This window comes from Parapedobacter sp. ISTM3, assembly GCF_016533505.1.
GTDB classification, from domain to species: domain Bacteria; phylum Bacteroidota; class Bacteroidia; order Sphingobacteriales; family Sphingobacteriaceae; genus Parapedobacter; species Parapedobacter luteus.
In genome coordinates, this window is sequence record NZ_JAENGN010000014.1 from 1 (window position 1) to 57671 (window position 57671).

Genomic DNA, 57671 nt, shown 5'->3' on the forward strand with positions numbered 1-57671 from the left:
GCTGATGATGTGATGGAGCCGTTCCGCCCAAGCATCCGCATCAGCGGCAGGCAATAACAGGCCGTTCTTCCGGTGCGAGACAGCATCGGGAATACCGTCGATATCGGCAGCCACCACCAGTGTTCCCGCTCCGGAGGCTTCGAGGCACACCAGACCGAACCCTTCCATGTCGCCAGCAACGGGTATGTTGGGCATCAGCAATGCGGCGGCATGCCGCAGTAACACCTGTAAAGCTGGCAACGGGATTTTTCCCAGGTGGGTCACCTTAGCCTGCATTGACGGCTGTTGCAATATCCGGGCAATCTCTCCTTCATCGGAAGGATATCCAAGGAAAAGCTCGATCAAATGGCGCCATACGGGCGGACAGCACCATAACAGCGTACGAGCCAAGCGCCTCCGGGCGCGTAGCGGCCCTGCCATGATAATACGGACGTTGTCCGGTAGCCGAGGAACCACCTCACGGAGGAACCAGGAGAATCCCTTTCGTTTGACCGGCCTGCCCAGCAAGACAAAATATGGCTTTTGGGCAGCCAGTTGTAAATGGCTAATCATGGAACTCTCCGTCACCGAATGCTTAGCGAAGTGGGCAAACGCATGGTCTACCCCGTTGTTGATTACTGTTATCCGCGCCGGCGAAACCCCTCTTGCTATCATCGCGCGTTTAGTAGCTTCACTTACCGCTACAATATGGTCAAACCGATTGAACAACGGCAAAATCTTACGCTGGTAATAACCCCAAGGAAACACAACATCCAAGCCATGTACGGTAACGACTTTTTTTACTTGGGGATAGCGACGGTGATAGCGCAGCGCCAATGAACCAATCAACGCATCGTTGAAATGGACAAGCCCAATACCCGGATGCTTCTTCAGTAGTTTTATGATGCGTTTTTCGAGCCGCAGGAAAAACACAAGAATATTCTCCTCCCCGGTATAGACCAGTTTGTGCACGGCCGCATACGTCCGCATCCCTTCAATAAGCTCCAAACTCTGTTTTTCCATTCCCCCTGTTGCGGGGGGGTGCTTATGACTAACGAATAATACTTCCATTATGCCGCATCACTTGTCAAAAGCCGGTGGTGCCTATAACGCAGCCAGGCCATACAAGCAAACCCCGCCAACATCCAGCAGCATTGCCGGCTTCTCCGAATAATCGATACCGTCACCCAAACGCTCGTAGCAGAAATGCCCAAAACAATGAGCACGACTTTGTTGGCAAGTTCCTCCACGCCCCACTGCGCCGGAACAAACGATCCAAAGCTTTTTAGCACGATAATGCCCATATCCATAGCCAGCCCTTCCACCACACCTGCGTCATATCCCAGAAAACGCAGGATGAGCAAACATTCCAGACTACCCACCAACCAATGAACGGCAAAAAAGAAAAGCGACCAATAAAACGCGGTTTTCTGATGTTTTTGAAACTGGCTGCATGCATATAACACTTCGTGGATTTTCCTACCAAGACGCTTCCACCAATGCTTGGTTTGCAATGAGTGCCGGGGCTCAGGCATGCGCTTGCTCAACCACAAAATGAAAATGATACCGACCAGGGCAACAACGCTAATGGCAAGCAGCGCCTCGGCTGTTCCAGAAAATGCAGTGGAAGGAGAAGGGGAAAACAAAAGCCACATTAAGGCCAGGAATGCCATCGATACTTGGGACAAGATGGTCGTGATCCGTGAAGAGGCTACTGAAGTCAACGCTGCTTTTTCGTCGACACCGTAGGGCTTCAGCAGTTGTACTTTATATAGTTCACCTGCTACGATGTTGGTAGGATTATAGAGCGCTACTGTCTCACCGATTTGCCGGAGGATGAACAATCGCCCAATGGAAATCTTGTGTCTCTCCTTACCCAGGCAGACATACCAGCCCAGCGTACCAAAAAAATAGGCGATAAACGACACAAACAGGATATAAAAAAATCGATGACCAAGCGTGTACACCTCCACTTTAACCGCTTCAAAATCCGTATGCCAAACAAATAATCCAACACAAATAATGACGCTTACAAAAAAAATACCCTTTACTATGCGCAATGTGATACTCATAAAACCGAAGAATGTTCAAAGCTCTTATTCGGGTCATTCAACGCATGGACATCGCGGAAATAAACAGCCGCCAATTGCCCCCAGTCTAAAGTCCGGGCATGACGCAAAGCATTTTGGCCAATCTCTTCCCAAAGCAACGGATTGTCTATCAACAGCTTGATGTAATTGAAATACGCCTGCGGGTCATCGGGAGTACACTTAAAACCCGTATACCCATGTATTATCAGATCGGCACTGCCTCCACCATCTGCTATAACGCAGGGTAAGCCGGATGCCATCGCTTCAACCACGACATTACCATACGTTTCAGAGACCGACGTGAATACAAAAACATCTGAAGACGCATATAGTGTGGCCAATTGGCCGTGTTCCACCTTACCCAAAAACAACGCATCATGCATCTGTGCCTGCAGCTCGCGGCGAGCAGCCCCATCGCCTGCCACCACGAAGTTGCCTTCCCATCGCTTTTCTTTGAGTAGCTGGTATAGCTGTATCAACGTAGTCAAGTTTTTTTCCCAGACCAGGCGGCTTACGAATAACAACGTGGGCTTATCATTCCCCGTAAGACGCCGCATATAATCCCTATCTCGCTTCCCTGTGCAAAACGTATGAAAATCAATACCCCGTTGCCACAACTGCAATCTCGTCCGCTCGATACCTATTGAAAGCAACTCGTTGATTATCCGCATGGAGGGCACGTAAATTTTGTCGCACGCGTTGTAAAACCGCCTCATCGAAGCCCGGGTTATTTTCTCCATGGCGTTAACCAAAAACGGTGTTTTGCTCAGGTAATACCCCAAATAAGATATAAAATGGGTGTGGTAAATGGTGATCACCGGAATCCGCCGCTTCCGGGCATATTTCAACGCAAAAAAACCAAGCAAAGAAGGTGTCGCGATATGGATGACATCCGGGCGGAATGCATCCAAGGCGTGTTCCAGTTTATGTTTCGACAACTGGGGAATACTTATTGAATAATCGGCATTAATAGGAACCTTCACGGACGGCACACGGAATGCCCGATGCACACGGTTTATGTGCCCCGACTCCCTTCCGTACACAAACAGGAAGTCAAATTCAGCAGAATCAATGCGTTTGATAAGCTGAAACATTGTACGCGATGCTCCATCAAACTCTTCAATTAGTATCTCGGCAAAAAAGGCGACTTTAATCATCTGCACAAAGTAATGCAATGTAAAAAATCGATATAATCCCTTGCACAACCGAAGTTTAACAAATTGTGAATTTTTATTAAAAAAATCGTTGACCAGTTTACGGTCCATCAACACGAACCACACAATTCCTTAAACGGCAATTAAGCGTCGGTTAACCTTTGAGTGATACCTTTATACCGTATATCAAGACGACCTTATGATTGTCACTAACCCCCTTATCAGGAATCATCAATGGCCGCTTCGCGTTATATTATTTATCAGCCTGACGGCCGTCATTGTGTTTGCATTTGCCAACAGCATGCCATGGGCCAATTTATCGGGAGCCAACCGAGCTGAGGCTGTAACGAACCTGGCGATGCCCGATGCATCACAGGGTTTGCTTTCATTAATGACCTACAACATAGCCGGGTTGCCGGAATTCATCTCCAGCGCCGGCACGCCCCGTGCAACGAGCATCGCCCAGATCGGCCGTATGATTACACCATATGACATTGTTCATATACAGGAAGACTTTAATTACAATCGCCAATTATATACCGGTTTGGACAGCCACGGCTTCCGCACCAAACACAACGGCGTGGTGCCGTTCGGCGATGGCCTGAACACATTGTCAAAGTATCCCATTATCGAAAGTAAACGCGTTGCCTGGCGGCATTGCAGCGGCACTGATTGCTTGACTCCAAAAGGCTTCATGTTTACGCGCATACAACTTGCCAAGCATGTGTTCATTGATTTTTACAACCTCCATGCAACCGCCGAAAAAAAACCAAGCGCCGATTATGCACGGCAGCAAAATCTGCGTCAGCTTTCGCACTTTATCCAGAAACAGTCACAAGAAAATGCAATCGTCGTGATGGGAGATTTTAATGCTCACTATACCTACATAAACGACGAAATGCAACAGTTTCTCCAGGAGACTTCCTTGACCGATGCCTGGGTTCAACTTATGAAAAATGGCATCGTACCGAAAAAAAACCTTCACCATCAAGCCCTGTCCAACCTTTCCATTGATGAGCGGACTGAATCATTGGATAAAATACTATACCGTAGCAACCACGAAATAAGCCTGATGCCAATAGCTTACCGCGTTGAAGCAGGCAAGTTTACCGATCCCAGCGGCAATGAATTATCAGACCATCTGCCGATTTCCGCAGTCTTCAACTGGGACCTGAAGCATGCTACTTATAGTACCTTCCCCAACCATCGGCAATGATTTTATTGATCTTGGAATCAAACAGACCCACGATCTGATCATGGCGCGCAACATTCCGGTTGGGAGGATAGGGTTACAACAATATAAATGTGCCGTTCCCTCGGCGCTCAAACCCGATATCTTCCGATGAAGAGAGCTTGACAAATTGGTAGCCGGCCTCTGCCCACTGACGGCGCGTATCCGCATTAAAGACATGTAATTTCATCGACGTACAAGCTAACAAGTATCTATTTTATTTGCCAACTTACGATAACCTGTATTGTTTGCCGGCATCTTATTTCTGCATACTATACAATGCGATAGCACTATACCACAATATAGTAATATACTTTTTATAGTTACAACCACTTATTTTTGTGCAAAAAAAATACGGAAATGAAGATTTTGCACATTATTTCAAGTCCAAGGGGCAATGCCTCTTACAGTATCAAGCTCGGCAATGAAGTCATCGCGCGGTTGATCACCAAGTATCCTGGAAGCACCGTAAAAACGCACGACCTGACGGATACGCCATTTCCGCACCTGGAAGAGTCACATCTGACATCTTTCATGACCGAACCGGAACAGCGGTCGGCAGCCCAAGCGGAGGCTGCAAAGCATTCCGACGAAGCAATTGCGGAATTAATGGAGGCCGATATCATCGTTATCGGCGCACCGATGTATAATTTCAATATCCATTCGACGCTTAAGGCCTGGCTGGACCACATTACACGTGCCGGTGTTACGTTCGCCTATTCAGCTAATGGGCCCGTAGGGCTTGTCAAAAACAAAAAGGCTTACCTTGCCATATCGTCGGGCGGAATATACAGCAATGGCCCAATGAAATCCTTCGATTTCATTGAACCTTACCTTACCACGATGTTGAATTTCATCGGCATCACCGACATCACGACATATCGCGTGGAAGGCGTAGCCATCACTGATATCCAACAACATGCTTTGGCAAGCGCTGTCGATAAAATAGCGGTATAACGCTCGTTTCAGTCCTGAAATTGTTTCCAGCGCACCATCCGATCCTGCCGGTTCAGCGTCCGTCCCGAGACGGAAAACGTCCCATCGCCCTTATGGTGGAACGTACGCTGTTCCTTCCGGTGGGGATTTATCCATGCCTGTACAGCTTCGAGGATAAAGAAGTCATACTGGTCGACCAGTTGCATATCGGCTACCCGGCACTCAATGTTAGCCAAACATTCGACCACCAAAGGAGGCGCAACATGTTTAGCCTTACGCGGAGTAAAGCCGAAGCGGGCGAACTTGTCTACTTCGTTTCCGGAACAATTGCCGATATCAACTACTTTATCGATTAAATCCACACCAGGAATAGCAATGACACATTCCTTATTGGCACGTAGCGCATGGTAGCTGTGATCCCATGGACCCACAATGGCGCCAATCAACGGTGGGTCGTGCTGCATCATCATATGGAACCCCATGGTCATCAAGTTGGCGTGGCCTTGCTGAAGGGTCGATACCATGACCACCGGCCCCGGTTCGATGAGCCGGACGACTTTATTTAACGGGAAATTTTCCATCGCATCTCCTCCTTGTCATGTTGGCTACAGCTAGGTGGTTATGTCACCGGAGTGTATACCGGCTTATACAAAGCTACCGTAAAATTATTTCACGGGCAAGGGCTGGTTCGGATAAAGAAGCTACTTATACCTTTTGAACAAAGCAAATCAGGACGTTTGAACAAAGCCACTAAATGATAGCTTGCCTATATTTGTACTGATTAACAAGATTTAGATAACGACACTGCGTTGGCAGACGGCTTAATGGTTGCACTTCGTATTTTTGTACCCTGAATGCACCCACTGAACTGATATAACGATATGGAATATCAAGCAAAATACATCACGGACGACATCAAGCTTTCTTGCTATGAGGACAAGCTTTTTAAATCGGAAATCATGTTTGACCATCACATGCTGATATGGTTTCTTTCGGGTGAGACAAAAATTGTACAGGCAGACGCGACCTACGTATTCAGAAAAGGTGATATCTTTTTGATTCCAAGAAACCAGCTGGCGACAATCATCAATTACCCCAAAGATGGGCAACCGCACAAGACGGTAGTCATGCACCTATCCACGGCAAGGCTTCGTGATTTTTATGCCCACCTGCACGTGAAACCAAAAGCGCAGGCCGTACAGAGCATCCGTCGTTTTGACAACCACCCATTGCTGGAGAGCTGCCTCGCTTCATTGGTGCCTTATTTCGATATGAAAAACCTCCCCGACAACATCGCATCGTTGAAAATTACGGAAGCCATCAGTATCCTCAGGGCAATCGACCCGGGGATAGATGATGTACTGGCCAATTTTGAAATGCCGGGTAAAATAGACTTGGTCAGCTACATGGAAAAGAACTTCATGTTCAATATGCCCTTGGAAAAATTCGGCTACCTGACCGGAAGGAGCATTACCACATTCAAGCGGGACTTTAAGCGGGCTTTTGGCACAACACCCCAAAGGTGGCTTACCCGTAAACGGCTGGAGCTCGCGCATTATCACCTGGCTCAAAAGCAACGCAGGCCAGTAGAGGTGTATTTCGAGACAGGGTTTGAGAACCTGTCCCATTTTTCCTATGCATTCAAAAAACACTTTGGCTACCCACCTACCGCATTGGGAGCAGCCCATCATAAGGGATAAGCAAAATACTAATTTTTTTGCTAAATTCGCTTCCGTATTCAATTCCATTTGCACGAATGTCGTATTGCGATCATATTCCTTCCATGCAGCCCGAATCCCGAAGGGCATTACATAAAAACTACCACGACAACCACTATGGCTTCCCCATCCACGATGACAATGAGTTATTTGGACGGCTCATTATGGAAATCAATCAAGCGGGGCTAAGCTGGGAAACCATCCTCCGAAAGGAAAAAGCCTTCCGTACGGCTTACGACAATTTTGACATCGCCAAAGTAGCGGCATACACCGAGGCCGACCGCGAACGGCTACTCGCCGATGCGGGCATTATCCGCAACCGGCTCAAAGTCAATGCGGCGATTGAAAATGCAAAAGTCATCCGCCAATTGCAACAGAAATATGGCTCATTTGAAAAGTGGCTGGATCACCACCATCCAAAGACACTCCAAGAGTGGCTGAAGCTCTTCAAAAAGACCTTCAGATTTACCGGTGGCGAGATTGTCAATGAATTTCTGATGAGTACAGGCTATCTGCCGGGTGCACATGCCCCCTCTTGCCCTGTGCATGCCGAAATATTGAAAAGCAAGCCGGCATGGGCGACGAACTTCATGTGTTGATAACTTATATATATTTTTCTAATAGCGCCAGCATACGCCGGTCGAGTTTTTGACCGTACCAGTCCTCGTATTGCACATCCTTTCTGCTGGAATTCAGGATACCAAAGTCTCCATCAAATTCCCATAATGCAAACCCGATACCGTATTCCGTTAATACGGAAAACATGTCGTCCATCCACGTCAAGGCCACATCATGCGGCGTTTCCCGCCAAGCACCGCATTCGCCACAATGTACACCTCCCCCCTGCTCTACCAATGCTATCCACGGCGCAAACTGCTCCCGTAGCCAGGCCTTATCCTGTAGCTTCCCGTTGTCAACGTTGGGCCAGGATACGGCAGGCAGGTCCTGCGGGCGCGGGCAGACCCAAGGCGCCTTGTAATGAGACACCAAGCCGGGTGCATATCCCCGACAGCTTTGCCCCACGTCCAGCTCGGGGATATTGTCGATCACGTCATTCCCGATGTTATTGCCATCTGCAATGATACGGTGCTTCGGATTGACCATCCGGATCACATCAAACCCTTTGACGATAAGCGAACGATACAGTTCCTTCGGCACGGCTGAGCGTTTCGAGAACTGATCATTCATATCGGCTCGCCAGCAGGGTTCATTGAGCAAATCGAAACTAATTTGGTCCTGGGTCTTATGACGAAACACCTTAGCCCAGTATGCCCAATGGAAAGTAAAAGCCTCAAGCGCCTCGGGATCTTCCCACAGGTTATACGGTTCTTCAAATCCGGCATTGACACAAAATCCGGGTGCCCGATGTAGGTTTAAGCTCACATGCAGGCCGCAACGGTTGGCTTTCTCTACCAACTCCACCACCTCGTGTACCCGATCCACATTGATGCGGTATACCTCCTCTTTGGTGATTGGCCGCGTCCGGTCAAAGTCCACATAGTATGGATAAGCCATCGGAACACGAATAAAATCGAACCCCCAGTCCGCTATCCAACGCAGGTATTCCTCCGGTGTGTTTTGCCGTTTGTTCCGTGGGTCGGGATTGAAGAAATCCAGAATATTGAACCCCTTCCACCGGGGCAGCTTGTTGGTTGGCTTTTTGGGGGCGAAGTCGTCGGCATCCAACAACGGCAGTCCTGTTGCTGACAATGCCAGCGCGCTGGCCTTCTTTAACATTTCCCGTCTGTGCATGTTCATTTGGAATGATACTCCACCAAAGTGGTCTTTAAATATAATCGGTCTTTTTGTAAAGATAGCAATTAATCCCGTACTTATTGACATCCCGAACGCGCGGGTTATGGTTAATAAATGTTAAACCTGTTGACTATCGAGCCATCTACGTTTAATTTTACCGACTGATGAGTCTTCTCAATTCCATCATGCATTTCTGCTTACGGGTGCTGCTCGTCGGCGCCCTGCCTTTCTTAAGCGCGCGGGCCCAGCACCTGGAGGGGGTGGTCCGCGACCGGCAAACGGGACACCCGATCCGGGGGACGAGCATCGTAGTGGGCCAAATACGCGCCGCCACCGACGCCGCCGGCCACTTCAACCTGCCCAGCCCAACGGGATTTCCCCTTACCGTCACCGCTACGCATGTCGGCTATGACCCCGTGTCGATCAAGCTGTATATGCCTCCAGACACGCTGTTGCAAATTTTCCTGTCGGGCAAAGCCATAGGTCTGGACGAGGTAACCGTGCTGGGCAGGCGCAACTCCGTAAAGGATTCACTGTGGATGCGCCGGGAGTACGCCGACCAGTTCAACTTCAAATCTGTGAAACCCTGGCAGGCGATGACCCTCAGTCCGGTGGGTATCGGCATCAACCTCAATGTGCTCTTCGCCTCTTTTTCGCGCGAACAGAAGCAACATAAGCGACTGAAAGCCGCCCTAATCCACGACGAGCGGCAAGACTATGTAGACCGCCGATTCACTAAGGCGCTTATTCAAGCCCAAACCAACATACCCGATGCGGAGCTTGACGTCTTTCACTGGTATTTCCGACCTACTTACGAACAGTTACTTGGTTTTACAGAATACGATCTGCTCCTATATATCCAGCAGCATTATAAGGATTTCCGCGCACGGCGGAACAATTACCCAAAAGGCATTCCTGCGCTCGGCGAGGGGCAGTAGACGAGAACTCATACCGCCTTTATAGTTCTTGATTTCAGCCTTAACGAAGTCACCGCGGTGCTCCATCAATCACCAGTTCCTGTTCGCCTGAGACAAGCGAGATATGACAGCAGTCATAGGTTACTACATAATCACCTGTCGCCACCAAATTGCCATTAATGAATCCCTCAAAACGTAGTTTGGTTTCTTCAAACCGGGGAACAGCATCTTCATCGCCATCATCAGCAAGCCGATACATGCCCTGTTGCCGGGCGGTTTCCCACTCACTATTGTCTCCGGCAGTCAGTTCGCGTCCGTCAGACAAGCGAGTCACTTTAATGCGATCCAGCGCTATGGGAGCGCTTTTGCTGTCCACTACCGTTACCGAGAGCGTCACAAATTGTTCAGTACACATCACCCCTTCACATGATGTGTCGGCCTTTGCGCCAGCCTCCTCTCGTACTGAACAGGACAACAACGCGGCAGTAGCCAGAAGCAAACAGGAAACAACTATTTTTTTCATCGTAGTTTTTATGGTTTGCTGATGAGACGTGAAGCACGCATGTTTTGCTACAGGTGGCGTTTATCACTCACTTCTTAAAAATAAAGTACACTGCAAGCACCAAAAATACGAAACCAATCACGTGATTGACCCGGAACGGCTCACTTTTGAAGAAAACGATAGCAAACACGGAAAAGACCGTGAGCGTAATAACTTCCTGAATGACCTTCAACTGCCACAGATTGAATGGCCCGCCATTATCACTGAAACCTATCCGATTGGCGGGCACCTGGAGGGAATACTCAAAGAGCGCAATACCCCAGCTGATGAAAATAATCCCCACCAGTCCTAAGTTACTGAACCAGTTCATTTCCTTGAACTTTAAATGCCCGTACCAGGCGAGCGTCATAAACGCGTTGGAAAGCACCAGCAGCCCAACGGTAAGGATGGCCTTTTTCACCATATGATTACAAAACGATGCACGAAGATACGGTGAAATTGCATCATCTCATCGCATTTGGGAGCAACACGTTGCCTCGAACGACTTATTCTATTCGCTCGTACTACAGCTTATCCCAATGTTCCGTTCTTAAAAGCGACAACAAAAATGGCCGTCCCCAAGCAGGACGGCCGTTTCCATTTCGGGGCCTCATTGCCCTTGTTACCAAATCACAATCCGCTTTTCTTTCGGCAGGTACAGCTTGTCCCCTTCCTTGATGTCAAACGCTTCGTAGAACCCATCCACGTTGACCAACGGTCCCACGGCACGGTACTGCGCCGGCGAATGCGGGTCGGTCTTCACCTGGTTAACCACAAAAGCTTCGGTGGTCTTTGCCCGCCAAATGGTTGCCCATGAGAGGAAAAACCGCTGTTGCTGCGTGAATCCGTCTATTTTGCCCGGATCGCCTTTGTCGCTCAGGTACATCTGCAACGCTTCGTAGGCTACGGACACACCACCCAGGTCGCCAATGTTTTCGCCCAGCGTAAACCGACCGTTGACGAATACGCCCGGCACAGGCTGGTAGGCTTCAAATTGAGCCACTAATGCCGATGTAGCCGCCTCAAACTTCGCCTTGTCTTCATCTGTCCACCAGTTATTCAGGTTGCCATCGCCGTCGTATTGCGAACCACTGTCGTCAAACCCATGGGATAATTCGTGTCCGATAACTGCACCGATTCCCCCGAAGTTGACCGCAGCATCAGCCGTGTAATCGTAAAACGGCGGCTGCAGAATCGCTGCCGGAAATACAATCTCATTATACAGGGGGCTGTAGTATGCATTGACGGTTTGAGGCGTCATACCCCATTCGGTTTTATCCACGGGTTTATCCTGTTTGGCGAGATTTTCTCCAAATCGCCAACGGCGCGCATTCAAAATGTTTTCAAACAACGATGTGCCCACTTCCAACCTGGAATAATCCCGCCATTTATCTGGATAGCCAATCTTAACGTTGAATTTCCTCAATTTGTCCAGTGCTTTCTCCTTGGTAGCTGGAGACATCCACTCCAGCTGCCCGATGCGATGCTCAAACGACTTACGCAGGTAGAACACCAGCTCTTCGGCAGCCGCTTTGGCCTCAGCCGGAAAATGTGCTTCTACATACAGCTTGCCGAGCAGGTCGCCAGCCATGCCATTGACAAATTGGAGTCCGCGCTTGTCCAACGAACGCTGTTCCTGTTGTCCATTGAGTGTTTTTCCCCAAAACTCGAAGCTGATTTCGTCCAATTCGCGCGTCAGGCTCGTCGCCGCATCGTTTGCGATTTTGAAACGCAGAAAGTCTTTAATGGTTTCCAGGTTTGCAGGATTGAGCACCTCATCTAACTCCTGGTAGTATTTCAACTCGCCGATGATTACCGTGTCAGCCTTGAACCCTAAGTCTGCGAGGTATTGCGCCAAATCAATGTTTTTCACCAGATTCTTCAAGTCCGCCACCGCTACCGGGTTATAGCGGAGCGACGCGTTGCGTATTTGCTCCACGGTAAGCATGTGGCTGGCCAACTCTTTTTCAAAAGCAACTATTTTGGGCCCCTTAAGGTCACGGGACGTCTGCCCTACCTTGGGCATTAATGTATTGATGTAATCCTGGTAATTTGCAAGTGTTCTGGCATTGGCCTCATCCTCTTTCTGATAATAAGCCCTACCAAGCCCCAAACTTGCTGAACCAAGATATACAGCATTTACGCTGCTGTTTTTCATGTGTGCAGATACATTCGCGCCGAAAAAAGGATTTCCTCCAATAGGAGCAACTGCTACCAGATAGCCATACAGATCATCAAAACTCCGAATGGCATCCACCTTTTGAAGTAATGGTTTGATCGGGTCGATACCTGCCCTATCCCGTGCATCAAAGTCGGTGTAGCTGCGATAAAGGTCTGCGATTTTCTGGCCATCGGACCCTTTGGGATACGTTCCGGTCAACGATTCTTTAAGGATTTTTAGTGTCGCTTCGTTGGTTTTTTCTCCCAGTTCGTTGAAGCTCCCCCAGCGGGACTGGTCTGACGGAATTTCCACCGTCTTCATCCAGTTTCCGTTTACATAATTGTAAAAATCATCCTGCGGTCGCACCGAGGTGTCCATCAAGTCAAGCCTGATGGCCTGGTGCTGCTGTGCCACGGCAGTCGTGGCGGTAACGGCTACCATAGCCATTGCCAAATACGTTTTATTCATGCGCAATCATTATTTATTTAAACGGCCACGTGCAATCCGTATAACATCCGTTGCGGTTTGAGCACCGCTGTCATGTCCGGTTTTCACGCATTATTAACATTAACTTAAAACGCTGCAAACTTAGAAAAGATTAGCCAAAAAACACCGACATGCAATACGAATGTCACAAAAATAAAACGCGCCATTTCCGCTGCAAGAAGTGTTCAACGGCAGCGAAGCGAGCGAAACTATGCTTAATATGCAATACGGTTATTTTGCATATAAAATCAAAATTATCTAAGTTTGTCCCGCAATAAACACAAACACGTTCGATGAGACTCGTAAGCACCCAAATTGCCTTTGTCTATCGGGACAGGGCTTAAGTCCGGACGGCATGCCGTCTGGCTTTAGTTACTTTTTCAGGTTGCCCCCTGAAACATTTTCTCCATTTTTTACGTCTTAGTTTAACCATCTTTTTCCTTAAAGGAGAACGATTTATTTAATCATCATGCAACACTCGTGGAAACGAACTTTTGCCATCATTTGGAGTGGCCAATTTATATCACTTTTAAGCAGTTCAGCTGTCAATTTTGCCATCATCATTTGGCTTAGCCTGGAGACTGGATCGGCCGAGGTCCTCGCCTACGCAGCTATCGCAGCCATACTTCCCCAGACCCTTATTGGGCCATTTGCCGGTGTATACATCGATCGTTGGGATCGTAAACGGACAATGATAGCGGCGGATGGATTCATTGCCTTATGTACATTGGCCATGTCCGTACTTTTCTACATCGGTTATTCCGAGCTTATTTTTATCTATATCTTGTTGGCCTTACGATCGGTCGGATCGGCCTTCCATATGCCGGCCATGCAAGCGTCCGTACCGTTGCTGGCACCAGAATCCGAGTTGCTACGTATCGGCGGCATCAACCAGATGATCCAGTCTGTCTCCAATATCGGCGGACCGGCACTGGGCGCGTTAGCCATTGGTTTGATGGACATCGGCTATGTCTTGCTGCTGGACATCATTGGTGCAGTAGTAGCTATCTCATCACTCCTACTGGTACATATTCCCAATCCTCAAAAAATGTCGGAGCAACAGGCTGGTGCAAAACAAGTCCTGCGCGACTTCAAATTGGGCATCGACGCTGTAAGCTCAAACAAGGGGATTTCCTGGCTCTTTCTATTTTCCGTATTGGCGATGTTTTGCATCATGCCGGTGGCGGTGTTATTCCCCTTGCTCACCTTGCAGCATTTCGGCGGTGGAAAATTTGAAATGAGCCTGATTGAAGTGGTCTGGGGCGTAGGCATGTTGGTCGGCGGTGGACTACTCGGCATTTTCAAACCCTCGCTGAATAAGGTGGTCATCATCAACAGCACCTATGTCGTCTTGGGGATCACACTGGGTGCTTCGGGTTTAATCCCCGGGAACGGGTTTGTTTTCTTTGTCGGGCTGACCGTTATCGGAGGCATTTCGGCCGCCATCAATAACGCCAGTTTCACGACCATACTACAGGAAAAAATCGATCCGGCGATGCTCGGCCGCGTATTTTCGATGTACTTCAGCATCGCACTGCTGCCATCCATGATTGGCCTGTTAAGCACCGGTTTCATCGCTGACAGCATCGGCATCACGCTTACGTTTGTCATTTTGGGCAGCGCTGTTGGGGTTGTCGGCATCGCCTCATTTTTTGTGCCCGTATTGATGAAATTGGGCGTCAAAGCGAATCAAAGCGTCGAAGAAACGGCACAGGAAACAATTTGACAGCAAAAAGTGCGAATATTAAATCGTGATGTGTATATTGGAACAGAAAAACTCATACAAACGCCTATGTCCGTAAAATACATCACCGTCAAACAACACAATTTTAAAGACCCCGGCAAACCGCGGTATATTGCGCAATGCAAAAGCCGCGGGCATGTCGACATCCATGACATCAGCAGTAATTTATCGCATGCCTCTACGTTGAATGCGGCAGACGTCGTTGCCGTTATCGAAGGTCTTACCCATGCAATCAGCCAAGCACTATCCGATGGGTATATCATTAAGCTGGGCGATTTTGGCTCCTTCTATCTATCGCTGGATGCTGAAGCCCAAGACACGCCGAAAGCTGTGAATGCCAATTCGATTAAAGGATGCAAAATTTACTTCAGGCCGGGAAAACAGTTGGTTAAGAAGCTTACGAACACAACGTATTCAACGAAGTAGGATAACGACCGGCTTCAGTCGGGAAAAGGCGGGCGCCTTTTGCCTCAAAGCCGGGCGCCTTTTCAATAAAAGCCGGGCGCCTTTCGATTGAAAGGCGCTCGGCTTTTCAGCGAGTCACCGAAGTCCCTTATAGGAGCGATTTCAACCCAGAGGCAAAGCATCCAGCTTGTTCCCCACCGCAAAATCGGTCATCGCTTGCTCTAACCGATTGAAATCAGCTTTTTCTACTGTTTTCGCCATCTTACCGCTATCCAACACATGGATGACATCGCAAGTATCTTTCAATGTCGAGAAAATATGCGAGGAGATAAGAATCACTTTTCCGCTTGCACGCAGGCGGTGGATAATCTCGGTAATCAGCAACGCGCTATGGATATCAACCCCATTGTAAGGCTCGTCCAGAATAAAAACGTCATTCGGTTGCAAAAGGATAGCCTGCAAGGCCAGTTTTTTCTTCATGCCGGTGGAGTATTGCTGTGCATACCGGTCAAGCGGCAGGTCAAATACATTCCGGGCATCCAAGTCACCATCGGGTACGCCACGTGCCTTGCAGCATAAACGAAGGTACTCCCTGCCGGTCATCCTCGACAGCATGAACGGCTCTGTTTGCAGAAAACCGAGCCGGTCCTTCAGCCGTCCGCCTTCGGTGGTCACCGTACCACCGTGGGCTTCCAAGCCAGCCAAACAATTGAATAACGTTGTCTTGCCTGCTCCATTCTGCCCCACGATGCCGTAAACATGTCCACCAACGAAATCCAAATCGATGCCGGCGAGCACCGGATTAACCCCAAACGACTTGGTTAGTTGTCGTACTTGAACGTTCATAAGATGCGTAATATATTATTTTCTGCCCTCCGATAAAAATATGGTATGGTCACTAGCAATAGCGGCGGCAGTACCAAGGAAAGCGCCATCACCATACCTTGAAGTAAATTGACGCTCCCCGGAAAGGCCGCATACTTGGCCAGCACAGCCAGTACAAGGTAGCCACAACCCACCACCAACACAAGTAATATAGCTAACCAGTTGTCGGAGAAGTATATCATTGTCGCCACCGCCATAGGGAATACCAACAGGGAGACCTGTTTCAGCGCCGTTTTAATTTTCAGTTTCAAAAACGCATGTGGACCCAATGGGTATATCCACGCATAAAACAGGGGCTCACTCCGCCCATAATAACTGGCGCAGATCAATACCATCAGGACGATCGTGGCGGCGCTTAGGTTTTCATTGTTTACATAAATAGCTATAACTAACAGCAAATAAACCAATAATACCCAAAATATGGACGCTCTGAAGCCTATAGCAAACTCAAAGGGCTCACGTGAAAAAGGCGTGCGCAACACCCGCAAGCCTGAGTTTGCCGTCCGGACGAAAACGGCCAAGACAGCCAAGACCAACGCACCCCATGCAAACCATACAGCTCCTTCATAAAACAAAAAAAAGGCAAAAGGCAGTATTGTCACCGTATTCTCAAGGAAACGGAGACAGAAATAAGCTTGGCGACCAAACAGCTGCTGCAGAAAGCGTTGACGCGCCACATCACACCACTGCAACAGCACCACACCCGCAACTCCCACATAAATCCACGGCGCATGTAACGTCCGCTGAAAAAGCGCCGCAGAGGCGGCGACAAATAGAATCGGCAGGCTTATGTACACAAACAACGGGTATATCCCCCAGTCGCTGATGGTGCGATGCATTCTTTTAGCCTGTAAGCAGAAAAAATAAGGGATCACATCCATCACGTGGTTTCTTTCGTTATCCATTTAGACACCGCAGGTGGCCGGTAATTACTCATTTGCTCAAGTAATTTGTGTATATCATTATGACACAATAGCATATGTCGATTAATTTCTTTTAGGAATCCCTTGTCTACCATACTTTGCACGAGCGCAATCAACTCATCATAGAAGCCATTGATATTAAACAATCCCATTGGTTTATGATGAAGGCCCAACTGCCCCCAAGTGAGCATCTCAAAGAGCTCCTCCATGGTACCAAAGCCCCCGGGTAGGGCGATGACGCCATCGCTAAGCTGGTTCATCTTCGTTTTGCGCTCATGCATGGTATCAACAAGTATCAGCTCAGTCAAACCGTCATGCGCTACTTCTTTGGTTTGCAGGAAATACGGCAAAACACCAACCACACGGCCGCCATGCTGGAGTGCACCACTGGCCACAGCCCCCATCAGGCCCACCTTGGCACCGCCATAGACCAACCCTATTTCTGACTCAGCCAGTGTCTTACCAAGCTGATAGGCTTGGTCTTCATAAATACTATCGGTTCCCATACTCGAACCGCAGAAAACGACGATGTTTTTCATTTGCTTCAAATCCATCTTTGCAAAAAGACGACATTTTGGTCGTTAGCCCAAAAAAAATGACGTAATTTTACGATGTATTGCTGAAAACGCCAGCCAGCACATGAGGATAACAACAAGCATACCAGGCGAAATTAGTGCCAACACCATGACGACCATTATAAAAACAATTGAAGTAACAATACCGATAAAAACAGCATTCGATCTGTTTGTCAATAAATTAACATTATGGTGGCCGCAAGAGTACACGTGGTCCAAAGATAAACTGGTGGAATTGGTAATCGACCCGATACCACATGGTTTATGCACGGAAATCGGTCCAAATGGATTCCGATGTGATTGGGGTACGGTAATGGAAGTCGAGCAGGGCAAACGCTTCGCTTTCAAATGGCAAATTAGCGCATCGCGCGTACCTGAACCGGATGCCAACAAAGCCAGTGAAGTTTACATATTGTTCGAACAGCCAGCACCGGGCGCCACGCGTATACAACTAACGCACGGCAAATTCGAAAACCATGGGAATAACTATACCGCATACCGGGATGCGATGGCGTCCGAACAGGGATGGCCATATATCCTATCGGCTTTTGCGAGTTACGCGGCAAAGAGCGCGCACTGATATCAAAGCCGACCGTACTTGCGCATGACCAAGATATACAAGGCAAAGAGCGCGCCCACAGTCGCCATCAGCACGCCAACCAATAGCGGCGAGTGATACCCTAACCCCCAAACGATAGGTAAACCACCCAGGTAAGCACCAAGCGTATTGCCCAGGTTAAAGCTTGCCTGCCCACCCGCTGCAGCGAGTGTTTCTGCATGCTTTGCCGAATTAATCAGCATCATTTGAAGGGGTGAGCCATTCGAAAAAGAAATCATCCCGGTAATGAATGCCATCGGATAGGCAAACGCATTGATATGTGCCGTAAAATAGACAACGAGAAGACATACGGCCATGCTGGCAAAGGATAGGATGACCGCTTTATTGGGCGTAACGGTATCGGCAAGTTTTCCGCCGATAAGGTTGCCCACCACCATTCCCAACCCAACGACCACCATGACAAACGACACCTGATCCTCCTGTACCTTTGCTACTTCCGTCATCAGCGGTGCGATATAACTGATCCACGCAAACAGCCCGCCCGTGCCGATGGATATCATAGCCATCATCAGCCATGCGGTCTTTGTCTTGAAATAATGGAATTGTTGAGAAACCCCTCCCTGCAAATGAGACTTAATGGCGGGTAACCAAACGTATAAAGCCGCCAACGTGGCAACACCGCACAAGGTTACGAACACATACGTATATCGCCATGAATAATGGTGGCCAATATAGGTCCCAAGTGGCACCCCCAGCAGGTTGGCAATGGTCATTCCAGTAAACATGATGGATATAGCCTGGGCCTCCTTACCCCTACTGGCTAACGACGCAGCCACAACCGAACCAACTCCGAAAAAAGCACCATGCGGCAACCCCGACATGAAGCGGGCAATCAGCAAGGTATGATAACCCGGTACAAGGGCAAACAACCCATTGAACAACACGAACAATCCCATTAAAAACAGCAATGCCTTTTTGGGTGGATACGCTGCCAACGCCATGACCAATGTGGGCGCACCGACGACCACGCCGAAAGCATACAAAGCGATAAAATAGCCGGCCGTAGGAATGTCTATTGATAAATCCGCAGCGACATCGGGCAGCACGCCCATCATGGAAAACTCCGTCATACCGATGGCAAATGAACCAAATGCCAGCGAAATCAAACTTTTTTTAAGCACAGGAAGGAATTAAGGCGGCAAAAATAACGATTCGTACGATTAGTACGTTAAATGATTTCATACCGTTTGAGCGCATTCCAAATACCATCCTCCTCGGTCGTCCCCGTCACGTAATCGGCAGCGACTTTTACATGGTCTCCGGCATTGGCCATTGCCACGCCCACGCCGGCGGTGCGCAGCATTTGAATATCATTTCCTCCGTCACCGAAAGCCATGGTCCGTCCGGCCGAGAGGCCATACCTGGCAAAAAATTGTTCCATACCGATTTTTTTGCTGATCCCGCGGGCATTGACATCGATAAAGACGGGGCACCACCTGCTCGACTCGCAGTTTTTCAATACATGGTTGATGATGTGGGATTCCTTGTCTTCGTCTACAAACAGGTTGAGCTGGAGCACCTCGTTGTTCAATGCCTCGGTAAACGGCTCCGGGCGGGGCACTTCCAACTTAAGCAACTCGAAAATCGCCGTCACGTCGTCCGTGATGTCACTGATGAATGACCCTTCGGTTGTCATCACCCCTACCGGGAAATTATCTACCGTGCTTAAGTGATTATGCAATATACGAATGTCATCGGCATCGATGGTATGCCGAAAGAAAGGCTGCCCCTGACCATCTACACAATAACTTCCGTTAAATGTGATGAACCCGTCAAACCCATAAGGCGCCAAAAATTGCGCATGCTCATACGAGCGGCCGGTGGAAACAATAATTTTGACCCCCTTTGCTTTCAAGATAGCCAAGGCTTCTATGGTGGAGTCCGGAATGGCCTTGCTTTTCAGCCCAAGGAGTGTGCCGTCGATATCAAAAAAGACAGCTTGGACTTTTGGATGTGACATGGCGCAAATGTCGTGATTCCTTTCGTCACTTGCAATCCCGCCAACGAAGAAATGACCAGAAAATGGCGTTTTATACCCCCATCATCCGGGCAGCCATCAGTATTGCGCACATAGAAATCGAGTCGGTAATCTCCGAGCGCATAACCATCGCTACCGCCTCCGTCAACGCGACTCTCCGCACCTGGAGCTGCTCGGTTTCTTCCGGCTCCGCATCGCCCTGTGTCAGCCCTTGCGCGAGGAAGATAAAGCCTTCTTCGTCGGTGACCGAATTGGAGGTGTGGATACGGCCGATGCGTTGCCAGTTTTCTGCTACCAGCCCTGTTTCTTCCTTTAACTCCCTTTGGGCAGCAGCCAACGGGTCTTCTACCAGCGGTCCCCCTCCTTCCGGGATTTCCCAGGAATATTCACCCAGGGTATACCGGTATTGGCCTACCAGATAGGTAAACCCGTCATCATCCACCGGCACAATACCGATGGCTTTATTTTTGAATTTCACCACACCGTAAATACCGGGCTTACCGGCAGGTGTAATCACGTCATGATGTTCCACCTGAACCCATGGATTTTCGTAAACCGTATGGCTTTGGATGGTCTCCCAGTTATTGGCTCCCATATGACTATCGTTAAAAACAAGTGACTGCCCAGCTGCGGCTCCAGTTGTCTCCCCCGCTCAGGTGTTGCATACCTTCCTTTTCTTCCAGTTGCTGGTTGTGCCCTATATGGTCGGCAATGCCACACCAAGGCTCTAAACACACAAAATCTGCGCCTTTCGCCGCCCAAATACCGAAATAAGGAAAACCGTCGTGATGGAATAGGATACCTCGGTCATTTATCACATTGCCCAAGGTAATGGTGTTACTTTGCAACGTCTTCAATACCAGCGCATCTGCATAAAACAATTCATATCGCAGCGGCAGCCGATGCCGTTTGTCAAGCAGGATGGTCTCCTTACGTTCCGAAATCAGGTTACCTTCGAGTTTGTGGCACAATAATGCATCGTCATCCGGAAATTCAAGAAAGTAATCCGTATACGCCGGTCCGCCGTTTTCTGCCAAGGCCGAAAATGCCGGATGTCCACCTATGGAAAAAAACAGCGGTTGGCTGTCCGATGGATTGTGAACCTCATAACGACAGGTGAGCGCGTGCCCGTCAAGCCGGTAGCGCAGCATCAGTTGAAAAGCAAACGGATAAACGGTGCGTGTTTCTTCGCTGTCAGTCAGCGTAAAGACCGCTTCCGTAGGCGATAAGAGCTTCCCGTCAAATGACTTTTCTCGAGCAAATCCATGGCGCGGCAATCGGTAGGCACGGCCCCTGTAGTAATACGTATCATCTTTCAGCGCACCCACGATGGGGAAAAGCACCGGACTGGTCTTTGCCCAATACCGCGGATTGGCGTTCCACAGGTATTCGTGATTATCGTGCTGTCTCTTCAAGCTTTTGAGCTCAGCACCGATCGGGCTTATCGTGGCCTGCAGCCATTCGTTGGCTATGGTAATCATTGCGGTATAACGTGTATCTCACCACAAACATACATAAAATCTGTATCTTCGCTGTACCATTATGAAACTTGATAAGTTTGTCATTGCCATCATCGCCAGCATTCTGCTCGCTTATTTTTTCCCGCAGCCGGGGAGTTCGCAAAGCCCGATACCGCTTGATAGGATATCATCCTTTGGCATTTCGCTGATTTTTTTGTTTTATGGTTTGAAATTGAGCACTTCCGAGTTGCTACGTGGCCTCCGCAACTGGCGATTGCACCTGCTGGTGCAGGGAACAACCTTTATACTCTTCCCATTGCTTGTGCTATTGGCTTTTCCCTTCGTTCATGGCGAAAAGCAGCAGACGATATGGTTGTCATTTCTTTTCCTCGCAGCCTTACCATCCACGGTGTCGTCATCAGTCGTAATGGTCGTGATGGCCCGCGGCAATATACCCGCTGCCATATTCAACGCCAGTATTTCAGGCATTATCGGTATTGCCGTCACGCCGTTATGGATGGCGCCTTTTCTTCAGCAACACGCCGCTGTGGATACAGGAGATATCTACTTGAGCCTGCTCCTCGGTATTATGCTTCCGCTTGCCATCGGCTTGACGCTACGCCCCTGGCTAAGCGACTTTGCCCGACGCAACACCAAAAACCTCAGCTTATTTGACAAAACCATTATCTTGCTCATCATCTACAAAAGCTTTGCTCACTCCTTTGAAGCGCACATATTCAGCAGCATGGAATGGTTGGATATCGGCGTTATTTCCGCCTTGGTCATTGCACTGTTTTACCTGGTCTATGGCCTAACGGGATTCTTTGCTCGCCGCATGGGACTTGACATTGCGGATCGCATCACGGTACAATTCTGCGGCACCAAAAAATCGCTCGTACATGGCACGGTGTTTTCCAACGCACTGTTTGGCCAAACCGCCGCCGTAGGCCTCATGCTCCTGCCGTTGATGATTTTCCATGCCTTGCAGATCCTTCTCGTCAGCATCATTGCCACCCGATTGAGTACACGTACAACAAATACCTGACAAGGCCTTTCGGCCACCTATGGACGGCACCTCATACCCAGACGCGGCAACCGACGTATTTTTACAGAATGATGGCTTTTATTTAGCCGTTTAGTCCTTTAAAGGCGCTAATTTGCGTGCAGCAACGGAACACCGGCTAACCACAAATCGGTTACTTTCGGCGTACCGGAAAACAAAAAGTCATAAACAACGTAAATTAAAAAGATATGGAAAAAGTAAAAATAGGCACATCGGATCTGGAGGTAGCGCCCATCAACCTGGGCGGCAATGTATTTGGATGGACGTTGGATGAAACCGGGTCTTTCGATATATTGGACGCCTTCATCGAAGGCGGATTCAACTTTATCGATACCGCAGACACTTATGCCTGGTGGGTCAACGGCACGGGCGGACAATCAGAAACCATCATCGGCAACTGGCTCAAAAGCCGGGGCAACCGCGATAAGGTAGTGATCGCAACAAAAGTGGGTTCGGAAACTCAGGCACACCCATCTGATATCAGCAAGCGACATATCCTGAAATCCGTAGACGAATCACTACAGCGATTGCAAAGCGATTACATCGACTTATATTATACGCATTTCGATGACAACAAAACGCCTGTTGAAGAAACACTTTCGGCCTATGAAGAAGTCATTAGAGCGGGAAAAGTGCGTTATGTCGCCGCTTCCAACGTTTCTCCTGCACGGCTGGAGGAATCTTTTACCGCGGCGGAAACGCATGGGCTCCCCCGCTATGTGGCGTTACAGCCGCATTACAACCTCTTGGAGCGTGCGGGCTACGAAACCGACTATGCGCCATTGGTTGAAAAATATGGGCTTACGGTGTTCCCCTACTGGGCGCTAGCGGCAGGATTCCTTACGGGAAAATACCGCAGTGAAGCCGATCTCAACAAGAGCGTCCGTGGGGGCGGTGCGAAAAAATACCTGAATGAAAAAGGATTAGCTGTACTTGACGCACTGGATAAGGTGGCGGCCAAACACCAATCGACGCCAGCTACCGTGTCATTAGCCTGGCTGCTCGCCCAGCCGCATATTGGCGCGCCAATCGTCAGCGCCACCAGCAAGCAACAGCTCGCAACTATTTTCGATGCTGCGAAGCTGACACTTGACAGCGAAGACCTCGAAGAACTAGACAACGTTAGCAAACCATGACGACTACCCGACGACAATTTATCCAACAGGCTGCGGCAATAGCAGGCAGTGCCGGCATGGCCTCATTCCATGCCCAAGTTGCCGCAAGCCCTGCCCATCAACAAACCCTATCTGTAAGACAGCAAACAATGAGCAATTCATCAAATGTATTCCAATTTCCACAAAATTTTGGATTGGGCGGCGTGGCGGCCGGCAACGGCTGGCAGGCCCACACCAACGAGCAAATCAATCAGACATTGGACGCTGCGTGGGACGCCGGTGTCAGGTATTTTGACACGTCGCCATTCTATGGATACGGCTTAAGCGAGCGCCGTTTCGGGCATTTCCTGTTTGAGAAAGACCGATCGGAGTATGTGCTATCCACCAAAATTGGCCGAATATTCGAGGCCGACCCGAAGTTTGCACCCGGGTCGGCCGGCCTCTGGAAAGGACGCCTCAATTTTAAATTCCGGTATGATTATACGGCAGACGGCGTAAAGCGATCCATTGAGGACAGCTTACAGCGGCTGGGTCTGTCATCTATCGATGTAGTATTTGTACACGACTTGTCTCCGGACAACGGCGACTTGGGTGATCGGTGGACGGAACAATTCGATATCGCCGCAAAAGGGGCTTTTCCGGCGTTGGCACAGCTGCGTGAAGAGGGCATCATCAAGGCTTGGGGACTGGGAGTAAACAGGCCACAACCCATCCTGAAAGCACTGGAAGTGGCCGATCCGGACGTCATGCTGGTGGCTATCCAATATACATTGTTCGAACACGAAGATGCCTTAACGAACTTGTTTCCCGCGATGGCCGAGAAAAACGTGAAGGCTGTCATCGGTGGCCCGCTTAATGGTGGCTTTGCCGCGGGCTTGGATCGCTGGAACTACGGCCCCGGTTTGCCACAAGAAATGGTAGACAAACGAAAACGGATAAAAGCGATAGCCGACCAATATAATGTAAGCGTGTCTACCGTGGCGCTGCAGTTTGCAGCGCAGCATCCGGTAGTGGGCGCGGTCATCCCGGGGGCCAGCCGCCCGGAACAGGTGCAGGAAAATGTCAGGTCATTCCACACCGACGTACCGGCAGCACTGTGGAAGGCGCTAAAAGACGAACGTCTCATTCATCCTGACAGTCCTGCAGGGACATAAGGAGAAATAACTATTTCAATAGTAAGGTTTTATGATTGGCATCGAAAAATACCTATTCAACGATGATGGCCTCATCCCCAATAGTCATTACCCACTGCTGCTATACCGTGCGTGTTTCAAGGCTAGGGGATCTGAAGGGGCCGTCTGGCTTGAAAAGCACTTCAGGCAAAACGACTGGTATAATTCATGGCAAGCCGGCATTTATCCCTTCCATCATTACCACAGCACATCGCATGAAGTACTGGGATGTTTCAGCGGCAACGCGCTACTGCAATTAGGTGGCGAGAAGGGCCGGCAAATGAATGTGCAAGCCGGAGATATCATGATCATTCCGGCAGGTGTTGGGCATAAGTGTATCCGGCACAGTCCGGACTTCATCGTAGTGGGCGCATACCCGGATGGCAAAGATTGGGATCTTCTCCGGGGCGAAGATGGAAAACGGCCGCAAGCAGACCAAAACATGGCGCAGGTGCCTTTACCGAAAACGGATCCTTACTTTGGCATGGAGAATGGACTTTTGACATATTGGAAATAATGAAGATGCTATGATAACCTTCAAGAAATGCGGCCGGGTGGCCATAATCGTTTCGGTATTGGGCGCGATGACCAGCCTGGATGCGACCAGCCAACAACGGCATTATAGTGACAAGCTGATTCCGGTGGTAGACTTAGGTAAGCGCCGCGCCATAGGCGTCAGCGTATCGTCAGACAACCGCCTGTTCGTCTCCTTCCCCAACCAAGGGAAGGACTATCGGTATGGGCTCACCGAAATCGTCAACGGCCAGCCCCTACCCTTTCCCGACAAAGCCTGGAATGCGCATACCGGCGATTCGGCCACCCGTTTCATCAACGTGCAGGACCTGTATGTGGATACCGACGATAACCTCTGGGTGCTGGACTCGAAACCTGCGCCGAAAGGCTCGATATTCGGCGGTCCGAACGGCGCTGCCGCAGCCGAGGGTGCGTTCAAACTGCTAAAAATAAACCTTGCCACCAACCAAGTAGAACGCGTATATACCTTTGACGACCTCGACAAAAGTACATCGGGGCTCAATGATATGCGTATCGACCCGGATAAGAGCTTAGCCTACCTTTCCGACCCCGGCCGCGCCGCTATCGTTGTATTGGACCTTGCATCCGGATCGACACGTACCGTACTCAGTGGCCAACCTTTCACCACGGCCGACCCTCACATCATCCTGACCTACGATGGCAAGGAAATGCGCGACCGGAGCGGCAATCCCTTCCGTTCGAATGTCAACGGCATCGCGCTGACCAAAGACAATCGGTACCTTTACTTCAAGCCAATCAATAAGTTAAACCTTTATCGCATTGAAACCCGATATCTGGCTGATACATCACTAACAGATACCGAACTGGCGACACAGGTGGAAGACATGGGTGAGACTGCCGTAACGCATGGTCTGATAGCTGACAACAAGGGTAATATCTATTTGACCTCTTCCATGGATTACAGCATCAAGTACCTTTCGCCCGACGGTAGGCTGCATACCCTGGTGCAGGATGATCGCCTGCTTTGGCCGGATTCATTTGGCATCGGATCGGACGGATATTTGTATTTTTCATGTGCCCAGCTGCAGCGCGATCCACAATGGAACAATGGCGAGGATAAGGTGGAGTATCCGTATCAAATCTATAAGGTAAAACTGCCTTAAATTATCCGACTCCTTCTGGCAACTCGCCACGCCGGAAGCGGTTGACCAACTCGTGTGCCAGTCGAGTAGGTTCGGGAATCCGGTACTTTCCTATGCATTGCCGGATGATTTGCAGGCTGTTTTCCATGCCAACCAAATGCCCGGGCGAAACAAATACCGGCGCGGTCTTGCTTTTGCTACGAAAGGCATATCCAATTTGCTCGACACCGGCCATGATTGGACTATGATCGCCCACTAATAAACCGGGTTCATGATAGTTACCCGTCAGCAGCTTCTTGGCACAGCCCACACTTGGTTGTCCGGTCTCCACACCGAAGTGGGCGGCAATGCCCAGCCGGCGTGGGTGAGCAATACCATGGCCGTCGACCACGAGCACATCAGGTTTGAGGGTCAACCTTCTCCATGCCTCCACCAATGCAGGCACTTCGCGAAACGCTAAGTATCCAGGCACATATGGAAAGCGGGTTTCCGCCCTGACCAGTGACCACCCCACCGGCTGCAATGCGGGAAACGAGAGTACGATAATGCCTGCATAAATGGTGGTACTATATAGGTTGAGTGAGACATCAGCGCCGCCAATCCATTGAATGGACAGCTCCCTTTCCGATGTATCCACCCGTTCGCGCAATTTGTTCTGCAAAAGGGTGGCCTCAGGAATGCTTAGTGTATCATAGTTTTCCATAACGTCAATTCGCCAAACAAGATACCAATTATCCACGAAACAAACATAATTCGAAGCTTACCGTTACGATTAGTATAAATAGCTATCTTAAAACACCTGTTATCTCATGATATGGCCTCACATTGGCATCAACAAACTGCTAAACAAGCATTGGAAGATTTGGGTTCTTCTCCGGACGGATTACGCCAAGAAGACGTTTCCGCACGGCGAGAACACCACGGCTTCAACAAGTTGGAAGGCGGCAGGCAAAAATCAAAAATTGTGATTTTTGTTTCCCAATTTATGGATGTGATGATTGGCATCCTTGCTGTAGCTGCGGCTATTTCCTTTTTTGTAGGCGAACATACTGATGCGTATGTTATCCTCGGCATTATCCTGGGCAATGCCATTATCGGATATATTCAGGAAAGCCGGGCAGAAGCATCCATCCAAAAACTGCAACAAATGGCGGCGCAGCAAACCACGGTCGTCCGAGGCGGCGCACCAACGGAGATCGAAGCAAGTCAATTGGTTCCAGGCGACGTCGTGCTGCTTGACGCCGGCGATATCGTTCCTGCAGATGGACGGCTACTGGAAATCAGTGCTCTCAAAGTAGACGAGGCCATGCTCACGGGGGAAAGCCACGCTGTGGAAAAACATACCGCCCCGATTACAGGGGCAGAATTATTGCCCGGCGACCGGCTGAATATGGTTTTCAAAGGGACTGTTGTCAGCAATGGATCGGCAAAGATGGTGGTGACCGAAATCGGCATGGCCACGGAAATGGGCAAAATAGCTTCCCTGCTGGAAGGCGGAGCCCAGCAAACCCCGTTGCAACGCCGGCTCCGAAAGTTCAGCAAGCAATTGGTCGTTGTCGTGCTGTTTATCTGTGCAGCGATATTTGCTCATGGCTTATACCGTGGCGAAGAGGTGTTGACCATATTTCTCACGGCATTGTCACTCGCCGTGGCGGCGCTGCCTGAAGCCCTCCCCGCAGTCATCACCATCGCCTTGGCCAACGGTGCCGCCCGGATGGTCAAACAGCAGGCGCTCATCAGACGGCTGCCAGCTGTGGAAACGCTTGGATCGGTAACCTATATCTGCAGCGATAAGACCGGAACACTTACCAAGAATAAAATGACGGTCGAGCGCGTATGGTGTCCGGAAGAAAAGGAATCGCTACTCCTGAATGCATTTTTTTTGAACAACGAAATCCGGTTTGATGAAAGCGGAAAACCATTGGGCGACGCTACAGAAATCGCACTGGTCGCTTATGCGCTTGAAAAGGGAATCGACAAGCAGCAAGCGGAGACCGACTATCCTATTGTAGGTAAAGTGCCTTTCGACTCGGAGCGCATGCGCATGAGCTCGCTCCATCAACTTGACGGCAAATACCTTTTGCTTGTGAAAGGTGCGCCAGGTCAAATCGCTGATACATTGGCTGCCGGCTTCACCGAAAAAAAAGAAGAATGGCTTGACACCAACCGCGAATGGGCCCGCGAAGGACTAAGAGTGCTCTTTTTTGGCTATAAATGGCTGGATAAACAGCCGGAACAATTAACGCCGTCACTGGAAACGGATTTGGATTTTCTGGGTATGGCAGGCATGATTGACCCGCCGCGGGAAGAGGTGGTGGAGGCCATCCAACTGTGCACTACCGCAGGTATCAAGCCAGTGATGATCACGGGTGACCAGCCGCTGACTGCGGTTGCCATTGCCGAGCGTTTGAAGCTTATCACTTCCGACCATGAAAAAGCGCTTACCGGGGCCGAACTCAATAAAATGTCGGACGATGAATTGAAAGACACGGCAAAGCATACGGCTGTTTATGCGCGGGTATCGCCCGAGCAGAAGTTAAAGATAGTGAAGGCCCTACAACAGAACGGCGAGTTTGTGGCCATGACCGGAGACGGCGTGAACGACGCACCTTCTTTGAAACAAGCAGATATCGGTGTAGCCATGGGCATAACCGGAACGGATGTCTCCAAGGAAACGGCAGACATGATTCTGCTCGACGACAACTTCGCGACCATCGTGAAAGCCATTAAGGAAGGGCGCCGCATTTATGACAATATCCGGCGATTCATCCTATATGTACTGTCATGCAACTTGGGCGAGATTCTCGTCATCTTTTTTGCCCCGATTCTGGGACTGGCGATCCCGCTATTGCCTATTCATATCCTTTGGATAAACCTCGTAACGGATGGCTTGCCTGGCTTGGCCCTCGCCTCAGAACCAGCAGAAAACGATGCCATGCGACGGCCGCCGCGGCGGCCGGACGAAAATCTTTTTGCAGGAAGACTGATTCCACGGATAGTGCTCACTGGCTGCCTGATGGCTATTGGAGCCTTTGTGCTGCAATTTGCGGCGACGAATAAGGGGTATGAAACCGTATTGCAGCAGACAATGGTATTCTCCATGTTAAGCTTCGTGCAGTTGGGAAATGCATTGATCGTTAGAAGCTTAAACACCTCGTTGTTCCGGCTTCCCCTTTTTCGAAATCCGTTCCTGATTATGACCATTCTTTTTTCAGTGGGGTTGCAGCTGTTGTTGGTGTATGCGCCAGTCTTGCAGCCGATATTTAAAACCGCAGCCCTGCCTGCTGAAGCCTTGTGGCTGACCGCAGCGGTGTCTGTCTCGTGCGTCGCATGCATCGAAGGCGTGAAGTTGCTGGTTGCTAAAATATCCGGTCGATAAGTCTTTTGGTATACTTTATGCTTTTATTTTTCTAAACAAGCGCTTATGAAACCTATTACAAATTCTACGTGGGCTATTGGTTGCATGGTCATAGCCGCAGTCGTGGCCGGTTCATGCCAAATGAAAAAGACAACCGCCACCCAGCCGCCAGATGCCGCACACAATAGCCGCAACGCGGTGGATTGGAGCGGCACCTATCACGGCACATTGCCGTGCGCAGATTGTCCGGGGATTGATTACACACTAACGTTGAAAACGGACAATTCCTATCTATTGAAAACACAATACCTTGAAAAAGGCGATTCCGTGTTTAGGGAATCGGGGTCATTCAGTTGGGATGAAAGCGGGAGCCGGATTACGCTGGACGAACGGAACGAAAAATTCCAAGTAGGCGAAAACCGCCTGTTTCATCTTGATAGGGATGGCAACCGTATTACGGGCAATCTGGCAGCCCATTATATACTGACCAAACTAACAGATACCTTGATTGGGAGATATTGGAAACTGATTGAACTGGATGGCACTGCGGTCGACGCTGGCACGACACAAAAGGAGCCTTACATCCGGTTAAATCAAGAAAACAATAGATTGGAGGCAAACGGCGGCTGTAATGGTTTGGGCGGAACGTATGAATTGGCCGAGCCCAACCGGATTAAATTTTCCCAGCTCATCGGCACCATGATGGCTTGCGAAAACATGGAGGTGGAAAATGGCTTAAAACGGGTGTTGGAGATGACCGACAGCTACCACCTCCAGAACGACACGCTCCAGCTCTTCCGTGCAAGAATGGCGCCACTGGCGAAATTCGTTGCCGTGGAAAAATAAAAAAAATCTCAAAAAAAGGGGCTGTAGTTTGATACAGCCCCTTTCTAAATGCGTTAGCCGAGAATCTCGGTTACTTAAAGCTCCAAAAACTTGTTGTACTCGATTTCCTTCTTCTCTAATTTGACCACTCCGCGAAGATGATCAAATACTTTAAGCGCTTTTACCTCATCAAATAGCCGGTTTGCCTGCTCTTTGTCGCCAAGTAATTGCACGGCATATTGGGACAATTGCTGGTCAGTGGCTTCCTGTCCGGGGCTATACATTTTGACCTGCGCAGCGATACGCTCCTTTGCGAGTGCCAAGACCTCCTCGTATTTGACTTCCAGTCCGTTTTGGGTAATGATGCGGTTTTCGATAAGCGTCCATTTCAGGTTTTTCAGAAAATCGGCAAACCCTTCCTCCAATTCGTCATCCTTGATCTCCGGATTAGTGGCTTTCAGCCACCTTTTCAGGAATGCTTCCGGAAAATCTACCTTGACGGATTCCAACCCTTTCAGGTACATATCGTTCTGCAATTTTTGTGTGGCGTTCTGCACCAACATACTTTCTACTTCTTCCTTCACTTTCTCCCTGAACTCGGCTTCGGATTTAACCGTTCCTTCACCAAACAGTTTGTTGTAGAAATCTTCCGTCAATTCCGCTTCTTCCAGGCGATTTATATTTTTAACCGTCAGCTTGAATGTACTGGTCGTTAATGCCTCAACATCCTCTTCCTTTACGCCGAGCATGCGGGCGATATCCGCTGCCGATTTAAAAGCTTTTTTCAGATCGATGGTCACCTCATCATCTTTCTTCAATCCCACGAGGGATTTCTTAATTTTTTTATCGTCAACCAAATCGGTTCGTACAGAAGCGGTATTGACAACACCCCCTTCTATTTCTTTCCCTTCAGAGTCTACTTGCTTCAACTCGGCATACAGCACATCTCCGTCTTCAGCTATATCGGGGTTGGTCATCTTGCCATAGCTACGGCGCAGATTCTTGATGCGCGATTCAAGCGTCTCTTCGTCGGCCTTTACGACATATTCCGTAAACGTGGTCTTTTCGTTGAAGGGAACTTCAAACTGCGGCGCTAACCCTATCTCGTAGTGAAAGGAAAACGTATCTTGAAAATCCCAGTTATAATCATTTTTATCATCTTCTTTGGGCAGCGGCTGACCAAGAATCTCCAATTTATTATCGCTGATATATTGGTTAATTTTGTCGCTGACCAACCGATTCACTTCATCAAACAAGAGCGCTTTGCCGTACGTCCGCCGGATGTGGGATACCGGTACCATCCCCGGCCGGAATCCTGGCAGCTTGGCTTTTTTGGCCTGTTCCTTAATAGCTTTGTCTACTTGCGGATTGTAGTCCTCGGGAGTAAGGTCTACGGTGATGACAGCATTGATTTCGTCGATGTTTTCGTGTGAAATGTTCATACTCAATTTTAAGCGTTTATCGCATATATAAAAAATCCCCCCGATGTTTTCGGGAGGATCCCGATATCTTCGGGAGGATTCAAGTGCGGAAGAAGGGACTCGAACCCCCACGCCTTTCGGCGCCAGATCCTAAGTCTGGTGCGGCTACCAATTACGCCACTTCCGCATAGGATTTTTATTTGGACTGCAAAAGTAAGGCTTATTCTTTAAAATGACAAACTTTTTTATTTTTAAACACAACCGGCTCGTTTTCAGCGTGCGAACAGCCTCGCAGTGGCCATTAATCGTTCTTGCGTCCAAATACTGAAAAATGCACATACCTCCCCGGCCGCGCTTTCATATCGGCTATTAATTCCTCCAGATTTTTCGAAGCTTGATTAAGATTGTTGTACAGCTGTTCGTCATTAAGCAACATACCAATAGACCCCTCGCCTTGGTTTATCCGATCAGTGATCGACTGAAAATCGGCCATTGCTCGATTTGCACTGACAATGGTCTGCGCGAAGTCAGCTTTAGCCACTTGATCAGTTATGCTGTCGAGATTGGCCAGTACATGCCCGATGCGCTCGTTATTGTCCTTCAGATTACCCGTAATGGATTCGACGTTGGCGACGATTCGGCTGATGCGATTTCGCTCAGAAACCACCAGACCGTCCAACTGCCCGGTAATTCCCTCAAGGTTTTGAAGCGAATTGGCGATGCTGTTTATACTCCGGTTAAAATCTCGTTGAAAATCCTTGTTGATGGTATTATTAATTGAACTCAATACCGAATCCAATACCGCAACAATATCCTCAGCTTTCTTTTGGATAGGCTCAACCTGCTCCATGATGTTCTTTTGTAAACCCGCTTCCAACTTATCGCCGTCTTTGGCGTATTCCGGGCTGTCGCCCAGTTCAAAAACGATGGCTTTACTTCCCAACAAGTCGGTGCTCGCAAGGCGCGCAACAGTGTTTACCGGAATGGCATAATCCCGCCTGACTTTAAATTCGGTTTTAATTCTACCATCTGCCTGCAACTGCATGGCGGATACGCGCCCTATTTGGTACCCATTTACAAGGATAGGCTTGGATGCGGTCAACCCGTCTACCCGTTCGTATGTTGCGTAAAACGTATTTTCACGACTAAAGACATCGTTGCCCCGCAAAAAACTGTAGCCCAGAACGAGGATGGCTATGGCTACCACAGCCAGTATACCTACTTTGGTTTCGTTTGCAATCTTCAAGATTTTCCAATTTAGTTCTTACACAATGACTGACCACGGCCCACCGATTACCAGCCGCCGCTCACCGGCCACCGATCGCGGCCCTAACCACCACTTAACAACCTAAACGTTGTATTGTTTATGCTGCACGTTCAATGTTCCACCTGCCGCTTGTAGGCTTTAATTGCCTCCAGCAAGTTTTTCACAATTTCCGCCTGCCCACTTTCCGACTTCATGTAGGTTTCCTCGTCCGGATTACTGATAAAACCAATTTCGGTCAATACCGCAGGCATACCCGCCCGCGCCAATACGGCCAAACTCAATTCTTGTACTCCCCTGTCTTCCCTTCCTGATTTGACATATTGTTGTTGGATGAATGAGGCGAGCCGAATACTTTGTTCGCGGAATTGATTCTTCATCAGCGAAAATACGATAAAACTTTCGGGATCGTTCGGATCAAACCCCTGATAATTCTCTTCATAATTTTCCTCCAGCAAAATATCCGCATTTTCCCGCAATGCAACTTCCTGTTCATCCAGCCTGCCAAATCCCGACACGAACGTTTCGGTACCTCTGATTTGTTTATTCTGAACGGTCGTATAATAATATTTCCCTTTGCTATTACGCATCCTTACCCGCCGGGCAGGCGCAGCGTTGCAATGGATGGAAATAAAGAGGTCTGCTTTTTTTGCGTTGGCAAACTCGATACGCTTGTACAACTCGACATCAACATCGGTTGTTCGTGTGTAATGTACCTTCACTCCGGGAATCTCAGATTCAATAGCCTTGCCTAACTTCAATGCAACTTGCAAAGCAATGTTTTTCTCCAGCGATGTTGCACCGCGAGCTCCGGGTTTGTCCCCGCCATGCCCGGCATCCAATACGATGGTTCTAACGGTATATGCGGTATCCTGATACTTATTTGCAAAAGAAATCGTTGGAATAAATATAAACAGGGAAATGAAATAAAGAACTTGCTTTGTGGGATGTTTTATCATATCGATGTAATACACCAGAATCCTAACTATTTTTAATTAATTTTGTGCGCAATTCCGATTTATTGCAAAAATAATATTCGTTGTCAAATTTGAAGGCTGTTGCTGTTTTTTTTTCGTCTTTTTTATTAACGGTAGTTTTGACCGTATCCGTACATGGTCAAGAACGCTCCAAACAGGATAGCACCAGACTTGATTCGCTGCAGCGGCCGATTTTGCCGGTCGATACCACCGATGCTCTTCGTCCAGACAGTCTTGCCGCAGACACACTCAATAGACAAGATACCGTCCAAATCAATACCCAGGATGGGTTAAAAGCGGTTGTAAGCATCGTAGCTGCCGACTCCCAGATTACTGATTTGAGAACGAATATTATTTATTTGTATGGCGATGCTAAAGTCAAATATGAAGGTTTTGAGCTTGCCGCAGATTACATCCGTGTAAACCAGGCTGAAAATGAAGTATTTGCCAGCGGGCGGAACGACCATAATAATAAATATGTTGGCAGACCGATCGTCATTTTCCCCAACGAAACACCTAAGGCCGTCGATTCATTGCGATATAATTTTGATACAGGGAATGGCATAACGTTCGGTATTTTCACCGAAGTAGAAGGTGGATTCATTCAGGCCAGCAGGGTACGCAAAAATCAATACAATGAAATGTCGCTCTATCATGGCATGTATAGCACCTGTAACCTGCCCGAACCCCACACCCATTTTGGTATCCAGATTAGTAAAGGTGTGGTCACGGAAAACCAAATTATTTCCGGACCGGCATATCTGGTGATGGAAGGAATACCACTACGGTTTATCACCATCCCGTTTGGCTTTTTCCCCAAGCCGAATAAACGAGCTTCGGGCTTCCTATTCCCCACATTCGGCGAGGAATTCAATAGGGGCTTTTTTATGCGCGATATCGGTTGGTACCTGGCTCTGAATGATTATTGGGACAGTGAAATCCGTGGAACGTTGTATTCAAAAGGCTCATACGAAGCCGCCATACTTACCCGCTACCGCGTTAATTACAAGTACAACGGCGGATTCAACCTTAACTATGCGAATACGAAAAGCGGTGTGGAAGGTACCGCCCAATACCAAACGAGAAATGACTTTAGGGTTACCTGGAATCATACTCAATTGCAGGAAGCGAATCCCGGAACGACCTTCAGTGCCAATGTCATGTTTGGAACGAGCTCTTACGCACACAATACAGCGGCTAATGCTTCATACAACTATCAAGAGCTCACCCGGAATTCAATGAACTCCAGCATCAGTTATGGAAAAACATTCGCTGATGGAAAAGTAAACTTCACGGCCAGCATGCGGCATTCTCAAGATATGACGGCGCAAACCGTCTCCTTGGACCTGCCAACCTTTGCGTTGAGCGTAAGCTCGTTCAATCCCTTTGATTCAAAAGATCGGGTGGGCGAACAGAAATGGTATCAACGCATCAATGTCAGCTATTCTCTGCGAGGGGATAACGTGTTGAATGCGCAAGAATCAGGGTTATTCAGTAAAGAAACATTAAGTCAATTTCAAAGCGGCTTTCAACACAGTATCCCCATCAGTTTGTCACTGAACGTCTTGAAATTTTTCCAGTTCAATACCAGTGTCAACTATAACGAAAGCTGGCATATGCAAACGTATAGAAGACGATTGGACAACACCCCTAACGGTTATGTCGAATTGCGGGATACCGTTAATGGGTTCGAACGGTCGTACGATTATTCGGTTTCTTCGGGACTTTCCACCAAGATTTACGGGATGTACCCCAAAATTGGCAAGATACAGGCCATGCGGCATGTCATCACGCCATCGGTCAACCTCAATTACCGCCCCGACTTTTCTAATCCGATGTATGGGTTTTACCGGCGGTTTACTGATGCGCAGGGCAGGGAAACCTTATATTCGATTTTTCAGGGTAGCCGGTACGGTTCGCCGGGCAGCGGACGTTCGATGGGTATCGGTTTTTCCGTCGACAATAATATCGAGGCAAAAATCCTGAGCAGTAAGGATACCACCAATGGTGGGGTCAAGAAAATCCCTATCCTGCAAGGGCTTACTTTCAGCGGCAACTATAATTTCGTGGCCGATTCGTTTAACCTGTCAAACATCAATTTTTCCGGACGTACGGCGTTGTTCAACCAAAAAATCAACCTCAATTTCAATGGCACATTTGACCCTTATCATTTTGACCAAGGCATGGGAAGACGCGTAAACCGCTTTGCTATTACAGAAGGCCAGCTTGCTCGGCTCACGAATTTCGGACTATCGTTTGACTATAGCTTTAACCCCAAAGCCAATGACAGCCGGCAGCGTGGCCTTGATTCATTGGACAACCAGAAAGCAAATATGACCCCTGAGCAGCAACAGGCACTGGCGAGAATCAGTTCGGACCCCAATGCGTTTGTTGATTTCAACATCCCCTGGAACCTTGCTGGCTCATTCAGCTTTCAATATTCCAATCCGGGTACACGGTCTACCGTCACCGCCACGCTGAATTTACATGGCGATTTCAGCCTTACGCCTAAATGGAAGGTTCAATTCAATTCGGGATATGATTTCAGGCAAAAAGAAATCTCCTTGACCCGTTTTAGTATTTACCGCGACCTCCATTGCTGGGATATGTCGTTCGGCTGGGTACCCTTCGGGCGGTTTCAAAGCTACAACGTCACCATCCGGGCAAAAGCATCCATCTTACAAGATTTAAAATTAACCAAACGAAACGACTCTTTTGGTAGTTTCTAACCGTATGCAAGTAGAAATCATTACCATCGGCGACGAAATCCTTATCGGTCAAATTATCGATACGAATTCGGCATGGATAGCCCAACAACTGAACGCGATAGGCATCCATGTCAAGCAGGTCAGCTCCGTAGCTGATTATCCGGCAGACATCATTGTCGCGCTTACGCTGGCGTCCGGACGGGCCGATGTCGTCTTGGTCACTGGCGGATTGGGTCCCACCAAAGATGATGTCACGAAGCAAACGCTTGCCGCATATTTTGACTGCGGCCTCCGCCGTGATGCCAAAGTCCTTGCGCATGTCGAATCAATTTTCGCGCGTAGTGCGCGACCAATGCTTGAAATAAACCGCAGGCAGGCCGACGTGCTGGATAAATGTGATGTGTTGTTCAATGAAATGGGCACCGCTCCGGGCATGTGGGTATCGCACAAGGGCAAAACGTATATCATTATGCCAGGCGTACCGTTTGAAATGAAGCATATCATGCTCGAGCGGGTAATCCCACGGCTCAAGCAGTTTGAGGACAGAAAACCATTGTGGCACCATACCATACTCACCGGAGGCATCGGTGAGTCGTATCTGGCCGAAAAAATTGCCGATATCGAAGCCGCCTTACCGCACCATATTCACCTCGCCTACTTACCCAAACCAGGTATTGTACGGCTCAGGCTGTCAGCTACCGGAGGTGACTTAAACGCCTTAAAAGCGGAAACCACGACGATTGTGCAGCAAATAAAGCAACGCATTGGCATACATTTCCTGGCTGGTGAAGATACTTCGCTCGAACAATTGATCCGCGATTTCATGCAGCAGCGCGGACTGCTCCTGGCAACCGCTGAAAGCTGTACGGGTGGCAACATCGCCAAGCTTATCACCGCGCTCCCGGGAAGCAGCTCTATGTTTGAAGGAAGCGCGGTGACTTATTCAAACGCCATGAAAATGAAGCTTTTGGATGTCAAACAAGAGACGCTCGACAGTCATGGGGCAGTAAGTGAACAAACCGTGCGTGAGATGGCGTTGGGCGCACAGCGGAATTTTAAGGTAGACTACGCCATTGCCGTCAGTGGTATTGCCGGGCCGGATGGGGGCACACCGGAAAAACCAGTGGGCCTGGTTTGGATAGCCGTAGCTGGAAAAACCCAAGTGGCCGCACATGGCTATCTTTTTGGTCATGACCGCGCCATTAACATCGATCGGTCGTCGATGGCGGCTTTGTTTATGCTTTGGCAATTATTGAACGCTGAGCATAAATAGGCTAACCCTTGAGACGAGACAACTTTTTAATTGCGGAAAAACACAATTTAACGAAATAAAATTCCGTTCTTTTATTTTTATTCGATTATTTATGTAACTTGGGCCGGATTGGCAGGAGGTGCAGTGTCACAAAGCAGGCAAGCTATCCCATCCGAATAGCGCCGGCGTGAAACAGATAAAATTAGCTTATGGCAACATTCAATTTACAACTCCCCCGCATGGGTGAAAGCGTATCGGAAGCAACCGTAATAAAATGGTTAAAGCATCCCGGTGATCACGTCGAGGAAGATGAGCCGGTATTGGAAATTGCCACGGACAAAGTAGATTCGGACGTACCATCGCCCGTGGCGGGGATACTTAAAGAACAACGCTTTGCCGAAAATACGGTTGCCCAGGTAGGCGATGTTGTAGCCATTATTGAAGTAGCGGACGAAAACAGTGATACCACTGACCGGCCTGCCGAACAGCCCCTCGAAACAACTACCGAGGAACATACCGCTCATGATATCCCGGGCATTGCGCAGTTGGCAGAACCGGAGCGCCAGCCACATGCCCAGGCGCCTGATTCGCGCTTCTACTCACCACTCGTCAAAAACATCGCTGCTGAAGAGGGCATTACCAGTGAAGAGCTGGACAAGATCGTTGGCACGGGCAATGAGGGCAGGGTGACTAAACAAGATGTATTGAACTATTTGGAAACCAAAAAAGCGGCGCGGCATCAGGCACAAAACGAACGCAAAACCCAGGCGTCAGACGTTTCAGCACAGACGCAAACGGTTATCCCCGATCCGCTTCCTACCAGCAAGCAGGATTGGCATCACCAAGAACCAACCCTCGTCCTATCTCCACAGGACGAAATCATCGAAATGGATCGCATGCGCCGATTAATCGCTGACCACATGGTCAGGAGTGTGCAAACCTCACCGCATGTATGCTCATTTGTGGAGGCTGATGTGACCAATCTGGTCAATTGGAGAAATAAGGTAAAGGATGCGTACGAAAAGCGTGAAGGTGAAAAAATCACTTTTACGCCTATCTTTATCGAAGCCGTAAGCAAGGCCCTAAAGGATTTTCCCATGGTCAACGTTTCGGTAAACGGGACACAAATCATCAAAAAACGTCATATCAACATCGGGATGGCCGCCGCATTGCCATCAGGTAACCTGATTGTTCCGGTCATCAAAAATGCCGATCAGCTCAGTTTGGTCGGCCTTAGCAAAGCCGTAAACGACCTGGCAAACCGCGCTCGAGCCAACCGGCTGAAACCGGACGATACCCAAGACGGCACATTCACCCTAACCAACATCGGCGCTTTCGGCAATATCATGGGGACGCCTATCATCAACCAACCGCAAGTAGCCATATTGGCCGTGGGCACCATCACAAAAAAACCTGCGGTCATCGAAACGGCGTACGGCGACATGATCGGGATACGGCATATGATGTACCTCTCATTGTCTTATGACCACCGCGTGGTGGATGGTGCGCTCGGCGGGCGGTTTGTTAAACGCGTTGCGGATTACCTCGAAAACTGGGATGTAAATCGGGAGATTTAAACACTACCTGGCGATACCGTAGATACAGCAATACCGAAGAGGTAAACAGGCCGAGCGTAAGCCCGTACCATATCCCCTTCACACCAAAACCAAGGGAGATGCCCAGCACGTAGGCGCAGGGTAACCCTATCACCCAGTAGGCCACGAAAGTTATCAGCGTGGGGATATTGACATCGCCCATGCCACGCAGAATGCCCAGCCCGACTACCTGCGTACCATCAAACAGCTGGAACAATCCCGCGATAATCAATAGCTGGGCGGCGATGCCAATAACTACGAGGTCGCTGGTAAAAATCCATGGGAGATACCGGTTGAATACCACAAACACCACAGCTGCAAAGCCCATGAATGCCAGAACGATAAGATAGCTGGACAGCGCAAATCGCTTCAACCGCGGGATATTGTATTTTCCATAACTATTGCCCGTCTTGATGGTTGCTGCGGCAGCAATGCCGCTCGCCATCATATAGGTGGTGGCCGCCATGGTGATTGCCACTTGATGTGCCGCCTGCTCATTGGCTCCTATTGTTCCAGCGATTACCGCCGCAGCCGCAAAAGCCCCCACTTCAAATACGTATTGCAGCGCTACTGGTGCACCGATACGCAGGATGGCTATACACCTGTGGAAGCCAATGCGCCAGATGTCAAATCGCTTTAAATAGCGCTTGAAATTAACCGATCGGAACACATAAAATCCCATCACAAGCGCCATCAAGCACCGGTCAGTCAGCGTCGCATAGCCTACACCCCTCACGCCCATGGGAGCAAAACCGAACATTCCTTTCACCAGAATAATTGCCAACAGTATATTCAATACATTCCCCCATATCGTGATGTTCATCGCTTGCCTGGTGAATCCCAATCCTTCTGCAAATTGCTTGAACGTACTAAATACCATCATCGGCACAACGGACAGACCGAGGATAAACAGATAAGGCTTCGCTTCGCGGACCACTGCGGGATCTTGATCGAGGTGATCGATGACAGCCATGGAGCCGAAATACACCAAACAAAACAACAAGATGCCAGACAAGGTATTAATCCACAAACTATTGGAAAGCAGGACTCCGCATTCTTCATAGTGCTTCCGACCATTTTCCTGTGCTATCAACGGTGTAAGCCCATAGGCGATACCGAGGCCAACAACCATGACGATCATAAACACGCTGTGCACCAAAGATACAGCGGCAAGCGGTATGGTACCGGCAAAATGCCCGACGACAATGCTGTCGGCTGTCTGCACCATCATGTGCCCCAGTTGCGAGATCATTACTGGACCGGCCAACGCCAGTGTACTTAAATAGTATGGTTTATATAGAGCGAATCGTTGTCGCACAGTATGCAGCTGTCTAATATAGGAGCGATAAAGGTACAAATTTATCGCGCCCAAATCATAAAAAAAACACACCACCCGAACGGGCAACGTGTGTTCCATAGTTTATGCCGGTAAAGCGTTAATCAATATCCCACCACACACGATCGCTCGTAATGTTGTCGCCCCCTTGCCGGTTTACCTCGTCCCTGTTTGTCTGGAGTTCGGTTTCGGGATACATCAGCCGCAAGGGCCTCGCGTCAGCCGACGGCGCACTTTCGGAATTAGGAAAATCGGGCAATCCCAATCTTCTGAAATCGTTCCAGGCTTGGAAGCTATTGATGCTGTTTATGGCCAGCCATTTTTGCTCGATGATCCGTGCTATCCTGTTACCTGCCTCGCCCAATGCAACAGCCGGTTGCGCGGTATACGTTTCAGCTTCCGAACCGCTAAGTCCGATATAGGCAAACGACTCCGCAACGGCCTGACGATAAAACGTGGCGGCAGCACCATCAATCCAACCGCGCTCAGCAGCTTCAGCTTGCAGAAACAGGCTTTCGAAAGAAGAGAGGATCACCGTAGATTGGTTGAAGCTTTTCAACAAACCAGCAGGCTGGTTACCGTTTTCGACCGGCCCTTTCAATGCTGAAGTATTGTCTGCGTTATATTCGTCTGCCGCTACCGGGTTGCCAAACCGTACACCTTTATATGATCCGCTGGCTGTTAAATAAAGCTGGTCCAAACGGGGATCATTCAATGCTTGGTACTTCTCGATGAGGTATTCGGTAGGCCGAATATTCGTATGGTTGGCTACCGTTGCGCCACCCGCGTTACGGTAATATGTCTCATAAAATGGGTTCATTTTGCCGGCCGTGTTTAAGTAACCGGGGTTGCAATAGGCGTTTTCGCCAATGCCCAGGAAACCGGACCCTTCTTGTATGATCTTTTGAATTTCGGCCGATATGTAACCGCTTTGGGAAGAGACCTCCGATTGCTGCAACAGTGCGCGCAACTTGACAGTATTTCCAAATTTCGCCCAAAGTGTTCGGTTTCCGGCGAAGAAAATATCGTCACTGGCCGGTGCCACCGATGCAGATTTGATGTCTAGGATACCTTCGGTGATCAAGTCGATCGACTTTTGATACACCTCCTGGCCGGATTGGTAGGTCGGCCGTGGCATATTGGTGCCCTGTAAAGCCTCGTCGAAGGGCACATTGTTATAAATATCCACAAGCCGCATAAAATGCCATCCCATCATGATTTTGGAGATTCCTGCGTAAAACCCTGCTTGTTCCGTTTCTGCCTGATCCTTTATTAATTTATAATACAACAAAATGTTGTAGGTATTCTCCCAAATCTGGATGCCATCCCTGGACCCACGGATTCCTATCCCGTCGTAGTACTTAATGTCATTAAACGACGCGAGTGCCTCACTTGTTGTGCCCCAATACCCACCCCAGAATGCACCTAATTGATTGAGCTGCAACACCTCCTGCGTAGCCGTGCTATTAAGGGCCGCAGGAAGTTTCGAAGCCAAGGTGAGGTTTTCATTAACCGGCGCATTCGGATTCACATTGACGTCCAGAAAACTGTCGCAGGAAGCGGCCAGGATAGACAGCCCTGAAAAAACAGCTACTCTAAAAATATGTTTCATTGTAATCGTTTACTTTTGAATATTAAAAAACTCATTAGAAGGTCACATTCACATTAAATCCATACGTACGTGACGGCGGGATTTGGCGAAAGCTCAAGTAACCGTCGGTCTGGTTATATAAGGACTCGGCATCGCCCAATGTATTGGAACTATGCCGGATGATAAACAAATTGTTTGCGATAAAACCGATGCTTGCCGCGCTGATAACCCGTTGGTTGGACAGCCAGGATTTGGGTAACGTGTACGATAAATTCAGTTCCCGAAGCTTTAAGTAATCGCCCTTCGCGGCGGTATTTATTTGCACATTACCCTGCGACTGCCAAAATGCCTTATCCCCCCTCGACTCCACCGACGTGTTGGGGCTGTACGTCCCATCGCCATTGTCTATCACGGTATTGGGCATGATGAATGGCTGTCGCCCATACGCTACGGTAGCGGGGTGTGTACCGGCGGTATACATACGTGGCACCACTTCTGAATAAATCCATCCGCCCATACGGGCGTCGAACTGCAAGCCCAGTTGGAAGCCTTTATAACTCACCGTTGAGTTCAATCCCATCAGGTAAGGAGGCACCATGGTGCCCAGCACCGTATTGTCATCCAGCGTACTGGTATTGCCATTTTCGTCGACGATAATCCGTCCTTGCGGATCCCTCGCATAGTCGCTTACCTTCAGCGTCGGGTATTGCTGCCCAATAATCGCATAAGACTGACGGAAAATCCGGAATTCGTTGCCCGAATATAGCTCCTTCACCTGATTGTCGGTATACGAGAAGTTAAAACCAAGGTTCCATCTCAGGCTATTATTTCGAACGACATCCCCGTTGAGCGACAGTTCAATGATGCTATTCGTCAAGCGGCCGGCATTCACGATGGAATTATTATATCCTGTTGCGCTTGACGAGAGTGCCGTAAAAATCTGCCCATCTGAATCCGAATAGACGTACGCAGCATCGATATTCAAGCGGTTGTTAAACAAGGCCAACTGAAACCCTGCTTCATAAGACGTCACAAATTCCGGTTCTATATTCGGATTCGGGTTGGTCAAGGACGGCAAGAAACCGACAAGCGAACCGTATGGGAATCCGCCGGATTGGCTATACGGGTTATTGAGACTATAAGGCGACAACGTCACGTTTCCGGTACGGTTGAACGATGCATAGATTTTACCGTAGTTGACTACCCGATGATCTTTCAAGCTCGGGATGGCATCCGTAAACACGAACGAGGTGCTGATACCGGGATAAAAATACCCCCTGTTGTCTTTGCTTAATACCGATACTTGATCATAGCGGCCAGTCAAGGTCAAAAAGAGATAATTTCGGTATCCGCCGGTCAGCTCCCCATACGTGCCTAAGGAACGGTACTGTTCAATCCGCGAACTTCCCGAAAGCTCCCCTATACGGCTGCCCGGATTAAACAGATCTTCCAGCAACAGATTGGACGCTCCTACACCGATGGCTTTGGTTTCGTCCATCCGCACATTCTGACCGAGTAAGAGATTGGTGCTAAAATCGCCAAACTGCTTATTGAAGTTGAGTATTAAGTCGTTGTTCAGCCGTCTGAATGTATTGGCTCCGTCCTCTACCGAGCCATTTACATTACGCGCACCAATGGGCGATGCCAATTTGCCTGTCGTCGCACGGGTGTCTTCGTTGGTATTGTAATACCCAAGCCGGTAAATCGCTTTAAACCAATCCGTAAATTGATAATCCAATTCGATTCGGCCGTTGAGTGTCTGCTGTTTGGCTGTATTACGTGTATTGTCGGCCATGAAAAATGGATTTTTAGTCGATGAGACAGTATTGTACCAATTCAACGGGTGGGCGGGCGAATTGGGGTCTTCCCAGTTGCGATACTCGCTATAGTCCAGGTTAGCCGGCTGGGTATAGACCGAGAGCCACGGCCCATCAGGAGTAGTATTCCGGTCGAAATAAATATAATTGACAGAATACGCTGTCTTCAGTTTGCCGAAATTACGCGCCCCATTGAAACGCGCTCCGGTGCGAGCCGACTGGTCTCCAGGGATTACCCCTTTGATGCGTACGTCTTGTACAGACAGGTAATAGGTCGATTGCTCATCTCCACCGGAGAATGAAATATCGTTTTGCGTGGTTACGCCAGTATCGAAAAATTCGAGCCGGTTGTCACTGCCTGGCGCCGCATAACGAATCTCGGGCTGTACACCGTTGATGGGGGGACCAAACGGCATCATTTCGCCGTTGAACCTCGGCCCCCAGGATTCGGCAGTGGTAGCCGAATAAACGCCGTTCTGACCTTGTCCAAATTCCGTTTGTGCGGGTGGGAGAAGAAATACGTTTGAGAACGTGGTTGCATTGTTGAACTGTATGGTGCCCCTTCCCCGGCTACCGGCCTTGGTGTTGATCATGATGGCACCGTTCACACCTTCTGAACCGTACAGCGCCGCAGCGTTAGCGCCTTTTAACACCGTGATGCTTTCGATGTCATTAGGATTCAGCCGGCCAATGTCAGGAATAGGTACGCCATCTACGACATATATGGGATCGTTCTGTGCACGGTTAAACGAACGGGTTCCCCGCAACCTTACTTGCACGGAAGGATCTGTTTTTCCGGAAGTGGCATCACTGGCATTGATGCGCAGGCTGGATACTTTGCTTGCCAGTGCCAACAACGGATTGATTACCCGTCCTTGATTGAGGTGCTCATTGTCAACCACCTGCGCCGAAGTACCCAACTCGCGTGCGGATCGTTGAAGCCCCAGTGCACCGGTGACTACCACCTCCGATAGCTGCCTATTGTCCGGAACCAATGCGATCAGCACAGGTTCTTGTTCATTTATCACTTTTAACTCCGCGGGCAAATAACCTACATTGGTAACGACGATGGTCTGGTTTACATGCGCCCGGATAGTGAACCCGCCTTCCGAACCACTGATGGAACTGCCTGATCGCTCGTTCTCCTTTATCGAAACAGTTGCACCGATAACCGGTTTTGACGTTCCTTGATCTATTATTCGCCCCCGGATAGTGACATGTTCTTGCGCATGCAAAGCCAGTACATTTGCATACATGGCAAGCAGTAAGATTGATGTATAAAGTCTATTCATCGTATATTCGTCATTTTACTTAGAAATAGTCTAAATAATTTGTAATTTGGCCGCAAAAATAGCTGGTTAAACAACATAACAATGACCTTAAACGGAAATACGGCAACGCAAAACGGAGAAATGCACCCAACCGCCCCCTGTAACCCGTTGTCTATCGATGTACAACCGGACATTGATCATTTCATTTGGTCTGGATTTCGGGGCACAAACTTCTATTGCCTGCACGGCAGGGCGCCAGCAATTTCCGGCGGCGCTGCCGCGGGTAAAATGGTCATGGAATATCGTGAGTCTGTTGTCAAGGTAGTATGCTGTATTCAGGGAAATACGCGAATCACAGTACGCCAATCCTTATCGTCAGAGGTGTCGGCCCACGGTCACAACCTTTATTTCGTCACAGCAAATACCCCCGTTGTCATTGAGTGGCCTTATCAAGAACCGCAAGAACTGCTTATCATCGATTTACATCTTGATTTGTTCACGAAATATTTTCCGCTCCATCATCGCACTTTTGCAGCGCTAAACGGCAGTATCAGCCGCCAGCACCCGGTGGCCTTGAGCGATGCAGGCCTGCCATTGAGCCCTGAGATAAGCGCACTCGTCTTTGACATCATCTATTGTAAACGACGGGATTTTTCCAAGACTTATTACCTAAAAGCGAAAATCATTGAGCTTCTCCTCTTGCAAGCGGAACAACGTTGGGAGTCGGATACTGTTTATCACCACCAGCCACTGCGCGACGACGAAGTACATCGTGTATACCAAGTCAGGGACATCCTTCACAACGAGCCAGCCGGCAACCACACGTTATTGAGCCTGGCTCATCGCGTGGGGACCAATGACGCGACACTGAAAAAGCACTTCAAACAGGTCCTTGGCACCACGGTATTCCATTACCTTACCGCACACCGCATGCAGCTTGCAAAAAAAATGCTGCTGGAGGAAAACGAAAAGGTAGCGTCGGTAGCTCAACGTGTGGGTTACAAACACGGCACCCATTTCACGGCGGCATTTAAAAAGTATTTCGGTTATTTACCCACACAAATAAAAACCTGGCTGATATGTATATTGTGGGATCCGATTGAATTGCTTTGGCTTGTGATATAAACAGGAACTGCAAACCAAAACACCCAAACACAAATAGTCCGCACTTCTAACAAACAAAAAAAAACATGTTTTCAACAATACAACAACAAAATCAGCTACAAAATCAAATAAAATCAACGGAAAAATAGAATTTTATAAAAAAATTAAAATTTATATAGAGGTTTTTGTCGCCATCTGACACATATACACTGAAGAACGGCTGGAATGGACAACAAAACACTCGAAATATTAATCGACAAATACTTGACCGGAACATGTACGCCATCAGAAGAGCAACGATTGATGGACTGGTACGATACGCCGAAGGCCGAGTCACCATATACCGCCAGTCTTAGTACCGAGCGCAGACTCGCGCTGCAAAAAGACCTACTCCATCAAATCAAACACCAGACCGCGCGGTCTGGCACCAAAGAAGCAAGGATCAAGCGGCTTCCAAAGCGGATTTGGCTCTATGCAGTCGCAGCAGTCCTGTTATTCATCGTTGCGCTTCCTATCCTCAACCCACATAACCAGCGGCAAACCACCTTTCAGACGGCATATGGAGAAATCAGATCAGTGATGCTGCCAGACGATTCCGAAGTGACGCTGAACGGCAATTCCACCATTTCTTATCACAAAGCCACGAACAGAGAAATATGGCTTGACGGCGAGGCGGCGTTTAAAGTGACCAAGAAATTAGATAAGCAACGATTTATCGTACACCTCGCGGATACATTGTCCATAGAAGTGGTAGGTACCGAGTTCAACGTTCAAAAACGTACGTCTGGAATACAAATCGCGTTAAAAACCGGTAAAATAAGGTTGCATTATGCACGTAAAGGGAAGCCTGCGGAAATTGTGGAGATGGAGCCAAATGATGTGGTTTATATCGGTAACTCTACATCAGGTGAAATAACAAAAAAAGTCAGCCAAAAGGCTGTTGCGCATTTTGCATGGCAAGACCGTAAAATACTTTTGGATAATACATCGTTCGCAGAAATTCAACTATTACTTGCAGAAACATACGATATACGGACGGCCGTCTTACAGGAAAGTATATTGAAGCGAAAGGCTTCAGGTTCAATACCCGTGATCGACAATCACAGGCAACTACTGGATCACATTATTACGTTATACGGATTGGCTATTGTTGAGGCCGAAGAAGAAAGGCAATACGTTCTTACAACCCGCTAAGGTGTACAGCCACGGGTTATCATTCCAATCAATACGATAAGCGATTGTTCACTGACTACAGTGAGGCGTCGTCCGTGTATCCGGACGTCAAGGGAAAACTATTGGGTAAACGAAACAATTCATTAAATAACTAACCAAATCAATGAGCATTATGCATAATATTTTTACCCCATTTTTTGGCCTGCTGCTAATCGCAATGCTAGCCGGAACCCCACTGTGGGCACAGCTGGCGTCGCACAATGCAAGACATGAAGTCCGAAACCGCCCGCGACATATGGATAGCGACGGTGAGACGGACATACGGGAGGCGCTCATGTCACTTGAGCGGCGTCATGGTGTGTCCATTGCCTACCGGAGCGGATTACTACCTGAACACCGGGTTGCGGCAGAGGTGGTACGCAGATACCAGGCGATGAGCTTTACCGAATCGATGGATCTCCTTTTGGAGGGCACCGGTCTGCATTATAAACACAACGGCGACAATTTTTATATCATCTACAAGAATAGCGATGCATCCAAAAGCCAGCAGCGTCCCATCACAGGTAAGGTGACAGACGAAACCGGCGAGCCACTGGCGGGCGTGATGGTGACCGTTACCGGTACAACCACCGGTACCTCAACAGACAATACCGGGCAGTATCGGATTATGGTGCCCCCAACAGCAACATCATTGACCTTCCACTTTGTAGGATACGCCGACGTCAACGAACCACTGGGCACATCCAATGTGATCAATGTAAGCCTACAGCCTGACCAGCTTGAACTGAGTGAAGTGGTGGTTACCGCTGCGGGCATCGAGCGCAAATCCAATACGTTGGGATACGCCGTGTCTACAGTGAATGCGGACGCTTTGGCTCAGAAAAACGAACCTGATCCCGTACGGGCCCTTACTGGCAAGGTCGCCGGTGTAAACATTCAGGGCGGCGGCGGCGTAGCCGGAGGATCGACCAACATTACCATCCGCGGAAATTCCTCCCTAGGCAACAACAACCAACCGCTTTACGTGGTAGATGGCATTCCGTTTGACAACTCTACCTTTGACCGTGTAGGCGAGCGTAATACCCAAGGTAACCAAACAACAGCCAGCCGGGCATTCGACATCGACCCCAACAATATTCAAAGCATCACCGTGTTGAAGGGTGCAGCGGCTGCCGCACTTTACGGCTCTCGGGCAGCCAATGGCGCTATCATCATCACTACTAAGGCATCGGCTAAGCGAAGTCGTAAGGGGACGGAAATTACCCTCAACACGTCCTATTCACTGGAAGAGATTGCAGGTTTGCCCGATTATCAACAAATTTACGGCCAAGGCACCAATTTCGACTACCGCGATGGCGTATACGGATCTTCGGGATCGGCTTATAGCTCCCGGGCCACCATTCCCCACCCGCTGGCCAGCCTGGTATCGGCTGCCGACTTTCCGGAGTTTTTTGAGGCTGATGGCGTCACTCCGGTGCAGGTGCCCTACCGTTCTTATGCAGGACAGGCACAGGATGCTTTTTTCCGCACCGGCAATGTACTGGAGACCGCATTGAGTATCAACAGCGGCAGTGAGAAAGGCAACTTCACCGCTGGCCTTAGCCGTACCAAAAACGAAGGTATCGTCCCTGGCAATAGCATCACCCGCACCTCCATCAATATCGGCGGAAATGTTCGCATGGATAATAATTTCTACGCGAGCGGTACCATTAATTATGTCATGACGGATCAAACAGCCCCGCCCATTGGGGGGAGTGGAAACGTCATGAGTAACCTTTATTACCTGCCCACCAGCTATGATCTGACCGGATTGCCCTATGAAACACCAAATGGGGATAACGTTTATGCACGGGCCGGCCTTGACAACCCCTATTGGTCGGTCGCCAATAGCCCCTCCACCAGTAATGTCGACCGGTATTACGGCAATTTTGTGTTGGGCTACGATCCACTCGATTGGCTGAACATTCAGAACGCCGTAGGATTCAACGCCTATACCGACCGGCGGCTGAGCGTATTAGGAAAAGGATCTTCCGTATACGCTAATGGCTCAATGAGTGCAGACAACATTTACCGGCAGGAATTGGACAACACCCTGCTACTCACCGTCACCAAGTCATTCGCGGCCGACTATTCCGTGCGGGCCATCTTCGGAAACAACATTAACCAACGGATGACCAACCGCTCGGTATTCGATGGCAACGACATCATTACGCGGGGCATCAACGATATCAGCAACACCTCAACCATTGTGCTGGGTTCGCTCCCCAACAACCGTGCCCGCATCAAACAACGGTATTACGCGTTTTTTGGAGACATTACCGTTGATTACAAAGATTTCCTTTCGCTCAATCTGGTCGGACGGAATGACGTCTCCTCTACCCTGCCAAAAGAAAACAGAAGTTACTTTTACGGTGGTGCGAATGCTTCATTTAACTATGTCAATGCATTCAAAATACAAAGCGATGTCCTGTCTTTTGGAACATTGCGCATCGGCTACACACGGGTGGGCAATGAAGCGTCTCCCTACCTAACCATGAATGTGTATAATGCCAACCAATCATTCGGTGGAATAGACTCGCCCTTTTCAAATGGCACAGTGTCCAATGTGAGCACCCTGACCCTATCCAATTCGCTTACCAACGCCAACCTCAAACCTGAGTTTATTACTGAATTTGAGATTGGTACGGAAATGCAGTTCTTCAACCGCAGGGCCAGCCTGGATGTGACTTATTACCATAAGCAAAGCACGCAACAAATTTTTACCGTAGATGCCCCACCATCGACCGGCTACACCAGCCGGATAATCAATTTGGGCCAAACATCTAACCGTGGGGTGGAGATCATGCTGTCAGGAGCCCCCTTTCGCCATAGCGACGGGTTCAATTGGGACATTAACGCCAACTTCACCCGCAACAATAACATGGTAGATGATCTTGGGGAATATGCACAGCTCGTGTATGGCAATAACGTGCACATCCCTGGACAGCCTTATGGGCAGATATACCGTAGCCGCTATGCTCGAGACGATGAAGGAAACATCTTGGTCAACCCGCAAACGGGCAAGCCCATATCTTCGGGCGTAAGCGGGCCGATAGGCAATCCCGCACCTAAATTTATGGTAGGTGTCAGTAACACCGTGTCCTATAAAGGAGTCACGCTGGATGTACTGTTTGACTGGAAAGAAGGTGGTGCGATCTATGCCGATGGCGTCGGCGAGGCCATGGCCCGTGGAGTATCCCGGGACACCGAAGATAGGGAGCTGCTGTATATCGGGCCGGGCGTACTGGGCGATGTAAACACCCTGCAACCCCTGCGCGATGAAAACGGCAACAAGATACCCAATAATACCGCTATCCCCGTCATCGATTACTTCTTTAGCAGTGGCTTCGGACCAGGAGGCATCGCAGAAGGCACCGTTTTCGATGCCACGGTTTTCCGGCTTCGCGAGGTCTCGCTCGGATACCGCATCCCGTCTAAATGGCTGGAAAAATCACCGTTCGGCTCGGCATACATCTCCATAAGCGGACGAAACCTCTGGTATAAAGCTCCGAACTTTCCCAAATATATGAATTACGATCCTGAAGTCAGCACCACTTCCGGCAATAACGCCGGCACCGACGGCGGCGGCGTGCCGACCAGCCGCCGATACGGGGTAAACCTCCGATTCAGCTTTTAATATCCATTGTGCCCTTAATTAAGAAGAAAATGAAAAAAGCAAATCATTACTCCCATATCCTAAAAAATCTGCGCAGCTACTTGGGTCTTGCTCTGGTAGGTGTTTTTACCATTTCCTGCGAGAAATTCGTTGACATCAACGATGATCCCAATAATCCTACGGAACCTACATTGAACCTTTTGCTACCTGCGACGCAGCTTTCACTGGTTGGTCATTTCAGTGGTTCAAGCGCTACAGGTGGTTTGAACGGTGGGGCCACTACGGTCTCACAGCATGTGGCGTCAGGCAACCTAAACAGATGGAGCCAAACAGGCAACACATTTTCGACCCCCTGGGCAGGATTTTACACCGAGACAATCCCCGACCTTGAAACCATTATCAGCGTGGGCACCGAACAGGAAGAATGGGGCTATGTTGCTATTGCTAAACTCCAAAAGGCGTACTTATACAGCATAATGGTAGATGTGTGGGGTGACATCCCATATTCGCAGGCCGGCGGTGGTTATCCCAACCCAGCCTTCGAAAATGGCCAGGAAATATACGATAGTTTATTCGATTTGATTGATGAAGGGCTGTCCGATATCGGCAAGGGATTTTCGGTTACTTCGTCTGCCGATCTATTCTTTCAGGGTTCGGCCGAAAAATGGAGCCGGATGGGAAAATCCCTTAAGTTGAAATTGCTCAATCAAATCCGCCTTGTAGATGCGGTCCGTGCGGAGACGGGCATTAAAGCCTTGATTGCCGACGCTGACGGACTGATTGACGACAATCGTCACGATTTTACGTTTCAATATGGTACGACCGTTTCTCCCAACGCTCGCCATCCTTGGTTTGTCAGCTGGTACAATACCGGCCGGGGCGGCTATGTAAGTATGCCCCTCATCGACCGCCTTAAGGCACAGGACGACCCCCGGCTGCGCTATTACATTTTCCGGATGGACGAAAGACGTGGATTGGCCAATTCAACCAACGGCGAAGGCTATTATGGCCGTTATCCGGGAGACGGCACCGCATCACCTGCCGATTTGAATACCCGGGCGATTGTAGGCATCTATCCAGCGGGCGGCTTGTATGACAATGGTACGATCCCGTCACTTACTGAACAGCATGTCTACTTGAATAATGATGGCGCTGTGTCCGGCACGACCAACAACTCATTTAAGGTAGCGCTTTTTACGAACGGTGATGGTAACGGCGCCGGCATATTGCCGCTTATCACCAACTTCATGGTTAAATTTATCCGCGCAGAGGCGGCGCTAACCTTGAATACCGGCGAAGATGCGAAGCAACTGCTGAAGGATGGCGTGGAAGCTCATCTTACATTAGTCAACGCTGTATCGGCCAGCAATGGAGGCCAGACAATACCGCCCGCCAACATTAACGGCTTCGTTTACCGCATCGGCGAGCAGTTCGATGCTGCCGATGCTGCTGGAAAAATGGAGTTGCTGATGATGCAGAAATGGATAGCCCTATATGGCAACGGTGTGGAGGCATACAACGATTACCGTCGCACAGGGTTACCCGAGTTAGCGGATCTGCTGGCCCCGCTGGATGAATATCCCATGCGCTTTTATTACTCAGAAACCGAACTGACGTCCAATGAGACGGTCATCGCGATTCGCGATGAGTTTCAGCGAAAACAACAATTCACACCAGTTTTTTGGGATGTGAACGATTAAATCAGTCATCAAATCAAATGAAATGAAAAAGAACCTTAATACGAATACAATGAGAAAGGCATTAATATACAGTTTGATCGCCGTAACGGCATGGGCGGCCAATTCTTGCAAAGATGTGGATTATGACTGGGAACAATTCAAAATTGCTGCCACGCCCAAGGTCACCATCAACATTGAAAAATCAGCGCTACCCACTTATCAGACCGCCAATGTCTCTTTTTTCAACATGGCCACCCCCGATTATGCCACCGCACAAGAGTTTGAGTGGACACTCGATTATTATGATGCCGACGGGCGTGTCCACGCACAGTCCATCGATGTTTACATCAGTTTCAATCGTCGGGAATCAAGCCCTCCCACCTATCCCATTACCCTATCGTTGGCTGGTGTGTGGCCCAATATCAGGCAGTTCCCGCTACCAAGCACCATAAGAAGTACGGATATGCTATATGAGACGGTTACCGAGTTTCCTAAGACCTTCAGTCACACACCTGCTGAGCTTGCAGAAATCGTCGGTATCGATTTAGATACAGTTGAACCAAACGATTACTTTTTGTTTAAGTTTGCAATCACCATGACCGATGGCACCCGTTTGGTTCAGTTTCAAGATAACGCATGTGATGAGTCGAGAGGTGAGCCCTGTGATTGCCGTACGGGGGTTCGTTTTAAGAATCTGTAATGGATGTGTAACTAACTAACTTTATTATAATTCAAAAATCGATGCTTAGACGTATAACTGTTTCATTATTGGTCTTCATCCTGGCAGGGATGCAAGTCCTCGCGCAGCACATTCCTTCACCAAAGGAACACTTTGGTTTTGCTATTGGTGACGACTACATGCTGGCCAATTACACACAATCGGAGGCTTATTTTAAAAAGATAGCGGCTTTATCCAATCGGGTAAAGATGGAATTTACCGGAAAAACGTCCGAAGGACGGGACATGCATTTAATTATCATATCCTCGCCGGATAATCTGGCCAAAATAGACACCTACAAAGAAATTTCCCGGAAGCTCGCGCGTGCGGAAATGACAGAAGCAGAAGCCAAAGAACTGTCTTTGGCCGGAAAACCAGTTGTATGGATTGATGGGGGACTGCACTCAACCGAAGTGGTCGCCACACACCAATTGTTTGAGACATTCTATCAGCTGGTTAGCCGCAATGATCCGGAAAACTTACGAATCCTTGACGAAGTGGTGATTTTGCTTTTTCATTGCAACCCTGATGGGCAGGAACTGGTATCCAATTGGTACATGCAGCAGCAGGACCCACTCAAGCGAAATAAAAACACGCCGGTACTTTATCACAAATATGTCGGCCATGACAATAACCGGGATTTTTATATGAACAACCTGATCGAGACCACCATTATCTCGCGCTTGCAGTATATCGATTGGAATCCACAGATTATCTATAACCATCACCAATCAGCACCGGCTGGCGCTGTAGTCGCCGGCCCTCCTTACCGTGATCCATTTAATTACGTATTGGATCCGTTATTGATGACCGGCATTGACGGGGTCGCTTCTGCAATGATCAATCGGCTCAATCTCGAAAAAAAGCCAGGTTATACGCGGTTAAGCGGTTCTGTGTTTTCTACTTGGTGGAATGGTGGATTGCGTACCACACCGTACTACCACAACAGCATCGGCATACTCACCGAAATTATCGGCGATCCGACACCTTCGAGTGTACCATTGATAACCGAACGGCTTATTCCGAATAACGGCACCCCTAATCCGGTGACGCCACAAGCATGGAATTTCAAGCGATCGATTGACTATTCCGTATCGCTGAATTATGCCATTCTCGATTACGCCAGCCGTTTTGGCGATGAATTGCTCTTCAATATGTATGCCATGGGACGCAATTCCATCGAACGCGGCAACTCCGATTACTGGCCGCTTAAGCCGAGCTATGTCGCTAAAATAGAGAGCACTTATAAAGCCGATAAAGCTGCCAACAAAGTCCAAACGGAGGAGCTTGAGCAATCCGCCCGTTATGCCTCGCGGGATAACATCCCAGCATCGTACTTTGATAAGGTATTCAGTGACCCCGAATTGCGCGATCCGCGGGGATACATCATACCCGCCAATCAAGCTGATTTTCCAAGTGCGGTGCAATTCGTAAACGCGTTAATCAAATCGGGTATATTGATCCATAAAGCTACCTCGGACTTTACAGTAGCAGGTAAATCTTATCCGGCAGGTTCTTATGTTGTAAAAACTGCCCAAGCATTCCGGCCGCATGTACTCGACATGTTCGAACCCCAGGATCATCCCAATGACTTTGAATATCCGGGTGGTCCCCCCATACGCCCTTACGACGCTGCGGGATGGACATTAGCCTACCAGTTCGGCATCGACTTTGACCGCATTCAGGACGCATTTGATGGACCATTTGAAGCCATCCCCTACGGACAAATACAAACGCCGCCCGCGCAGACTGTTGCAAAATCATCGGCGGGCTTCCTGCTGAGCTCGGAAGTCAACAACGCTTTTGTTGCGGTAAACAACCTGTTGGCTGCCGGTATCAATGTATCACGCATCCAGGAAACGTATAACGGCGCTCCAGCGGGCTCGTTTTATGTGCCCGCTAACGGGTTGCCCATTCTTCAAAAAGCAGCAGACACCTTGGGCATTAAGCCCATCCCTGTCGACAGAAAGCCCGGCAACTTAACAGCAATAAAACCTCGTCGAATCGCATTATTCGATAATTATGGCGGTTCAATGCCATCCGGTTGGGTTCGGTGGATGCTTGAGCAATACCACTTCGATAACTTTTCATTGATTTTCCCGCAAGAAATAGATAATGGCGGCTTAATCGACAAGTATGATATTATCTTATTTATCGGAGGTGGCATCCCGCCGGTTTCGGCAAGTGGCGGTGCAGGAATGCGAGGCGGACGCGGCCCCAACCTGGAAGATATTCCTGAAAAGTACCACCATATGGTTGGTAACATCACCGTAGACAAGTCAATCCCGCAGCTCAGAGCGTTTGTCGAAGCCGGAGGCACATTGTTTACCGTGGGCAGCAGCACCGCGTTGGCCTATCATTTGGGGCTACCGGTCAAGAATGCGCTGGTTGAAGTAGATGACGATGGCCGTGAAAGGCCGCTTCGCGGCGAACAGTATTATGCGCCCGGCAGTATCCACCAAGTTTTTGCGGACACAACGGATCCGGCAGGTTGGGGCATGCCTGAAATCGTCAATGTCATGTCCAGCAACAGCCCAGTATTCAGGCTGGATCAGGACGCCAAAAACCAAGGCATCAAGCCGTTAGCTTGGTACGGCGACAGCAACCCATTGCTCAGCGGCTGGATATGGGGAGCAGACTACCTGAAAAACGGCATCACGGCGTTCTCCGCTTCCGTAGGTAAGGGCACGTTTTATGCCTTTGGGCCGGAAATCACCTTCCGTGCGCAGCCGCACGGCACCTTTAAATGGTTGTTCAATCAGTTATACGCCACCAAATAACGATGCTTTACCTGTTGAAAAGTAATTTGTTAACGCGTGCAATCGGGGGCTACTTGGTTACCCTGATTGCATGCGGTTGCCAATCGCCTCCGAAGGATGCATCTTCCGCAGCGGCAGCAACGCAAGTGTCCGCAACTTACATCGACGAAGTAAAAACATTGGCAGTCCACGCTACCGTCAGGGAAACGTTTGACTGGATTACTACGTTGCATGATGAAACGACCCAAAATCACATTCTCCTTACCGAAATTCCGGCACCCCCGTTTAAGGAAGCCGATCGGGCAAACCAGTTTAAGGCCATGCTCGAACTAGCCGGAGCTGATTCCGTATGGATGGACAGCATCGGCAACGTCCTCGCACTCCGGAAAGGCTCCGAGCGAAAAAAAACCACCGTCATTGAAGCACATATGGATACGGTATTCCCTGAAGGGACCGATGTCACGGTAAAACACAGGGGGGATACGCTTTATGCGCCCGGCATTGGCGACGACACCAGAGGGTTGGCCATATTACTCACTTTGTTGAAAAGCATGAATGGTGCCGGCCTCCGTACACAGGGGGATGTGTTGTTTGTAGGTACGGTAGGGGAAGAAGGGGAAGGCG

At 49.1% G+C, this 57671-nt stretch carries 48 protein-coding genes and 1 tRNA gene (1 of these 49 running past the window's edge); 25 read left to right on the forward strand and 24 right to left on the reverse strand.

Annotation, left to right across the window (positions count from 1 at the left end; all coding sequences use genetic code 11):
• From JHJ32_RS16835 to JHJ32_RS16845, 3 genes are all read right to left on the reverse strand, one after another.
• A partial coding sequence (locus tag JHJ32_RS16835) for a glycosyltransferase family 4 protein (protein ID WP_200121742.1) occupies nucleotides 1-1002 on the reverse strand: 1002 nt, incomplete at its 3' end.
• Between the two features lie 47 nt (nucleotides 1003-1049).
• A complete protein-coding gene (locus tag JHJ32_RS16840) occupies nucleotides 1050-2051 on the reverse strand; it encodes a lysylphosphatidylglycerol synthase transmembrane domain-containing protein (RefSeq protein WP_200121743.1) in 1002 nt (333 codons plus the stop codon).
• Complete coding sequence (locus JHJ32_RS16845; RefSeq protein ID WP_200121744.1) at nucleotides 2048-3226, reverse strand: glycosyltransferase family 1 protein; 1179 nt, start codon at nucleotides 3224-3226, stop codon at nucleotides 2048-2050. The genes JHJ32_RS16840 and JHJ32_RS16845 overlap by 4 nt, the downstream gene beginning before the upstream one ends.
• 196 nt (nucleotides 3227-3422) lie before the next feature.
• On the opposite strand from JHJ32_RS16845, the gene JHJ32_RS16850 reads away from it, so the two are divergent.
• Nucleotides 3423-4439 carry an endonuclease/exonuclease/phosphatase family protein gene (locus tag JHJ32_RS16850; RefSeq protein WP_200121745.1) on the forward strand — a complete coding sequence of 339 codons (1017 nt, stop codon included), beginning with the start codon at nucleotides 3423-3425 and terminating at the stop codon, nucleotides 4437-4439.
• Between the two features lie 73 nt (nucleotides 4440-4512).
• Here JHJ32_RS16850 and JHJ32_RS23030 read toward each other — a convergent pair whose 3' ends face one another.
• Entirely contained in the window at nucleotides 4513-4644 is a 132-nt protein-coding gene (locus tag JHJ32_RS23030) for a hypothetical protein (RefSeq protein ID WP_255539812.1), read from the reverse strand.
• A gap of 170 nt (nucleotides 4645-4814) precedes the next feature.
• On the opposite strand from JHJ32_RS23030, the gene JHJ32_RS16855 reads away from it, so the two are divergent.
• Nucleotides 4815-5411: an FMN-dependent NADH-azoreductase gene (locus JHJ32_RS16855; protein ID WP_200121746.1), complete on the forward strand. Its 597-nt coding sequence runs from the start codon at nucleotides 4815-4817 to the stop codon at nucleotides 5409-5411.
• An 8-nt stretch (nucleotides 5412-5419) separates the two neighbouring features.
• Here the strand turns inward: JHJ32_RS16855 and JHJ32_RS16860 are convergent, their stop codons facing one another.
• The gene (locus JHJ32_RS16860; protein WP_200121747.1) at nucleotides 5420-5971 is read right to left on the reverse strand and encodes a flavin reductase family protein; all 552 of its coding nucleotides are present in this window, start codon (nucleotides 5969-5971) and stop codon (nucleotides 5420-5422) included.
• A gap of 300 nt (nucleotides 5972-6271) precedes the next feature.
• On the opposite strand from JHJ32_RS16860, the gene JHJ32_RS16865 reads away from it, so the two are divergent.
• A complete protein-coding gene (locus JHJ32_RS16865) occupies nucleotides 6272-7090 on the forward strand; it encodes a helix-turn-helix domain-containing protein (RefSeq protein WP_079715622.1) in 819 nt (272 codons plus the stop codon).
• A 56-nt stretch (nucleotides 7091-7146) separates the two neighbouring features.
• Nucleotides 7147-7707 (forward strand): DNA-3-methyladenine glycosylase I, encoded by a 561-nt coding sequence (locus JHJ32_RS16870; protein WP_079715621.1) that lies wholly within the window; start codon nucleotides 7147-7149, stop codon nucleotides 7705-7707.
• Between the two features lie 4 nt (nucleotides 7708-7711).
• Here JHJ32_RS16870 and JHJ32_RS16875 read toward each other — a convergent pair whose 3' ends face one another.
• The gene (locus JHJ32_RS16875) at nucleotides 7712-8860 is read right to left on the reverse strand and encodes a glycoside hydrolase family 5 protein (RefSeq protein WP_200121748.1); all 1149 of its coding nucleotides are present in this window, start codon (nucleotides 8858-8860) and stop codon (nucleotides 7712-7714) included.
• A 167-nt stretch (nucleotides 8861-9027) separates the two neighbouring features.
• Here JHJ32_RS16875 and JHJ32_RS16880 point away from each other — a divergent pair, with 167 nt between their 5' ends.
• The gene (locus JHJ32_RS16880; protein WP_200121749.1) at nucleotides 9028-9801 is read left to right on the forward strand and encodes a carboxypeptidase-like regulatory domain-containing protein; all 774 of its coding nucleotides are present in this window, start codon (nucleotides 9028-9030) and stop codon (nucleotides 9799-9801) included.
• 49 nt (nucleotides 9802-9850) lie between these two features.
• Here JHJ32_RS16880 and JHJ32_RS16885 read toward each other — a convergent pair whose 3' ends face one another.
• From JHJ32_RS16885 to JHJ32_RS16895, 3 genes are all read right to left on the reverse strand, one after another.
• Nucleotides 9851-10303, reverse strand: coding sequence for a hypothetical protein (locus tag JHJ32_RS16885; RefSeq protein ID WP_200121750.1), 453 nt, complete (start codon nucleotides 10301-10303; stop codon nucleotides 9851-9853).
• Nucleotides 10304-10370: 67 nt separating this feature from the next.
• Nucleotides 10371-10745, reverse strand: a complete 375-nt coding sequence (locus tag JHJ32_RS16890) for a DMT family protein (protein WP_200121751.1) — start codon at nucleotides 10743-10745, stop codon at nucleotides 10371-10373.
• A gap of 198 nt (nucleotides 10746-10943) precedes the next feature.
• Complete coding sequence (locus tag JHJ32_RS16895) at nucleotides 10944-12950, reverse strand: M13 family metallopeptidase (RefSeq protein WP_200121752.1); 2007 nt, start codon at nucleotides 12948-12950, stop codon at nucleotides 10944-10946.
• A gap of 487 nt (nucleotides 12951-13437) precedes the next feature.
• Between JHJ32_RS16895 and JHJ32_RS16900 the strand changes: the two genes are divergently transcribed.
• Together JHJ32_RS16900 and JHJ32_RS16905 are read left to right on the forward strand one after the other, a co-directional pair.
• Complete coding sequence (locus JHJ32_RS16900; protein WP_200121753.1) at nucleotides 13438-14694, forward strand: MFS transporter; 1257 nt, start codon at nucleotides 13438-13440, stop codon at nucleotides 14692-14694.
• A 66-nt stretch (nucleotides 14695-14760) separates the two neighbouring features.
• Nucleotides 14761-15138 (forward strand): HU family DNA-binding protein, encoded by a 378-nt coding sequence (locus tag JHJ32_RS16905; RefSeq protein ID WP_079715615.1) that lies wholly within the window; start codon nucleotides 14761-14763, stop codon nucleotides 15136-15138.
• Between the two features lie 141 nt (nucleotides 15139-15279).
• On the opposite strand, the gene JHJ32_RS16910 is transcribed toward JHJ32_RS16905, so the two are convergent.
• From JHJ32_RS16910 to JHJ32_RS16920, 3 genes are read right to left on the reverse strand one after another with little or no spacing between them, the layout of a single operon-like run.
• Nucleotides 15280-15963 carry an ATP-binding cassette domain-containing protein gene (locus JHJ32_RS16910; protein WP_079715614.1) on the reverse strand — a complete coding sequence of 228 codons (684 nt, stop codon included), beginning with the start codon at nucleotides 15961-15963 and terminating at the stop codon, nucleotides 15280-15282.
• A complete protein-coding gene (locus tag JHJ32_RS16915; protein WP_200121754.1) occupies nucleotides 15960-16907 on the reverse strand; it encodes a hypothetical protein in 948 nt (315 codons plus the stop codon). Before JHJ32_RS16915 ends, JHJ32_RS16910 begins: the two co-directional genes overlap by 4 nt.
• Nucleotides 16883-17464, reverse strand: coding sequence for a TIGR00730 family Rossman fold protein (locus tag JHJ32_RS16920; RefSeq protein ID WP_176146095.1), 582 nt, complete (start codon nucleotides 17462-17464; stop codon nucleotides 16883-16885). The genes JHJ32_RS16915 and JHJ32_RS16920 overlap by 25 nt, the downstream gene beginning before the upstream one ends.
• A gap of 100 nt (nucleotides 17465-17564) precedes the next feature.
• On the opposite strand from JHJ32_RS16920, the gene JHJ32_RS16925 reads away from it, so the two are divergent.
• Entirely contained in the window at nucleotides 17565-18080 is a 516-nt protein-coding gene (locus tag JHJ32_RS16925; RefSeq protein WP_200121755.1) for an SRPBCC family protein, read from the forward strand.
• A 2-nt stretch (nucleotides 18081-18082) separates the two neighbouring features.
• Here JHJ32_RS16925 and JHJ32_RS16930 read toward each other — a convergent pair whose 3' ends face one another.
• The 4 genes from JHJ32_RS16930 to JHJ32_RS16945 all read right to left on the reverse strand — a co-directional run bounded on the left by JHJ32_RS16930 (nucleotide 18083) and on the right by JHJ32_RS16945 (nucleotide 21578).
• Nucleotides 18083-19240, reverse strand: a complete 1158-nt coding sequence (locus tag JHJ32_RS16930; RefSeq protein WP_200121756.1) for an MFS transporter — start codon at nucleotides 19238-19240, stop codon at nucleotides 18083-18085.
• A 47-nt stretch (nucleotides 19241-19287) separates the two neighbouring features.
• Nucleotides 19288-20079 (reverse strand): Cof-type HAD-IIB family hydrolase, encoded by a 792-nt coding sequence (locus JHJ32_RS16935; protein ID WP_200121757.1) that lies wholly within the window; start codon nucleotides 20077-20079, stop codon nucleotides 19288-19290.
• A gap of 70 nt (nucleotides 20080-20149) precedes the next feature.
• Nucleotides 20150-20692 (reverse strand): NUDIX hydrolase, encoded by a 543-nt coding sequence (locus JHJ32_RS16940; protein WP_079715608.1) that lies wholly within the window; start codon nucleotides 20690-20692, stop codon nucleotides 20150-20152.
• Between the two features lie 10 nt (nucleotides 20693-20702).
• On the reverse strand, nucleotides 20703-21578 hold the full coding sequence (locus JHJ32_RS16945; RefSeq protein WP_200121758.1) for an aldose 1-epimerase family protein: 876 nt from the start codon (nucleotides 21576-21578) through the stop codon (nucleotides 20703-20705).
• 61 nt (nucleotides 21579-21639) lie between these two features.
• Here JHJ32_RS16945 and JHJ32_RS16950 point away from each other — a divergent pair, with 61 nt between their 5' ends.
• The 5 genes from JHJ32_RS16950 (at nucleotide 21640) to JHJ32_RS16970 (ending at nucleotide 26565) form a co-directional block, all read left to right on the forward strand.
• Nucleotides 21640-22602 (forward strand): bile acid:sodium symporter family protein, encoded by a 963-nt coding sequence (locus JHJ32_RS16950; RefSeq protein ID WP_200121759.1) that lies wholly within the window; start codon nucleotides 21640-21642, stop codon nucleotides 22600-22602.
• 206 nt (nucleotides 22603-22808) lie between these two features.
• Nucleotides 22809-23756 carry an aldo/keto reductase gene (locus JHJ32_RS16955; RefSeq protein ID WP_079715605.1) on the forward strand — a complete coding sequence of 316 codons (948 nt, stop codon included), beginning with the start codon at nucleotides 22809-22811 and terminating at the stop codon, nucleotides 23754-23756.
• Nucleotides 23753-24889, forward strand: coding sequence for an aldo/keto reductase (locus tag JHJ32_RS16960; RefSeq protein WP_079715604.1), 1137 nt, complete (start codon nucleotides 23753-23755; stop codon nucleotides 24887-24889). The genes JHJ32_RS16955 and JHJ32_RS16960 overlap by 4 nt, the downstream gene beginning before the upstream one ends.
• A 31-nt stretch (nucleotides 24890-24920) precedes the next feature.
• Nucleotides 24921-25424, forward strand: a complete 504-nt coding sequence (locus JHJ32_RS16965; RefSeq protein WP_200121760.1) for a cupin domain-containing protein — start codon at nucleotides 24921-24923, stop codon at nucleotides 25422-25424.
• A 10-nt stretch (nucleotides 25425-25434) separates the two neighbouring features.
• A complete protein-coding gene (locus JHJ32_RS16970) occupies nucleotides 25435-26565 on the forward strand; it encodes an SMP-30/gluconolactonase/LRE family protein (RefSeq protein WP_233632716.1) in 1131 nt (376 codons plus the stop codon).
• A gap of 1 nt (nucleotide 26566) precedes the next feature.
• Here JHJ32_RS16970 and nfi read toward each other — a convergent pair whose 3' ends face one another.
• On the reverse strand, nucleotides 26567-27247 hold the full coding sequence (nfi, locus tag JHJ32_RS16975; protein WP_079715602.1) for a deoxyribonuclease V: 681 nt from the start codon (nucleotides 27245-27247) through the stop codon (nucleotides 26567-26569).
• A gap of 111 nt (nucleotides 27248-27358) precedes the next feature.
• On the opposite strand from nfi, the gene JHJ32_RS16980 reads away from it, so the two are divergent.
• Both JHJ32_RS16980 and JHJ32_RS16985 read left to right on the forward strand, forming a co-directional pair.
• Entirely contained in the window at nucleotides 27359-29923 is a 2565-nt protein-coding gene (locus JHJ32_RS16980; RefSeq protein ID WP_200121761.1) for a cation-translocating P-type ATPase, read from the forward strand.
• 45 nt (nucleotides 29924-29968) lie between these two features.
• A complete protein-coding gene (locus JHJ32_RS16985) occupies nucleotides 29969-30748 on the forward strand; it encodes a copper resistance protein NlpE N-terminal domain-containing protein (protein ID WP_200121762.1) in 780 nt (259 codons plus the stop codon).
• 74 nt (nucleotides 30749-30822) lie between these two features.
• Here the strand turns inward: JHJ32_RS16985 and tig are convergent, their stop codons facing one another.
• The 4 genes from tig to JHJ32_RS17005 form a co-directional block, all read right to left on the reverse strand.
• Nucleotides 30823-32169 carry a trigger factor gene (tig, locus tag JHJ32_RS16990; protein ID WP_200121763.1) on the reverse strand — a complete coding sequence of 449 codons (1347 nt, stop codon included), beginning with the start codon at nucleotides 32167-32169 and terminating at the stop codon, nucleotides 30823-30825.
• Between the two features lie 84 nt (nucleotides 32170-32253).
• Nucleotides 32254-32335: transfer RNA gene (locus JHJ32_RS16995), tRNA-Leu, on the reverse strand.
• 114 nt (nucleotides 32336-32449) lie between these two features.
• Nucleotides 32450-33394 (reverse strand): MlaD family protein, encoded by a 945-nt coding sequence (locus JHJ32_RS17000; protein WP_079715598.1) that lies wholly within the window; start codon nucleotides 33392-33394, stop codon nucleotides 32450-32452.
• Between the two features lie 131 nt (nucleotides 33395-33525).
• Nucleotides 33526-34371 carry an N-acetylmuramoyl-L-alanine amidase gene (locus tag JHJ32_RS17005; protein ID WP_079716003.1) on the reverse strand — a complete coding sequence of 282 codons (846 nt, stop codon included), beginning with the start codon at nucleotides 34369-34371 and terminating at the stop codon, nucleotides 33526-33528.
• A gap of 137 nt (nucleotides 34372-34508) precedes the next feature.
• Here JHJ32_RS17005 and JHJ32_RS17010 point away from each other — a divergent pair, with 137 nt between their 5' ends.
• The 3 genes from JHJ32_RS17010 (at nucleotide 34509) to JHJ32_RS17020 (ending at nucleotide 39926) form a co-directional block, all read left to right on the forward strand.
• Nucleotides 34509-37118: a putative LPS assembly protein LptD gene (locus tag JHJ32_RS17010; protein WP_079716002.1), complete on the forward strand. Its 2610-nt coding sequence runs from the start codon at nucleotides 34509-34511 to the stop codon at nucleotides 37116-37118.
• Nucleotides 37119-37122: 4 nt separating this feature from the next.
• Nucleotides 37123-38370, forward strand: a complete 1248-nt coding sequence (locus JHJ32_RS17015; protein WP_200121764.1) for a competence/damage-inducible protein A — start codon at nucleotides 37123-37125, stop codon at nucleotides 38368-38370.
• 188 nt (nucleotides 38371-38558) lie between these two features.
• Nucleotides 38559-39926 carry a dihydrolipoamide acetyltransferase family protein gene (locus JHJ32_RS17020; RefSeq protein ID WP_200121765.1) on the forward strand — a complete coding sequence of 456 codons (1368 nt, stop codon included), beginning with the start codon at nucleotides 38559-38561 and terminating at the stop codon, nucleotides 39924-39926.
• Here the strand turns inward: JHJ32_RS17020 and JHJ32_RS17025 are convergent.
• From JHJ32_RS17025 to JHJ32_RS17035, 3 genes are all read right to left on the reverse strand, one after another.
• Nucleotides 39874-41175 carry an MATE family efflux transporter gene (locus JHJ32_RS17025; RefSeq protein ID WP_233632717.1) on the reverse strand — a complete coding sequence of 434 codons (1302 nt, stop codon included), beginning with the start codon at nucleotides 41173-41175 and terminating at the stop codon, nucleotides 39874-39876. The genes JHJ32_RS17020 and JHJ32_RS17025 overlap by 53 nt on opposite strands.
• 205 nt (nucleotides 41176-41380) lie before the next feature.
• Nucleotides 41381-42892, reverse strand: coding sequence for a SusD/RagB family nutrient-binding outer membrane lipoprotein (locus JHJ32_RS17030; RefSeq protein WP_200121767.1), 1512 nt, complete (start codon nucleotides 42890-42892; stop codon nucleotides 41381-41383).
• Between the two features lie 34 nt (nucleotides 42893-42926).
• Nucleotides 42927-45980, reverse strand: coding sequence for a SusC/RagA family TonB-linked outer membrane protein (locus tag JHJ32_RS17035; protein ID WP_200121768.1), 3054 nt, complete (start codon nucleotides 45978-45980; stop codon nucleotides 42927-42929).
• An 81-nt stretch (nucleotides 45981-46061) separates the two neighbouring features.
• On the opposite strand from JHJ32_RS17035, the gene JHJ32_RS17040 reads away from it, so the two are divergent.
• The 7 genes from JHJ32_RS17040 to JHJ32_RS17070 all read left to right on the forward strand — a co-directional run.
• Nucleotides 46062-47084, forward strand: a complete 1023-nt coding sequence (locus tag JHJ32_RS17040; protein ID WP_200121769.1) for an AraC family transcriptional regulator — start codon at nucleotides 46062-46064, stop codon at nucleotides 47082-47084.
• 204 nt (nucleotides 47085-47288) lie between these two features.
• Complete coding sequence (locus tag JHJ32_RS17045) at nucleotides 47289-48257, forward strand: FecR family protein (protein WP_200121770.1); 969 nt, start codon at nucleotides 47289-47291, stop codon at nucleotides 48255-48257.
• Between the two features lie 274 nt (nucleotides 48258-48531).
• On the forward strand, nucleotides 48532-51912 hold the full coding sequence (locus JHJ32_RS17050) for a SusC/RagA family TonB-linked outer membrane protein (RefSeq protein ID WP_233632718.1): 3381 nt from the start codon (nucleotides 48532-48534) through the stop codon (nucleotides 51910-51912).
• A 29-nt stretch (nucleotides 51913-51941) separates the two neighbouring features.
• Nucleotides 51942-53591, forward strand: coding sequence for a SusD/RagB family nutrient-binding outer membrane lipoprotein (locus tag JHJ32_RS17055; RefSeq protein ID WP_200121771.1), 1650 nt, complete (start codon nucleotides 51942-51944; stop codon nucleotides 53589-53591).
• A 49-nt stretch (nucleotides 53592-53640) separates the two neighbouring features.
• Nucleotides 53641-54270, forward strand: a complete 630-nt coding sequence (locus tag JHJ32_RS17060; RefSeq protein WP_079715589.1) for a hypothetical protein — start codon at nucleotides 53641-53643, stop codon at nucleotides 54268-54270.
• Between the two features lie 41 nt (nucleotides 54271-54311).
• Nucleotides 54312-57068 (forward strand): M14 metallopeptidase family protein, encoded by a 2757-nt coding sequence (locus JHJ32_RS17065; RefSeq protein WP_200121772.1) that lies wholly within the window; start codon nucleotides 54312-54314, stop codon nucleotides 57066-57068.
• A gap of 26 nt (nucleotides 57069-57094) precedes the next feature.
• Nucleotides 57095-57671, forward strand: the 5' end (the start) of a protein-coding gene (locus tag JHJ32_RS17070) for a M20/M25/M40 family metallo-hydrolase (protein ID WP_233632719.1). It continues 740 nt past the right edge of the window; the window shows 577 of its 1317 coding nt (coding positions 1-577); its start codon is at nucleotides 57095-57097; the stop codon falls past the right edge of the window.

Coding starts and splice junctions, on each gene's coding strand:
- JHJ32_RS16840 (WP_200121743.1), bottom strand. CDS start 2,051: ATGAGTATCACATTGCGCATAGTAAAGGGTATTTTTTTTGTAAGCGTC.
- JHJ32_RS16845 (WP_200121744.1), bottom strand. CDS start 3,226: ATGATTAAAGTCGCCTTTTTTGCCGAGATACTAATTGAAGAGTTTGAT.
- JHJ32_RS16850 (WP_200121745.1), top strand. CDS start 3,423: ATGATTGTCACTAACCCCCTTATCAGGAATCATCAATGGCCGCTTCGC.
- JHJ32_RS23030 (WP_255539812.1), bottom strand. CDS start 4,644: ATGAAATTACATGTCTTTAATGCGGATACGCGCCGTCAGTGGGCAGAG.
- JHJ32_RS16855 (WP_200121746.1), top strand. CDS start 4,815: ATGAAGATTTTGCACATTATTTCAAGTCCAAGGGGCAATGCCTCTTAC.
- JHJ32_RS16860 (WP_200121747.1), bottom strand. CDS start 5,971: ATGGAAAATTTCCCGTTAAATAAAGTCGTCCGGCTCATCGAACCGGGG.
- JHJ32_RS16865 (WP_079715622.1), top strand. CDS start 6,272: ATGGAATATCAAGCAAAATACATCACGGACGACATCAAGCTTTCTTGC.
- JHJ32_RS16870 (WP_079715621.1), top strand. CDS start 7,147: ATGTCGTATTGCGATCATATTCCTTCCATGCAGCCCGAATCCCGAAGG.
- JHJ32_RS16875 (WP_200121748.1), bottom strand. CDS start 8,860: ATGCACAGACGGGAAATGTTAAAGAAGGCCAGCGCGCTGGCATTGTCA.
- JHJ32_RS16880 (WP_200121749.1), top strand. CDS start 9,028: ATGAGTCTTCTCAATTCCATCATGCATTTCTGCTTACGGGTGCTGCTC.
- JHJ32_RS16885 (WP_200121750.1), bottom strand. CDS start 10,303: ATGAAAAAAATAGTTGTTTCCTGTTTGCTTCTGGCTACTGCCGCGTTG.
- JHJ32_RS16890 (WP_200121751.1), bottom strand. CDS start 10,745: ATGGTGAAAAAGGCCATCCTTACCGTTGGGCTGCTGGTGCTTTCCAAC.
- JHJ32_RS16895 (WP_200121752.1), bottom strand. CDS start 12,950: ATGAATAAAACGTATTTGGCAATGGCTATGGTAGCCGTTACCGCCACG.
- JHJ32_RS16900 (WP_200121753.1), top strand. CDS start 13,438: ATGCAACACTCGTGGAAACGAACTTTTGCCATCATTTGGAGTGGCCAA.
- JHJ32_RS16905 (WP_079715615.1), top strand. CDS start 14,761: ATGTCCGTAAAATACATCACCGTCAAACAACACAATTTTAAAGACCCC.
- JHJ32_RS16910 (WP_079715614.1), bottom strand. CDS start 15,963: ATGAACGTTCAAGTACGACAACTAACCAAGTCGTTTGGGGTTAATCCG.
- JHJ32_RS16915 (WP_200121754.1), bottom strand. CDS start 16,907: ATGGATAACGAAAGAAACCACGTGATGGATGTGATCCCTTATTTTTTC.
- JHJ32_RS16920 (WP_176146095.1), bottom strand. CDS start 17,464: ATGAAAAACATCGTCGTTTTCTGCGGTTCGAGTATGGGAACCGATAGT.
- JHJ32_RS16925 (WP_200121755.1), top strand. CDS start 17,565: ATGAGGATAACAACAAGCATACCAGGCGAAATTAGTGCCAACACCATG.
- JHJ32_RS16935 (WP_200121757.1), bottom strand. CDS start 20,079: ATGTCACATCCAAAAGTCCAAGCTGTCTTTTTTGATATCGACGGCACA.
- JHJ32_RS16940 (WP_079715608.1), bottom strand. CDS start 20,692: ATGGGAGCCAATAACTGGGAGACCATCCAAAGCCATACGGTTTACGAA.
- JHJ32_RS16945 (WP_200121758.1), bottom strand. CDS start 21,578: ATGATTACCATAGCCAACGAATGGCTGCAGGCCACGATAAGCCCGATC.
- JHJ32_RS16950 (WP_200121759.1), top strand. CDS start 21,640: ATGAAACTTGATAAGTTTGTCATTGCCATCATCGCCAGCATTCTGCTC.
- JHJ32_RS16955 (WP_079715605.1), top strand. CDS start 22,809: ATGGAAAAAGTAAAAATAGGCACATCGGATCTGGAGGTAGCGCCCATC.
- JHJ32_RS16960 (WP_079715604.1), top strand. CDS start 23,753: ATGACGACTACCCGACGACAATTTATCCAACAGGCTGCGGCAATAGCA.
- JHJ32_RS16965 (WP_200121760.1), top strand. CDS start 24,921: ATGATTGGCATCGAAAAATACCTATTCAACGATGATGGCCTCATCCCC.
- JHJ32_RS16970 (WP_233632716.1), top strand. CDS start 25,435: ATGATAACCTTCAAGAAATGCGGCCGGGTGGCCATAATCGTTTCGGTA.
- nfi (WP_079715602.1), bottom strand. CDS start 27,247: ATGGAAAACTATGATACACTAAGCATTCCTGAGGCCACCCTTTTGCAG.
- JHJ32_RS16980 (WP_200121761.1), top strand. CDS start 27,359: ATGGCCTCACATTGGCATCAACAAACTGCTAAACAAGCATTGGAAGAT.
- JHJ32_RS16985 (WP_200121762.1), top strand. CDS start 29,969: ATGAAACCTATTACAAATTCTACGTGGGCTATTGGTTGCATGGTCATA.
- tig (WP_200121763.1), bottom strand. CDS start 32,169: ATGAACATTTCACACGAAAACATCGACGAAATCAATGCTGTCATCACC.
- JHJ32_RS17005 (WP_079716003.1), bottom strand. CDS start 34,371: ATGATAAAACATCCCACAAAGCAAGTTCTTTATTTCATTTCCCTGTTT.
- JHJ32_RS17015 (WP_200121764.1), top strand. CDS start 37,123: ATGCAAGTAGAAATCATTACCATCGGCGACGAAATCCTTATCGGTCAA.
- JHJ32_RS17020 (WP_200121765.1), top strand. CDS start 38,559: ATGGCAACATTCAATTTACAACTCCCCCGCATGGGTGAAAGCGTATCG.
- JHJ32_RS17025 (WP_233632717.1), bottom strand. CDS start 41,175: ATGATGGTGCAGACAGCCGACAGCATTGTCGTCGGGCATTTTGCCGGT.
- JHJ32_RS17030 (WP_200121767.1), bottom strand. CDS start 42,892: ATGAAACATATTTTTAGAGTAGCTGTTTTTTCAGGGCTGTCTATCCTG.
- JHJ32_RS17035 (WP_200121768.1), bottom strand. CDS start 45,980: ATGAATAGACTTTATACATCAATCTTACTGCTTGCCATGTATGCAAAT.
- JHJ32_RS17040 (WP_200121769.1), top strand. CDS start 46,062: ATGACCTTAAACGGAAATACGGCAACGCAAAACGGAGAAATGCACCCA.
- JHJ32_RS17045 (WP_200121770.1), top strand. CDS start 47,289: ATGGACAACAAAACACTCGAAATATTAATCGACAAATACTTGACCGGA.
- JHJ32_RS17050 (WP_233632718.1), top strand. CDS start 48,532: ATGGATAGCGACGGTGAGACGGACATACGGGAGGCGCTCATGTCACTT.
- JHJ32_RS17055 (WP_200121771.1), top strand. CDS start 51,942: ATGAAAAAAGCAAATCATTACTCCCATATCCTAAAAAATCTGCGCAGC.
- JHJ32_RS17060 (WP_079715589.1), top strand. CDS start 53,641: ATGAGAAAGGCATTAATATACAGTTTGATCGCCGTAACGGCATGGGCG.
- JHJ32_RS17065 (WP_200121772.1), top strand. CDS start 54,312: ATGCTTAGACGTATAACTGTTTCATTATTGGTCTTCATCCTGGCAGGG.